Origin of the sequence: Vibrio sp. BS-M-Sm-2 (genome assembly GCF_041504345.1) — a bacterium.
Classification (GTDB): Bacteria; Pseudomonadota; Gammaproteobacteria; order Enterobacterales; family Vibrionaceae; genus Vibrio; species Vibrio satsumensis.
Genome location: NZ_CP167894.1, coordinates 2,537,543 through 2,595,213, shown reverse-complemented (window position 1 = coordinate 2,595,213; position 57,671 = coordinate 2,537,543). Strand labels below are relative to the sequence as shown.

At 44.0% G+C, this 57,671-nt stretch carries 54 protein-coding genes and 2 tRNA genes (2 of these 56 running past the window's edge); 14 read left to right on the top strand and 42 right to left on the bottom strand.

Annotated features, from left to right (window positions below; translation table 11 throughout):
- The 5 genes from AB8613_RS11980 to AB8613_RS11960 form a co-directional block, all read right to left on the bottom strand.
- Positions 1-208: the beginning of a type II and III secretion system protein family protein gene (locus tag AB8613_RS11980; RefSeq protein WP_146492034.1), read on the bottom strand. 1,247 nt of this gene lie to the left of the window's left edge; only the first 208 of its 1,455 coding nucleotides appear in the window; its start codon is at positions 206-208; its stop codon lies beyond the left edge, outside the window.
- 8 nt (positions 209-216) lie between these two features.
- A complete protein-coding gene (gene cpaB / locus AB8613_RS11975; protein WP_048605624.1) occupies positions 217-966 on the bottom strand; it encodes a Flp pilus assembly protein CpaB in 750 nt (249 codons plus the stop codon).
- Positions 959-2,308: an AAA family ATPase gene (locus tag AB8613_RS11970; protein ID WP_285954271.1), complete on the bottom strand. Its 1,350-nt coding sequence runs from the start codon at positions 2,306-2,308 to the stop codon at positions 959-961. Before AB8613_RS11970 ends, cpaB begins: the two co-directional genes overlap by 8 nt.
- 37 nt (positions 2,309-2,345) lie before the next feature.
- The gene (locus tag AB8613_RS11965; RefSeq protein ID WP_146492032.1) at positions 2,346-2,876 is read right to left on the bottom strand and encodes a prepilin peptidase; all 531 of its coding nucleotides are present in this window, start codon (positions 2,874-2,876) and stop codon (positions 2,346-2,348) included.
- A 157-nt stretch (positions 2,877-3,033) separates the two neighbouring features.
- On the bottom strand, positions 3,034-3,204 hold the full coding sequence (locus AB8613_RS11960) for a Flp family type IVb pilin (protein WP_102480233.1): 171 nt from the start codon (positions 3,202-3,204) through the stop codon (positions 3,034-3,036).
- A 194-nt stretch (positions 3,205-3,398) separates the two neighbouring features.
- Between AB8613_RS11960 and AB8613_RS11955 the strand changes: the two genes are divergently transcribed.
- Both AB8613_RS11955 and AB8613_RS11950 read left to right on the top strand, forming a co-directional pair.
- Positions 3,399-4,142, top strand: a complete 744-nt coding sequence (locus tag AB8613_RS11955; RefSeq protein WP_285954270.1) for an AraC family transcriptional regulator — start codon at positions 3,399-3,401, stop codon at positions 4,140-4,142.
- Positions 4,143-4,225: 83 nt separating this feature from the next.
- Positions 4,226-5,914, top strand: a complete 1,689-nt coding sequence (locus tag AB8613_RS11950) for an AMP-binding protein (protein ID WP_372383860.1) — start codon at positions 4,226-4,228, stop codon at positions 5,912-5,914.
- A gap of 92 nt (positions 5,915-6,006) precedes the next feature.
- On the opposite strand, the gene AB8613_RS11945 is transcribed toward AB8613_RS11950, so the two are convergent.
- Positions 6,007-6,213: a DUF1127 domain-containing protein gene (locus AB8613_RS11945; protein WP_048658140.1), complete on the bottom strand. Its 207-nt coding sequence runs from the start codon at positions 6,211-6,213 to the stop codon at positions 6,007-6,009.
- Between the two features lie 103 nt (positions 6,214-6,316).
- On the opposite strand from AB8613_RS11945, the gene AB8613_RS11940 reads away from it, so the two are divergent.
- Positions 6,317-7,267: a LysR substrate-binding domain-containing protein gene (locus AB8613_RS11940; RefSeq protein ID WP_372383859.1), complete on the top strand. Its 951-nt coding sequence runs from the start codon at positions 6,317-6,319 to the stop codon at positions 7,265-7,267.
- 46 nt (positions 7,268-7,313) lie between these two features.
- Positions 7,314-7,526, top strand: a complete 213-nt coding sequence (locus AB8613_RS11935; RefSeq protein ID WP_017106559.1) for a VF530 family DNA-binding protein — start codon at positions 7,314-7,316, stop codon at positions 7,524-7,526.
- Positions 7,527-7,579: 53 nt separating this feature from the next.
- Here the strand turns inward: AB8613_RS11935 and AB8613_RS11930 are convergent, their stop codons facing one another.
- The 3 genes from AB8613_RS11930 to radA form a co-directional block, all read right to left on the bottom strand.
- On the bottom strand, positions 7,580-7,777 hold the full coding sequence (locus AB8613_RS11930) for a hypothetical protein (RefSeq protein WP_372383858.1): 198 nt from the start codon (positions 7,775-7,777) through the stop codon (positions 7,580-7,582).
- 92 nt (positions 7,778-7,869) lie between these two features.
- Positions 7,870-9,957, bottom strand: a complete 2,088-nt coding sequence (gene fusA, locus AB8613_RS11925; RefSeq protein WP_019819832.1) for an elongation factor G — start codon at positions 9,955-9,957, stop codon at positions 7,870-7,872.
- A gap of 234 nt (positions 9,958-10,191) precedes the next feature.
- Positions 10,192-11,571, bottom strand: coding sequence for a DNA repair protein RadA (gene radA / locus AB8613_RS11920; protein ID WP_017063288.1), 1,380 nt, complete (start codon positions 11,569-11,571; stop codon positions 10,192-10,194).
- Positions 11,572-11,732: 161 nt separating this feature from the next.
- On the opposite strand from radA, the gene AB8613_RS11915 reads away from it, so the two are divergent.
- Positions 11,733-14,078: a PilZ domain-containing protein gene (locus tag AB8613_RS11915; RefSeq protein WP_146490669.1), complete on the top strand. Its 2,346-nt coding sequence runs from the start codon at positions 11,733-11,735 to the stop codon at positions 14,076-14,078.
- Positions 14,079-14,191: 113 nt separating this feature from the next.
- On the opposite strand, the gene serB is transcribed toward AB8613_RS11915, so the two are convergent.
- Entirely contained in the window at positions 14,192-15,172 is a 981-nt protein-coding gene (serB, locus tag AB8613_RS11910) for a phosphoserine phosphatase (RefSeq protein ID WP_017058828.1), read from the bottom strand.
- 109 nt (positions 15,173-15,281) lie between these two features.
- Between serB and AB8613_RS11905 the strand changes: the two genes are divergently transcribed.
- Positions 15,282-15,893: a YtjB family periplasmic protein gene (locus AB8613_RS11905; RefSeq protein WP_081090108.1), complete on the top strand. Its 612-nt coding sequence runs from the start codon at positions 15,282-15,284 to the stop codon at positions 15,891-15,893.
- Between the two features lie 189 nt (positions 15,894-16,082).
- On the opposite strand, the gene deoD is transcribed toward AB8613_RS11905, so the two are convergent.
- The 12 genes from deoD to AB8613_RS11845 form a co-directional block, all read right to left on the bottom strand.
- The gene (gene deoD / locus AB8613_RS11900) at positions 16,083-16,802 is read right to left on the bottom strand and encodes a purine-nucleoside phosphorylase (protein ID WP_004734474.1); all 720 of its coding nucleotides are present in this window, start codon (positions 16,800-16,802) and stop codon (positions 16,083-16,085) included.
- Positions 16,803-16,867: 65 nt separating this feature from the next.
- Positions 16,868-18,088 carry a phosphopentomutase gene (locus AB8613_RS11895; protein ID WP_372383857.1) on the bottom strand — a complete coding sequence of 407 codons (1,221 nt, stop codon included), beginning with the start codon at positions 18,086-18,088 and terminating at the stop codon, positions 16,868-16,870.
- 76 nt (positions 18,089-18,164) lie between these two features.
- A complete protein-coding gene (deoA, locus tag AB8613_RS11890) occupies positions 18,165-19,493 on the bottom strand; it encodes a thymidine phosphorylase (protein ID WP_372383856.1) in 1,329 nt (442 codons plus the stop codon).
- A gap of 254 nt (positions 19,494-19,747) precedes the next feature.
- Positions 19,748-20,524: a deoxyribose-phosphate aldolase gene (deoC, locus tag AB8613_RS11885; RefSeq protein ID WP_010436196.1), complete on the bottom strand. Its 777-nt coding sequence runs from the start codon at positions 20,522-20,524 to the stop codon at positions 19,748-19,750.
- Positions 20,525-21,047: 523 nt separating this feature from the next.
- Complete coding sequence (locus tag AB8613_RS11880) at positions 21,048-22,310, bottom strand: NupC/NupG family nucleoside CNT transporter (RefSeq protein ID WP_060982613.1); 1,263 nt, start codon at positions 22,308-22,310, stop codon at positions 21,048-21,050.
- A gap of 204 nt (positions 22,311-22,514) precedes the next feature.
- Entirely contained in the window at positions 22,515-23,345 is an 831-nt protein-coding gene (locus tag AB8613_RS11875) for a TatD family hydrolase (protein WP_372384821.1), read from the bottom strand.
- Positions 23,326-23,481 carry a DUF5363 family protein gene (locus tag AB8613_RS11870; RefSeq protein ID WP_285954336.1) on the bottom strand — a complete coding sequence of 52 codons (156 nt, stop codon included), beginning with the start codon at positions 23,479-23,481 and terminating at the stop codon, positions 23,326-23,328. Before AB8613_RS11870 ends, AB8613_RS11875 begins: the two co-directional genes overlap by 20 nt.
- Positions 23,482-23,586: 105 nt before the next feature.
- A complete protein-coding gene (gene prfC, locus AB8613_RS11865; RefSeq protein ID WP_061018717.1) occupies positions 23,587-25,167 on the bottom strand; it encodes a peptide chain release factor 3 in 1,581 nt (526 codons plus the stop codon).
- Positions 25,168-25,340: 173 nt separating this feature from the next.
- The gene (gene rimI / locus AB8613_RS11860) at positions 25,341-25,796 is read right to left on the bottom strand and encodes a ribosomal protein S18-alanine N-acetyltransferase (protein ID WP_285954265.1); all 456 of its coding nucleotides are present in this window, start codon (positions 25,794-25,796) and stop codon (positions 25,341-25,343) included.
- A complete protein-coding gene (locus AB8613_RS11855) occupies positions 25,789-26,187 on the bottom strand; it encodes a DNA polymerase III subunit psi (protein WP_146490665.1) in 399 nt (132 codons plus the stop codon). The genes rimI and AB8613_RS11855 overlap by 8 nt, the downstream gene beginning before the upstream one ends.
- Positions 26,188-26,347: 160 nt before the next feature.
- Complete coding sequence (locus AB8613_RS11850; protein ID WP_372383855.1) at positions 26,348-26,851, bottom strand: GNAT family N-acetyltransferase; 504 nt, start codon at positions 26,849-26,851, stop codon at positions 26,348-26,350.
- Positions 26,835-27,404, bottom strand: coding sequence for an SCP2 domain-containing protein (locus AB8613_RS11845; protein ID WP_146490663.1), 570 nt, complete (start codon positions 27,402-27,404; stop codon positions 26,835-26,837). The genes AB8613_RS11850 and AB8613_RS11845 overlap by 17 nt, the downstream gene beginning before the upstream one ends.
- A gap of 216 nt (positions 27,405-27,620) precedes the next feature.
- Between AB8613_RS11845 and AB8613_RS11840 the strand changes: the two genes are divergently transcribed.
- The 3 genes from AB8613_RS11840 (at position 27,621) to AB8613_RS11830 (ending at position 31,748) form a co-directional block, all read left to right on the top strand.
- Complete coding sequence (locus tag AB8613_RS11840) at positions 27,621-29,660, top strand: bifunctional diguanylate cyclase/phosphodiesterase (RefSeq protein ID WP_146490662.1); 2,040 nt, start codon at positions 27,621-27,623, stop codon at positions 29,658-29,660.
- Positions 29,661-29,837: 177 nt separating this feature from the next.
- Positions 29,838-30,851 carry a peptidase U32 family protein gene (locus AB8613_RS11835; RefSeq protein WP_285954262.1) on the top strand — a complete coding sequence of 338 codons (1,014 nt, stop codon included), beginning with the start codon at positions 29,838-29,840 and terminating at the stop codon, positions 30,849-30,851.
- Between the two features lie 18 nt (positions 30,852-30,869).
- Complete coding sequence (locus tag AB8613_RS11830; protein WP_017059237.1) at positions 30,870-31,748, top strand: U32 family peptidase; 879 nt, start codon at positions 30,870-30,872, stop codon at positions 31,746-31,748.
- An 85-nt stretch (positions 31,749-31,833) separates the two neighbouring features.
- Here the strand turns inward: AB8613_RS11830 and AB8613_RS11825 are convergent, their stop codons facing one another.
- Both AB8613_RS11825 and AB8613_RS11820 read right to left on the bottom strand, forming a co-directional pair.
- A complete protein-coding gene (locus AB8613_RS11825; RefSeq protein WP_146490661.1) occupies positions 31,834-33,171 on the bottom strand; it encodes an MATE family efflux transporter in 1,338 nt (445 codons plus the stop codon).
- A gap of 89 nt (positions 33,172-33,260) precedes the next feature.
- On the bottom strand, positions 33,261-33,668 hold the full coding sequence (locus tag AB8613_RS11820) for a MarR family winged helix-turn-helix transcriptional regulator (RefSeq protein WP_146490660.1): 408 nt from the start codon (positions 33,666-33,668) through the stop codon (positions 33,261-33,263).
- Positions 33,669-33,839: 171 nt separating this feature from the next.
- On the opposite strand from AB8613_RS11820, the gene AB8613_RS11815 reads away from it, so the two are divergent.
- Together AB8613_RS11815 and AB8613_RS11810 are read left to right on the top strand one after the other, a co-directional pair.
- Positions 33,840-34,349 (top strand): helix-turn-helix domain-containing protein, encoded by a 510-nt coding sequence (locus AB8613_RS11815; protein WP_146492455.1) that lies wholly within the window; start codon positions 33,840-33,842, stop codon positions 34,347-34,349.
- Positions 34,346-35,188 carry an IS3 family transposase gene (locus AB8613_RS11810; protein WP_327784266.1) on the top strand — a complete coding sequence of 281 codons (843 nt, stop codon included), beginning with the start codon at positions 34,346-34,348 and terminating at the stop codon, positions 35,186-35,188. The genes AB8613_RS11815 and AB8613_RS11810 overlap by 4 nt, the downstream gene beginning before the upstream one ends.
- Before the next feature lie 65 nt (positions 35,189-35,253).
- Here the strand turns inward: AB8613_RS11810 and nlpI are convergent, their stop codons facing one another.
- The 15 genes from nlpI to rlmE form a co-directional block, all read right to left on the bottom strand.
- A complete protein-coding gene (gene nlpI / locus AB8613_RS11805; protein WP_061018730.1) occupies positions 35,254-36,177 on the bottom strand; it encodes a lipoprotein NlpI in 924 nt (307 codons plus the stop codon).
- Between the two features lie 124 nt (positions 36,178-36,301).
- On the bottom strand, positions 36,302-38,422 hold the full coding sequence (pnp, locus tag AB8613_RS11800) for a polyribonucleotide nucleotidyltransferase (protein ID WP_372383854.1): 2,121 nt from the start codon (positions 38,420-38,422) through the stop codon (positions 36,302-36,304).
- 378 nt (positions 38,423-38,800) lie between these two features.
- Positions 38,801-39,070 (bottom strand): 30S ribosomal protein S15, encoded by a 270-nt coding sequence (gene rpsO / locus AB8613_RS11795; protein WP_010436144.1) that lies wholly within the window; start codon positions 39,068-39,070, stop codon positions 38,801-38,803.
- A 218-nt stretch (positions 39,071-39,288) separates the two neighbouring features.
- Positions 39,289-40,242, bottom strand: coding sequence for a tRNA pseudouridine(55) synthase TruB (gene truB, locus AB8613_RS11790; RefSeq protein WP_017059233.1), 954 nt, complete (start codon positions 40,240-40,242; stop codon positions 39,289-39,291).
- Positions 40,242-40,655, bottom strand: a complete 414-nt coding sequence (gene rbfA / locus AB8613_RS11785) for a 30S ribosome-binding factor RbfA (protein ID WP_017065964.1) — start codon at positions 40,653-40,655, stop codon at positions 40,242-40,244. Before rbfA ends, truB begins: the two co-directional genes overlap by 1 nt.
- A 134-nt stretch (positions 40,656-40,789) precedes the next feature.
- On the bottom strand, positions 40,790-43,480 hold the full coding sequence (gene infB, locus AB8613_RS11780) for a translation initiation factor IF-2 (RefSeq protein ID WP_060982625.1): 2,691 nt from the start codon (positions 43,478-43,480) through the stop codon (positions 40,790-40,792).
- Between the two features lie 22 nt (positions 43,481-43,502).
- Positions 43,503-44,990 (bottom strand): transcription termination factor NusA, encoded by a 1,488-nt coding sequence (nusA, locus tag AB8613_RS11775; protein WP_017059230.1) that lies wholly within the window; start codon positions 44,988-44,990, stop codon positions 43,503-43,505.
- A 35-nt stretch (positions 44,991-45,025) separates the two neighbouring features.
- Positions 45,026-45,481 carry a ribosome maturation factor RimP gene (gene rimP, locus AB8613_RS11770; protein ID WP_004738265.1) on the bottom strand — a complete coding sequence of 152 codons (456 nt, stop codon included), beginning with the start codon at positions 45,479-45,481 and terminating at the stop codon, positions 45,026-45,028.
- Positions 45,482-45,715: 234 nt separating this feature from the next.
- Positions 45,716-45,792, bottom strand: a tRNA-Met gene (locus AB8613_RS11765).
- Positions 45,793-45,845: 53 nt separating this feature from the next.
- Positions 45,846-45,930, bottom strand: a tRNA-Leu gene (locus tag AB8613_RS11760).
- 16 nt (positions 45,931-45,946) lie between these two features.
- A complete protein-coding gene (gene secG / locus AB8613_RS11755; protein WP_017059392.1) occupies positions 45,947-46,279 on the bottom strand; it encodes a preprotein translocase subunit SecG in 333 nt (110 codons plus the stop codon).
- Between the two features lie 294 nt (positions 46,280-46,573).
- Positions 46,574-47,914 (bottom strand): phosphoglucosamine mutase, encoded by a 1,341-nt coding sequence (gene glmM / locus AB8613_RS11750; protein ID WP_060982626.1) that lies wholly within the window; start codon positions 47,912-47,914, stop codon positions 46,574-46,576.
- Positions 47,915-47,935: 21 nt separating this feature from the next.
- Positions 47,936-48,766 carry a dihydropteroate synthase gene (gene folP, locus AB8613_RS11745; protein ID WP_146490657.1) on the bottom strand — a complete coding sequence of 277 codons (831 nt, stop codon included), beginning with the start codon at positions 48,764-48,766 and terminating at the stop codon, positions 47,936-47,938.
- Positions 48,767-48,854: 88 nt separating this feature from the next.
- Entirely contained in the window at positions 48,855-50,825 is a 1,971-nt protein-coding gene (gene ftsH, locus AB8613_RS11740) for an ATP-dependent zinc metalloprotease FtsH (RefSeq protein WP_146490656.1), read from the bottom strand.
- Between the two features lie 107 nt (positions 50,826-50,932).
- Positions 50,933-51,562, bottom strand: coding sequence for a 23S rRNA (uridine(2552)-2'-O)-methyltransferase RlmE (rlmE, locus tag AB8613_RS11735; RefSeq protein ID WP_017059396.1), 630 nt, complete (start codon positions 51,560-51,562; stop codon positions 50,933-50,935).
- Positions 51,563-51,676: 114 nt separating this feature from the next.
- On the opposite strand from rlmE, the gene yhbY reads away from it, so the two are divergent.
- A complete protein-coding gene (yhbY, locus tag AB8613_RS11730) occupies positions 51,677-51,973 on the top strand; it encodes a ribosome assembly RNA-binding protein YhbY (protein WP_004738252.1) in 297 nt (98 codons plus the stop codon).
- 126 nt (positions 51,974-52,099) lie between these two features.
- On the opposite strand, the gene greA is transcribed toward yhbY, so the two are convergent.
- The gene (greA, locus tag AB8613_RS11725) at positions 52,100-52,573 is read right to left on the bottom strand and encodes a transcription elongation factor GreA (protein WP_061018733.1); all 474 of its coding nucleotides are present in this window, start codon (positions 52,571-52,573) and stop codon (positions 52,100-52,102) included.
- Between the two features lie 515 nt (positions 52,574-53,088).
- Between greA and AB8613_RS11720 the strand changes: the two genes are divergently transcribed.
- Both AB8613_RS11720 and dacB read left to right on the top strand, forming a co-directional pair.
- Positions 53,089-54,117 carry a porin gene (locus tag AB8613_RS11720; RefSeq protein ID WP_285954260.1) on the top strand — a complete coding sequence of 343 codons (1,029 nt, stop codon included), beginning with the start codon at positions 53,089-53,091 and terminating at the stop codon, positions 54,115-54,117.
- Positions 54,118-54,228: 111 nt separating this feature from the next.
- Positions 54,229-55,662 carry a serine-type D-Ala-D-Ala carboxypeptidase gene (gene dacB, locus AB8613_RS11715; protein WP_372383853.1) on the top strand — a complete coding sequence of 478 codons (1,434 nt, stop codon included), beginning with the start codon at positions 54,229-54,231 and terminating at the stop codon, positions 55,660-55,662.
- Positions 55,663-55,766: 104 nt separating this feature from the next.
- Here dacB and AB8613_RS11710 read toward each other — a convergent pair whose 3' ends face one another.
- Both AB8613_RS11710 and tyrS read right to left on the bottom strand, forming a co-directional pair.
- Positions 55,767-56,612 carry a magnesium transporter gene (locus tag AB8613_RS11710; RefSeq protein ID WP_146490653.1) on the bottom strand — a complete coding sequence of 282 codons (846 nt, stop codon included), beginning with the start codon at positions 56,610-56,612 and terminating at the stop codon, positions 55,767-55,769.
- A gap of 401 nt (positions 56,613-57,013) precedes the next feature.
- Positions 57,014-57,671: the 3' portion of a tyrosine--tRNA ligase gene (gene tyrS, locus AB8613_RS11705; protein WP_017059402.1), read on the bottom strand. Its footprint extends 530 nt past the window's final position; 658 of the gene's 1,188 nt are visible here — the last part of the coding sequence; its start codon lies beyond the right edge, outside the window; the stop codon is at positions 57,014-57,016.

Here is a 57,671-nt window from a genome sequence, read left to right as displayed (position 1 = left end):
TACCAATTAAAAACACTTCATTTGATTTTAAAATTACAATATCTAAAACATCAGGATCACCAAGAGAAACCTTCGCCGCTTTTCCCGACAGCACGACATGCGTAGATTTATGATGTGGAACCGTGACTGTTTTTCCCGTTTGTAACGCCGCAACACTGGCCGTCGAAATACAAATCAGGCTCAAAACACACGCAATTAATATTCTCATATTTCACCTCAATCCTTGACGCGCACATTAGATGTTTCTGTACCTTTGATAATGGTGACACTTGGTCTAGGCACATATCGACGAACCACTTTTTTCTCAACTTCATGTGGGTTTCTCAAAGTCAGCTGAATATCGCCTTTGCTTTTAGCCGTGAGAAGTTTCTCTGCCTCTTTCGGCGTCATCTCAAGTGTTACCGCTCGTACAATAATCGGACTGTTTTCTTTCGTTTTAGCCGTTTGGTCGACAGCCAAAACCTTGATGTCTTTTAATACTGTTTGAGTCGCTGCAGAATTTTTTCCGTAAGAAACGGTATTGAGAATATCAACCTTGTTACCCGGTAATAAGAAACCCGCCACACCAATAACATCATCAACACGTATCGTTACCGCACGTTTATTTTCAGGGATAAGAGCTGCAAGCGTTGACCCTTCTCCTGGTACAGTAAATCGTAACTTGTGAAGCACCTCTCCCGCATAGACAGTATTCGCAACAACCTTGCCAATCAGCTCTGCTTTATCCGAATAGTTATTTTCATTAATCCAATCAACTTCCATCAATCTGGTGGTTAAAAACTGATCCTCGATAATAGTTCCGGCTTCAATTTCTTGTGATGCGACAACAACGGGGTGACGCTCGACCGTTTCAACTTCAACGGTTGGCTGAACTTGATCATCCATCCACTGCTTAGCAAAAAATACAGCCGCTAAGCCGAATACTACGGACAGTAAAAACAGTAGGAAAACTTGACTCTTATTCATTATTCTCTTCCTCGTGTCCATCAGAGGTAAAATAGACTTCCCATGCCATGGAAAGAATATCGAATGTGATAACAGGTGGTAGCTGCTCAAACGAAAGAATATCTTTGCTTATACCAACGAGATCTTTCGGTAAACATGGGAAAAGTGGCACCTTAAGCAGCGTGTGCATTTGAGACAAACGCTCAAAGAAGCCGTCTTGAAGCTCTACTTCTCTATCAGCAACGACGCTCATCCATAAAGCTTCATAATCTCGCTGGTTAAGTGGCTTGAATTCAATCTTGTAACCTAAACGACGTAAAAAGGCGGGATCGCTTATTTTCTTTGGGTTTAGATTGGTAGAAAAGGCAAGAGTTAATACAAATGGCATCGTTATCTGCTGACCATTAGGCAGCGACAAATAGTCGAATGAGTACTCCATCGGTACAATCCAACGATTAAGAAGCGCATCCACCGGCATAGGCTGACGACCAAGGTCATCAATGACAAAAATCCCATTATTTGCCATCATTTGTACTGGGGCTAACCAGACTCGACTATTTTCTGAATGATTAACTTCAAGCATATCCATAGTCAGTTCACCCCCAACTTGGATATTTGGCCTTTCACAATTAAGCCAACGCTTGTCGTATTGATCTTTGAGAGAAATACTTTGATCACTGCCGTTACTATCCAACGGTTTATGATGTTGTGCAGAAAACACCTTGATAATATTACCTAAGGCATAGACTGCATAAGGGATAAACACAGAGGTGTGCAGCGCATTGACAATTCGGCTCGCGACAAAGGTTTTACCAGTACCAGCGTGCCCATATAACAACAAAGCACGTCCAGAATTGATTGCAGGCCCTAGCACTGAAATCATTTTATCGACACCATATACATCATCCAGAGCAGCTTCGACATGTGGTCTAGTGACTAGCTCTACTCTCAGGTCTTGCTGTTTGACCACATCACTGTACTGGTCAAGCGAAACTGGCGCGGGCCCTAAATAAGCATCACGTTTAAAGGCAAGATCAGCTTCTTCCAGCCCTTTTTCAGAAAGGGAGTAACGGACATGACTATGGGAAACTGATGATAGAGAAAGATCTGAGGTAGGCTGAAATACCTCAATTAACGACTTTTTCCTTAAAACGGCCAAAGCACTTTCCACAATATGGGTGACAACACACATATAATTAGAGAGTTCTAACACATCCGACTTAGGGTAAGCAGACAAATGCTTGAGTACAAGGTTTTCAATAACGACTTCAGGAACACCCAACATATCAATAGATGTAGGAACGGCTGGGGCTGAAATTTGAGGCTTCAAAGTTGTTGGAGCAGTACGCCCTATAATATCCATATATTATTCCTCTCCACAAAGCTAACCAACAACAGGTTTAAGTAAAGTAGCTATACATCGCTAATCCCATAACAACAGAGGGTGCAAAAGGCATCGTCACCTTATTTGAATACCTAGCGTGCAAACTAGTACTTTCATTTGATACTGGTGCTACTCCACCAAGCACAATTAGCTTATTTTCAAAATAGCCTTTGATACTAAGACTGTTCGAGTTGGAAAAATTATATAGCAAGTAGAAAGTCCCGATCACTCCAGCAGAAAGTAAGATAAAGTACGATGCATCAAGTAATTGTCCCCACCCAAGATACATCCCTACAATACCTAATAGCTTCACATCTCCTGCAGACATAGCTCTTAAAAAATATAAGAGTAATCCAAAACAAAAAAACACCACGAATCCAACTAAGGACATTAAAAAAACATCAAAGGTGTAATTGCGGTTAAACATTGATAAAAAGTACACAAACAAAAACAGTATCAATATTTTGTTTGGTATACGATGTTTCTCAACATCGTATACCGAAACTGCAATTAGCAATGCCCAAAAAACTGAAGGCTCATTAATCATATATTTAATTCATACACTCGAAAAAATGCTCTGGATTTTGCTAAGTAAGGCTGTCGCCATCCCAGAAAAAACCAATCCTATAGCAATGACAAGTAACGCAGCAGCGATAATGTAGGCAACCGAAGTAAGCCCTCTTTGCAGCTTCACTCCTAACCGATCATAGACCATTAACAATACTGTTCAGTTTCGCTGCGAGTGTAGCCCCTAAACCAGAAAATACAGTTGTTAAACCTAATACCAATAAAGCTGCACCGATTACATACTCGATTACAGTCAACCCTTCTTCATCTTTCATGAATTCTTTACAATTATTCAAAAACTTATCCATGAGAACCTCTCCTTGATTTGCGTATCAGGCTTTGTTTACCTGTAAACTAAATCTAGAGGTGAGAGATATATTAGGTTAGGATTTTCTTGCCATTTACTTGCACTTTTTTGTGGTACTTCTAATCTAATTATTATGCTTCGTTATTTGTCTATTTTTTAACTCACAATTTAATATGAAATAGAGTTGGTATCTATATGAAAGTAGTCACACCTTTATTATCAGATAAAGACAGTGATTTTAATGCTGTTATTATCAATAAAATAAGCCACTACTTCCCCATTAAGAATTGTAAGCAAGATATATCTGTAATCAGTAACTTAGATGTAAGACTGGTATTTTTTATATTGAATAGACCTGACAAACTTCAACTACTTACAATGGCATTATCTATTTGTGAAAACTTGAACAAGAGAATTGTCATTATTTGTTCAGATTCGTTACCTAATATCATTCGAAATCATAAGAATATATTTTTCATTATCGAAACAAACAGTAATCATCTGACCAGTACATTCGAAGAGCTTAAGAGTAAAACACAGCATATCTTCGAATCCCACTTCGATCTCGACAGAAACATAAATAACAATAATCAACTACCTGCAAAGTTGTTTACTTCAGAAGTCGTTAACTTTGTCATGGACAATATCAACAAAGAAATTAGAGAAACAGAGATCGCTGAGAAGTGTCATTGTTCTACAACCTACTTTTCGAAAAAGTTTCATCTACACTTTGGGGTAAGCTTTAGAGACTTTGTTTGTGATAAACGCATTCTACTCGCCAAAAAATTGATTGAAGCGGATACCGAATCAAAAATTGCCGTAATTGCCTATCAATGTGGATACAAGGACGTGTCATATTTTTCGAGAATTTTTAAGAAAAGGACCGGAGTAACACCTGCAAGTTACAGACGTGCCTGCACAGATAACAGAAAACGCTAATTTTACTCCCTAAAAGAAAAAATCATGGTACATTTAACATGATTTTAACAAAAATAACTTAGCGAAAAACATGGAGTTAGACAATGATTCAGCCTAACGAGTTTAGCCAAGAAAACGCAACAGCTCTCCCAACACCAAATGAAATGATCCTAAAATGGGCAGAAGAACGCCCAAATGAGGTCTATTTAAAACAAATTATTAACCGCCAATTTGTCGAATTTACTTATCAAGAAGTGGCCGATAAAGCACTGAAACTGGCGTCAGCATTAGAAGGACTCGGAGCCCAATCAGGCGATCGAATAGCTCTCGTCTCGAAAAACTGTGCAGAGTGGTTTATCTGCGATCTTGCCATGATGTTAGGAGATTTTGTCAGCGTTCCAATCTTTCCAACAGCTGGTGCAGATACCATCCAATACTGTATTGAGCACAGTGAAAGTAAAATAGTGATTGCAGGTAAGCTAGATGATCCTGCTGCTACCCAAAAGGTATTGGATGACAATCCCGACTTAATCAGCATCTCTCTACCATACGATACGGCAGCCAAATGCCAACACACGTTTGAACAGCTGATCGATACGCATGAACCATCCACCAAACGTCCTCAACATCACGACGACAAGCTAATGTCATTAGTGTATACATCAGGCACCTCTGGATTACCAAAAGGGGCAATGCTTACATACGGCGCCTTTACATGGTCAGTTCAAAGGCTGATCGACCATATTGGTATCCAACCCGGCGATCGCCTGTTTTCTTACCTACCGCTTGCTCATATTACAGAACGCGTTTACATCTTTGGTTCTTCAGTAATGGGTGGCGTGGTCACGGCTTTCCCTGAGTCTTTAGACACGTTTATTGATGATGTGAAAATGCATCGTCCTACTCTGTTCATTTCAGTTCCTCGTTTATGGACACTGTTCCAACAGCGAATCCAAGACAAATTGCCACAGAAGAAACTGAACTTCTTACTTAAGATTCCGTTTATCAACAACATCATTAAGAAGAAGCTTGCCGATGGCCTAGGCTTGGATCAAGCTCGTGTTCTTGGATGTGGCTCTGCGCCTGTATCACCAGCTCTACTTGCATGGTATGAAAGTGTTGGTCTGCACATTACCGAGGCATGGGGAATGACAGAGTCTTTCGCCTACAGCACGATTAATCACCCTTTTAGAGCTGACAAAATTGGTACTGTAGGTAACGCAGGCCCGGGGATCGAACTCAAAATTGCAGAGGACGAGGAGATTTTGGTTCGAAGCAAGGGCATGTTCTCTGGTTATTACAAAAATGACATTGCAACCCAAGAGTCTTTTAACTCTGATGGCTGGCTGCATACTGGTGATATTGGTGATATCGACAGCGAAGGCTACCTAACTATTCGTGGACGTAAAAAAGATACCTTTAAAACCGCGAAAGGTAAGTTTGTTGCTCCTGTACCTATCGAGAACAAACTCTTTGAATACAGCCGCGTAGAAATGATGTGTTTGATAGGTTTAGGCTTACCTGGTCCTATTTTGCTTGTCGTTCCACACGACTTCCCTAATTTTGATCGAGCCCGTTATGAGAAAACCACCAAGCGTGTTATCGAAAAAATGAACGAACAACTCGCCTCACATGAGAAAATCAAAGGTGTATTGATGATTAAGGAACCGTGGAGTATTGAGAATGGCGTGTTAACTCCTACTCTTAAGATCAAACGACATATCCTTGAGCAGAAGTACCACGAAGTCGGTCATAACTGGCCGAAAGATAAATTGGTAGTTTGGGAAGAGTAATCAAAATCGAGAGGGAGCCATTACGGCTCCTTTTTTTGGCAGCAAAGTACGCTCAACCTTAGATTAGCCAGTCCCTCCCCTAACACTCCCACTCACTCCCAAAACGATTTCTTCAGTTCCTTATCAACTTGTTCCTGTGTAATCCCTACATCTCTCAACAAATACTCTGGTAGCTCAGACAGCTGCTTTCTGGTTCTACGATTTTGAAAGTACATGCCTAATTTAGAATAGAATTTCTTAATTGATAATGATGACAAAAATGAATGGTTGGTATTTGCGGTTGCTGTGATCGTATTCATAGCCTTTCTCCTGTTGATCTTTCGCTTTGTTATGGTCAATAATCGACCAATAGAGCAACATCGACAAACGATAGATACTGGCATTCAGTTAAGGAAAACTAATGTGAGAGAGCGCACCCCACCTTTCCAAGGGATATACTATTTTTATACTGCGGCTGAAACAGGCAGTTTTAAGCTTGCAGCAGAAAAGCTATTTGTCACGGCTGCAGCAGTCAGCCAACAAATTCGCCAACTTGAAGAATGGTTAGGCGCAGACCTGTTTATTCGTCAGCACCGAAAAATAGTACTCACTCATGAAGGTGAAGTGCTTTACCTGCAAGCTAGGAAAGGCTTTGCTCATATTCAAGATGGAGTAAGACGAATAAACCAAGACCCCAACCCCACTCAATTGTCGATTTCGACCGTGCCCTCTTTTGCACAACATTGGTTAGTACCTAGAATTGGCGACTTCCGCGACCGTCATCCAGATTTATCGATGTTAATAGAACCGACCAACAAACTGGTTACCTTTGAAGACTCGGCTGTCGATGTCTGTGTTCGATATGGTCATGGTAACTACCCAAACATTGAATCACGTTGGTTGATGGACGAAGTGGTTTACCCTGTCTGCCATCCTATCTATCAAGAAAAATATGGAATCTATGACATCAGCGATCTGCATAAAGCAGAGTTAATTGAAGACCGATGGCCAGATATGGATTGGAAACTCTGGTTGCAAGTAGCAGGAGTTAAAGCTGGCCGCACATCATTACAATTTGATGGCTCACATTTTGTTTTAGAAGGTGCGCTATCCGTTCAAGGTGTCGCACTCGTTAAGCACAGCTTGGTATACCGCTATCTACAAGAAAAGAAATTGGTGCGAATCGGAAACATAGCGTTAAAGCCTAGGTACAATTACTTTTTATGCGCACCTGCTGGTTATTTTCGTCGCGATAAGATAAAACGTTTTGAAGCATGGATGCAAAGTCAGGTTCGGCTGTTTGGGAGTAGAGGGCGGGAAGAACTTTCTATTATCGATACTGACTACAAGCTGAAATGGTCTGATAATTCATAAAGCGAAACTGGTATACTTAGCTCAAATAAATGGCGAGAACATCCTCATGACACAAGAAAACAACCCACTTCATGGTATCACTCTACAGAAGCTACTGACTGAATTGGTTGAACATTACGGTTGGGAAGAGTTGAGTTACATGGTCAACATCAACTGCTTTAAAAAAGACCCGAGTATTAAATCTAGCCTAAAGTTTTTGCGTAAAACCGACTGGGCTCGTACCAAAGTAGAGCAGATCTACATTGATTTAAAACGCTAGTCCCCTCTTCTTCCGCTCTATCTAAATCTGTCCCGTATCTATTAGGTGCGGGGTCACTTTATCTCACGCATCTCACGCATCTCACGCATCTCACGCATCTCACGCATCTCACGCATCTCACGCATCTCACGCATCTCACGCATCTCACGCATCTCACGCATCTCACGCATCTCACGCATCTCACGCATCTCACGCATCTCACGCATCTCACGCATCTCACGCATCTCACGCATCTCACGCATCTCACGCATCTCACGCATCTCACGCAGTATGTTACAAGCAATAAAAAGCCCCGCAAGCTTTCACTTGCGGGGCTTTTTTAGCTAATTGAGAAAAAGGCTAATTACTTACCAGCTTCTTTTTCTGCTTTAACTTTTGCAATCACTTCGTCAGCAACGTTAGTTGGACATGGTGCGTATTGTGCGAATTCCATAGAGAATTGGCCACGACCAGAAGTGATAGTACGTAGGTGACCGATGTAGCCGAACATCTCAGAAAGAGGTACGTCAGCTTTAATACGAACACCAGTAACGCCAGCTTGTTGATCTTTGATCATGCCACGACGACGGTTAAGGTCACCGATAACATCACCAACGTGATCGTCTGGAGTGAACACGTCAACGTTCATGATAGGCTCAAGAAGTTGCGCGCCAGCTTTAGGCATAGATTGACGGAATGCACCTTTCGCTGCGATTTCAAATGCGATAGCAGATGAATCGACTGCGTGGAAGCCACCATCGAACAGTTCAACTTCAACGTCTAGAGTTGGGAAGCCAGCTAGTACGCCGTTTTCCATCATAGATGCGAAGCCTTTCTCAACTGCAGGCCAGAATTCTTTAGGAACGTTACCGCCCACAACTACAGAGTTGAACTTGAAGCCAGAACCTGCTTCGCCTGGTTTGATACGGTAATCGATCTTACCGAATTGACCAGAACCACCAGATTGCTTCTTGTGCGTGTAGCTATCTTCAATTGCTTGAGTGATAGTTTCACGGTAAGCAACTTGAGGAGCACCTACAGTTAGGTCAACGCCGTATGTACGCTTAAGGATATCTACCTTGATGTCTAGGTGAAGCTCACCCATACCTTTCAGGATAGTTTCGCCAGTCTCTTCGTCAGTCTCAACTTGGAAAGATGGATCTTCTGCAACCATTTTACCGATCGCGATACCCATTTTCTCAGAACCGCCTTTATCTTTTGGAGATACAGCGATTGAGATTACTGGAGTTGGGAATACCATTGGCTCAAGCGTTACTTGGTGCTTAGGATCACATAGAGTGTGACCAGTTTGCACGTTCTTCATACCAACGATCGCAATGATGTCACCAGCTTGTGCGCTAGTTAGTTCGTTACGGTCATCAGCTTGCATCTCAACCATACGGCCAACACGTTCTGTCTTGCCAGTGAATGAGTTAAGAATCGTGTCACCTTTGTTCAGTTTACCAGAGTAAATACGAACGAAAGTTAGAGCACCGAAGCGGTCATCCATGATTTTGAATGCAAGCGCTTTGAAAGTTTCATCTGTAGAAACGATAGCGTGTTCGCCAGTTTCTTCGCCGTTCTCATCCATTAGAGGTTGAGGATCAACTTCAGTTGGTGCTGGTAGGTAATCTACTACAGCATCAAGGATAAGTTGCATACCTTTGTTCTTGAACGCAGAACCACAGAACGTAGGGAAGAATGCGATATCACGAGTACCTTTACGGATACAACGCTTGATGTCTTCGATAGAAGGCTCTTCACCTTCCATGTAAGCTTCCATTAGATCATCGTCTTGCTCTACAGCAGTTTCGATTAGCTCTTCACGGTATTGCTCAACGTCATCAACCATGTCCGCAGGAACATCTGTGATTTCGTAGTTTTCAGGAAGACCAGTGTCATCCCAAACGTATGCTTTACGGCTTAGTAGGTCTACAACACCAACGAATTCGTCTTCACGACCAATTGGTAGAACCATAACTAGAGGAGTAGCACCTAGAACGTTTTTAACTTGGTCAACAACGTTGTAGAAATCTGCACCCATACGGTCTAGTTTGTTAACGAAGATCAGACGAGATACTTCTGATTCGTTAGCGTAGCGCCAGTTGGTTTCTGATTGAGGTTCAACACCACCAGAACCACAGAATACACCGATACCGCCATCAAGAACTTTAAGAGAACGGTATACTTCAACTGTGAAGTCAACGTGTCCAGGAGTATCGATAACGTTTAGACGGTGATCGTTCCAAAAACAGCTTACAGCTGCTGATTGGATAGTAATACCGCGCTCAGCTTCCTGTTCCATGAAGTCAGTCGTTGATTCGCCATCATGTACTTCACCAGTCTTGTGGATTTGACCAGTTAGCTTAAGGATACGCTCAGTGGTAGTTGTTTTACCCGCATCAACGTGCGCGAAAATACCAATGTTTCTGTATTTCGATAAATCTGCCATTGTCTTACTCTGTTAATAGGATATAAAATGCGCGCAGAGTATATCACAATCTGTGAAGACTGATAGCTTTGCATGCATTTGGGACTAAAAAACTTTGCCTTTTTCTAACATATAGAAAAAGGCAATCTATAGAAACAATCTAAGTGACTGTTAAGTTTAGTGCTAACCTAAAGCGTACATAGCGCTCAAGTTAGACTGAATTTCTGCTGTATAGAGTAGCTGAAGTGAGCTCAATTACAACTCATCAAAAGCATTAATTGCTTCCGATAATTTTTTCACACCGTGGATCTGCATTCCAGGAATGCCTCCTTTAGGCATGTTTGCTGCCGGTACGATCGCTTTCTTAAAGCCGTGTTTAAATGCCTCATTAAGGCGCTCTTGCCCACTCGGTACCGGTCGAATCTCACCCGCTAGGCCCACTTCGCCAAAAACCACTACATCTTTTGGTAATGCACGGTCTCTGAAACTTGAAAGTAGAGCCATCACCAACGCAAGATCTGCACTGGTTTCGGTTACTTTAACACCACCGACGACATTCACAAACACATCTTGATCAGCCATTTGTAAGCCGCCGTGTTTATGCAGCACCGCTAATAACAACGAAAGCCTGTTTTGTTCTAGGCCGACAGCGACACGACGCGGGTTAGCCAGCTGGGAATAGTCCACAAGTGCTTGGATTTCAACAAGCAGTGGACGAGTACCTTCCCACACAACCATAACCGAACTGCCCGAGGTTTCTTCCTCACCACGAGACAAGAAAATCGCTGATGGGTTGCTGACTTCTTTTAGTCCTTGGCCTGTCATAGCAAACACACCGAGTTCATTGACCGCACCAAAACGGTTTTTGTGGCTGCGCAATGTTCTAAAGCGGCTATCGGTTCCGCCATCCAATAGAACTGAGCAGTCAATTATGTGCTCAAGCACTTTTGGCCCGGCTAAGGTGCCGTCTTTAGTTACGTGTCCCACTAAGAACACAGCAACATTATTTTGTTTTGCGTAGCGCGTTAGTGCAGTTGCCGATTCACGAACCTGAGCGACACTGCCCGGTGAAGATTGAACATCCGCGACATGCATAACTTGGATTGAATCGATAACCATGATCTTTGGCTGTTCTTTTTCCGCAACCTGACAGATTTTATCAACGTTGGTTTCAGAGAGCATTTTTAAGTGCTCCTTTGGTAATCCAAGTCGAGAAGCGCGCATCGCAACCTGCTGCAACGATTCTTCACCTGTGACATAGAGTGTCGGTAATTGAGAAGAAAGCTGACACATGGTTTGCAACAACAAGGTTGATTTACCAGCCCCTGGGTTACCACCAATCAGGATTGCAGCGCCTGGTACAACACCGCCACCGAGTACGCGGTCGAGTTCTTTGAAGCCACTGCTAAAGCGTGGCACTTCTTGTAAGTCGATTTCCGACAACGTTTGAACTGATGACTCGGTTGCACCACCAGCATAACCACTCAATCGTTCATTACGCGCTACCTGAGGTGAAGCGGCTAACCTAACTTCTGTAATCGTGTTCCAAGCACCACATGCGTTGCACTGCCCCTGCCAGCGTGGAAAGTCAGCACCACAGTCATTACACACATAAGCTCGCTTTGCCTTAGCCATAAAACCTCAATAATTTACTCAGTTACACAATGATGTTGTCAATTTGTGACTTATTTGACCGTACGGGTGAAAATAAACGTTGCAGTCATACCACTTATACTTAAAGATCGATTTAAACTAGTCGATAACATAAATGCACCGTCCATTCTAACAAGAAAAGTATGCAGCAATCTGAAATTCTATCTGTAGCAGAGCGTCTTATCCCGGCCTACCACGCCGAAGATTTCGAATTCCTTCTTTCTCAAATGACAGAAGGCGAATCTCCGTCTCTAAAACTGCTGGTTAAAATGGAACTGAATCGTATCATGGCTCCGTGTACAAAGAGCATTGATTTACGTGGGCGCATTGATAATGAATGTCGTCAGTTCACGTTAGACGGCCGTAAGCACTGGCTCGATGATATCGCCTTAAACGCGTATCAACGTGGCACTAAAAAGTTTAAAGGTTACACAGAAGGCGCATGGGAGTTAGTAATGACTCCGCGAACTCAGCCAATGAGCGTAGTTAAAACATCTTCTCAAGGTAACCACGACATTACTAGCGCCAACAGTCCGTATGAAGCGGAAGCGATTAACCTAGGTTACGACTTAAAGCGCCAAGAGAACAGACTCAAGATTAGCTCGCAGGTTGAGATCACCACATCGAAAGGGCAAAGCCTACATGGTGTAACGGTTGATATCTCTCCGTCAGGTGCAAAGTTCAAGGTGCCGAGCACCTTTAGATATAACCTCGGCGAGATCATCAGCGTTAAGTTCACAGAGCTTATCGAAAAGTCCCAAGAAAATGATGTTAACCAAGCGGTTGAATTTCGTGTTTTGGGTATCGACGAATCCTATGAGAACAACGCGGTCAAATTTCTAAGAACCATCAAGGTAAGCGACAACAATGTTGTGGCTCGCTTACTCGATGAGTCTTTAAATAGCACCAGTAAAAAAACCAGCCATGAGAACCAAGATAGGATCATTCGAACTCGTACGCGAGGAATCGAACACACCTATCTAAAGCATACTTGTAACCTTCCGCTGTTCTTCAGCGGCAGTGAATTAAAGCTTGCCCTACTGACAGATAACAACCATCCGTTATGGCAATACTGGCACGACGAGCGAAATCAACAAGCGCTAGGCACCCTGTTCAACGAGCAACGTATGAACCTGCTGGCTAAGCCAGGAGTGAAGGGAACCAGTAACGTTATCTATTCTTTTACCCATGAACACCAAAACAAGACCTTATTCTATTCAATGATGCTACCTGAAGCCTCTCGTGAACAAAGACAACTGTTCTGGCACATCGGTGGTAAACGTAAAAGTTGGAAAGCGTTCAAGTTCTCGGTTTTCGAACTTTCAGACACCGAGCGACAAGCATTAGCTAGGCACTCGGATACGCTGGCCCAAAGCTCAGCTCAACTGACGCATTGCGGAATCTTGCAAGAGATCGGCGATCACGAAAGTGCAGCTGACTATCTTCTGAGTGAAAAGCCACGTATTCCAAGCAGTGAATTAAACCGCTTCCGTCACCCACGTACTGTCGTCGGCAATATTCAAAGCATCTACTTTGACTCTCAGACCCGTCGTAAAGAGCCGAGATACCAATTTAAGTCACCGCTGCAGCTTACATCACAAGATGGCGCAGCGGCGAACGGACACACCTTAGATATCTCTAAGCGTGGACTGAGCATTAACCTTGAACACCCAATGGTCCTCAAGATTAATGATCCTGTATTGGTGAACTTTAATGAACTGCAGCTTTATGACAAGAACCTGCCACTGAGCACCGTGCCTTACCAGGTGATTCGAGTGAGCCCGAATGGCCGCAACGTGCAACTGGTTATTGCCGAGAACGCCAAGACGATGCGTACCATCGCTTTCCTTAATGGACTTATCGATCAGAATCAAAGCAAGCTGATTAAGAAGCAAGAGATACTGCCAACACATTCGCTGCTCGAATCTCTGCACAACATTTTGTTAAGCAAGATGGTCAGCAACCCAATATTCATTGATAAGCCAGGTTCAACGCTGCGCTGTAAGATCATTGGTGTGAATTTTCCATTAAATAAGCATCTAACGTTACTTGCTAAGCTTGGCCATAATCAAAAGTTCTCACTCGAGCCGATTTTCAAAGGGCACTCTAATTCACTGTTAGCTGAGCCACTGAAAAGAATTGAAGGTGCAGAGCCGAAACACCATGACGTATACATTGCCGCGGTAAAGTTTGGCGACAAGATCCAATCGGTACACACCAAGTTGGTCAAAGACTTCGCCTCAGCAAAGGAACGCATCTTATTCATTAAGAAAGCGCAGCATTTAGGTGACGTGTATGTATTACGAGTCACGACTGCACCTATCTTTAATCCGTTGACGAGTTTATTCCAGTCGGATTTAGAAGAGCTTTCACGCATAAGCATGCATCAAGCTAAGAAGCTAGAGAATGAAGTTACTGCATTTATCGGTTATGGCGAGATAGAAGATATTACTGATGAAGTGTTGATTCGATTGGAGCTGACTCGTTAGGTCAGCATCAATTTACTGGGTTTGAAAATAGAAAAAGCAGGCTCATCACCTGCTTTTTTTCTGAGTCACTATTGCCAATAAGATACATAGCCAATAGCACTTAGATAGGACCCCTAAGGTTTCGCTTGCCAACTTATCTTCTGCTGCTTAGCCAATACACCCGACAAGATGCACAGTACCCCGCCTAAACCTGCATAACGCACAGCGGTTTGAGCTTGTTGCTCTACTTTCGGTTTCGCGTGATAGGCAATACCTAAACCTGCAGAACCCATCATAACCAAGTCATTAGCACCATCACCAACGGCAACGGTATTGTGCAGTTCCAATTCGTATTCTTCAGCTAACTCTACCAAGATATCCGCTTTGGTCTGCGCCGAAACAACATCTCCTAAGACTTCACCCGTCAACTTACCATTGACAATCTCAAGCGTGTTTGACTGAGCATGGTCAAGATCAAGGGTATCTTTCAGGTAATCAGAGAAGTAAGTAAAACCGCCTGATGCAATCGCTGTTTTCCAGCCAAGCTTATTCAAAGTATTCACCAGCCCGACCAAATCTGGCATGAATGGCAATGACTGACGCACTTGCTCTAATATCGACTCATCCGCACCTTTGAGTGCTCCTACTCGTTGGCGTAGGCTCTGTTCAAAATCGAGCTCGCCTTGCATTGCTCGTTCTGTGATTTCAGAGACTAACTCTCCCACTCCAGCCAGCTTGGCAATCTCATCGATGCATTCAATTTGAATCGCTGTAGAATCCATATCCATTACGATCAAACCTGGCTTAGATAAGTCTGGGACCTCGCTAAGGCAAGCATAATCAAGCTTTAACGCTTGGAGGATTTCTTCGTGTGCTGGTGTTAGATTGCCTGACATCAAAGCCACTTCATAATGCCCAACCTTCCACGTATCGAGGATGGTGTTGTAAGTGCCAGTGAAGAAGTCGATGTCATCGAATGATTGTGGAGATAGATACTCACCGAACACAATCCAATTGGCTTTGGATTTAGCGAGTTGAGAAGCGAAACGAGTCTCAGGGAGTCGAGTTAATAATGTGGTATGCCTTTTTATCGGCAGATATTTCTGAGCGTCCATGTGTATGATTCCTAATTAACTATGCTAAACGTTAACCTATTGCAATTTGAAAACGCAAGTCTCAATATGTCTTAATCATAACATTTGTTTATTTCAGGCTTCATGAAACATGAATGAATCATTGTTCTCAATACGTAACGCTTTACGAATGCTAGCCCTCATTTTGCTGGCTACCATGTTCGTTGTAACGATTAAAAATACGGTCGTGATTAGTAAAGGTAACGAGAAGATCCAAGCGAAACAGTTGGAAACTCTTACCAAGCTGCTTATCTCTCAGGCATCACTTTCAGCCAGCAAGATGATCACGCAACAAGACCAAGAGCGATTGCTTGATCTTACTAATCAGCTATCTCAAGACCGACTGGTGTTTGATACCACCATCTATGATGCAGAGGGTATTCGACTGGCTTCGAGCGAAAAAGCTCTCTCCGTACGCGAGGTTCTTGGCTTAGATACGCCACTTTCAACAGCAAGTATCGGTAGACAACAATTAGTTGAACCTATTTATTCACCAGAGAAGACGATCATCGGCTTTATTCGAGTGACCTTCGAAACGGGTAAGATGACTGCAATTTCTGATCACCATTATCGCAAAAGTGATCGCTACATGATCGGTATGGTGCTGATGGGTTTTGTAAGTGGTGTGCTGTTTGTCATGCTCATTCGTAGAAGGAAGACTAAAACTGGTGAGAATTTGCTGCTCAAAAATGCTAGCTCATAGACATCTCGATTCAGCAGAAAAGGACTCCGTATAGCAAGCTGCTAGCAATGTGAGAAATTCGACGGAGTTCTCGGTTGAGTTAACAACAGCCAATGACGTTAGTGCTAAATACAATAAAAAGCCCCGAAGCTCAGGCAGCAACAGGGCTTTTTGTTATCTGTTAACTTACCAAGCTAAGACAAATAAATATTATTCTTGGTCACCAAGCAACACTGAGTCTAATGCGATAACCATCATGTCGTTGAAAGTCGTTTGACGTTCATCTGATGTGGTTTGCTCACCGGTCTTGATGTGATCAGAAACAGTACAAATCGTTAGAGCTTTGGCGCCATATTCAGCACATACACCATAGATGCCTGCAGCTTCCATCTCTACGCCAACAATGCCGTATTTGTCCATTACTTCGAACATCTCTGGATCTGGCGTGTAGAACAGCTCAGCCGAGAACAGGTTGCCCACTTTTACGTCGACACCGCGAGCTTTGGCTGCATCTTCCGCCGCGCGCACCATTTTGTAATCCGCAATAGCCGCAAAGTCATGACCTTTAAAGCGAATACGGTTCACTTTAGAGTCAGTGCATGCGCCCATGCCGATCACTACATCACGCACTTTGATATCTTCGCTCACTGCACCACAACTACCGACACGAATGATCTTTTTCACACCAAAGTCTTTGATCAGTTCAGTCGCGTAAATAGAACAAGATGGGATGCCCATACCGTGCCCCATTACCGACACCTTACGACCTTTGTAAGTACCGGTGTAACCAAACATGTTGCGAACGTCGCACACTTGAACCACTTCTTCTAGGAAGGTTTCAGCGATGTATTTAGCACGTAGCGGGTCGCCTGGCATTAAAACTACGTCAGCGAAATCACCCATTTCAGCATTAATATGTGGAGTAGCCATTGAAAATATCCTTAATCTCAAAACAAAAAAAGAAGAGAGAGGTTTCCCTCTCTCTTCGTTAACTATTATAGAAAGCTTGTACCGTGTCCCATTGGCGATGTGCCAAAGTATGACGCTAAGCTTTGACCGATATCAGCGAAAGTATCGCGACGGCCTAAAGAACCTGCTGGAACCTTTTGACCGTAAACAATCACAGGGATGTGTTCACGAGTATGGTCAGTACCTGGCCATGTCGGATCACAGCCGTGGTCAGCCGTTAAGATAAGTACATCGTCTTCTTTCATCATCTCGATGATTTCATTGATACGACCATCGAAGTACTCAAGTGCCGCTGCGTAACCCGCAACATCACGGCGGTGGCCGTAAGCTGAGTCGAAATCAACGAAGTTAGTGAACACGATAGTGTTGTCGCCCGCTTCATTGATCGCTTCTTTGGTTGCTTCAAATAGCGCAGGGATACCTGTTGCTTTGGTTTTCTGAGTGATACCACAACCCGCGTAGATATCAGAGATCTTACCAATTGAGTGAACGTTACCGCCCTTCTCATCAACCAACTTCTGAAGAATGGTGGCTGCAGGTGGCTCAACAGAAAGGTCACGACGGTTACCAGTACGCTCAAATTGACCTTTACCTGGACCAATGAACGGACGAGCGATAACACGACCAATGTTGTAGTCTTCGAGCTCTTCACGAGCAATCTGACAAAGGTCTAATAGGTTTTGTAGGCCGAATGTCTCTTCATGACAAGCAATCTGGAAAACAGAGTCTGCAGAAGTGTAGAAGATAGGCAAGCCAGTCTTCATGTGCTCTTCACCTAGGTTATCTAGGATTTCCGTGCCAGATGAGTGGCAGTTACCTAAGAAACCAGACAGGTCTGCACGCTCAAGGATGCGGTCAGTCAGTTCTTTTGGAAAGCTGTTCTCTTTGTCAGTGAAGTAGCCCCAGTCAAACAGTACCGGAACACCTGCGATTTCCCAGTGACCTGATGGCGTGTCTTTACCAGAAGACAACTCAGCAGCGTGACCGTAAGCGCCAATGATCTCAGCGTCTACATCCATACCAGGAGCAAAACGACCTGTAGACTCTTTGTGAGCCATCGCTAGACCTAGCTTAGACAGGTTTGGCAGCGTCAGTGAACCTTTACGATCTGCATTGTCTGCAAGACCTTGGTCACAATGATCTGCAATGTGGCCCATAGTGTCAGAACCTACATCACCGAATTTGTCCGCATCCGCTGTTTCACCGATACCGAATGAATCTAAAACTAAAATAAATGCTCTTTTCATTTTCTTCACCAACTTATTGCTCTTTGCACCAGAACTCTGTTTATCGGTATACGCTAGGCATACCGATATCTGTTATTTACACGTCTTCAGAACGAATCTGACGGTAAACGTCTGGCGTTGCTGTATATTCTCCGCCCACAGTGATTGCATTTTGTAATGCTGTTGCAGCTTCTTGCCACTGTTGTTCGTTGCGAGCATGAATCATTGCTAATGGCTTATCTTCACTTGCTACTTCACCTAGGCGAATGAAGTGATCAAAACCGACTGCGTAATCAATGCTGTCAGTTGCTACGCGACGACCGCCGCCCATACCAACCACAGCCATACCAATTGCACGAGTATCCATTGCTGATACCACACCGCTTTCTAGCGCGTACACTGGTTTAATAATGTCTGCTTTTTCTAGGTAGTTATCGTAGTTCGTTACGAAATCTGCTGGACCACCAAGGCCCGCTACCATTTTACCGAAACACTCTGCTGCTTTACCGTTATCCAGCACTGCCATCAGTTTTTCACGCGCTTCATCTGAATCTTTAGCTAGGTTACCCAGCACCAACATTTCAGCACACGATGCTAGAGTGATCTCTAACAAGCGTGGGTTACGATATTCACCCGTTAGGAACTGAACCGCTTCACGAACTTCAACTGCGTTACCCGCTGAAGAAGCCAATACTTGGTTCATGTCCGTTAGGATTGCCGTTGTTTTAGTACCCGCACCGTTTGCTACTGCAACGATAGATTTCGCTAGCTCTTCTGACGCTTCGTAAGTTGGCATGAATGCGCCTGAACCTACTTTTACATCCATCACTAGAGAATCAAGGCCAGCTGCCAGTTTCTTAGATAGGATTGAAGCCGTGATTAGCGAGATGTTATCGACTGTTGCTGTGATATCACGAGTCGCGTAAACACGCTTGTCAGCAGGGGCTAAATCGCCTGTTTGACCGATGATCGCTACGCCAGCATCTTTAGTTACTTCACCGAACACTTCGTTAGTTGGTGTAATGTTGTAACCTGGGATAGATTCTAGCTTGTCTAGCGTACCGCCAGTATGGCCTAAACCACGACCAGAGATCATTGGAACGAAACCGCCACATGCTGCCACCATAGGACCAAGCATCAGAGAAGTTACGTCACCAACGCCACCAGTTGAGTGTTTATCAACGATTGGGCCATCAAAGTTCATGTGGCTCCAATCAATCACCATGCCTGAGTCACGCATTGCACACGTTAGTGCGATACGTTCTGGCATCGTCATTTCATTAAAAAAGATAGCCATTGCAAATGCTGCAATTTGGCCTTCAGAAACCGTGTTTTTAGCGACACCTTGGATGAAAAAGTTAATTTCTTCTGTGGTCAGTACTTCGTTATCACGTTTTCTGCGAATAATTTCTTGAGGTAGATACATTAGTGCCTCCCAAACTCTAGTGAGTATGGTTTGTAGGGAAAGAGGTAATGTGGAGTGGCTTGACGCCACTCCATCAAACAGACTTGTTATTATCAATACTCTAAATATTTGGCGTTGCAGCTAGGCGACTATTCTCTTGAAAGAAAATCGAAGTTCATTCCTATGAACATAGAAGCTCTATGTGATTAGGACGGCCGGCGAACCGGTGAACTTACGCAGTCAACAACGCTGCGGCGTCAAATATGACGAGTAAATTAGTATGCTGCTGGATCAGCAGTTTGGTCTGTTACTTCTAATGTATTAAGAAGGTTCGTTAGTAGGCTTGAAGCACCAAAACGGTAGTGCATGTTGTCTGCCCACTCAGCGCCTAGTAGCTCATCAGCCATTGCTAGGTATAGTGCTGCATCTTCAGCAGTACGTACGCCACCAGCTGGTTTGAAACCAACTGTTTTAGCAACGCCCATGTCACGAATAACTTCAAGCATCATGCGCGCGTACTCTGGAGTCGCGTTTACTGGCACTTTACCTGTTGAAGTTTTGATGAAATCTGCGCCCGCTTCGATACAGATTTGAGAAGCTTTCTTAATAAGTGCTTCTTCTTTTAGTTCACCCGTTTCGATGATCACTTTAAGTGTGATGTCACCACAAGCTGCTTTACACTGTTTCACTAGCTCAAAGCCAACTTCTTCGTTGCCAGCAATAAGAGCACGGTATGGGAATACTACGTCGACTTCGTCTGCGCCGTACGCTACCGCTGCTTTCGTTTCAGCAACAGCAATTTCGATGTCGTCATTACCATGAGGGAAGTTAGTTACAGTCGCAATGCGTACTTCTGGAGTACCTTGCTCACGCAACGCTTTCTTAGCGGCTGGGATAAAGCGAGGGTAAATACAGATTGCAGCAGTGTTGCCAACTGCAGTCTTCGCATCATGACAAAGCGCGACTACTTTTTCAGTAGTATCGTCGTCATTTAGCGTAGTTAGGTCCATAAGTTTAAGTGCACGTAGAGCTGCTGCTTTTAAATCGCTCATTTCTATCTCCGATCAATATATTCAAATAGTTAACTACTTCGCCACCCATCCAGTATAGATGGATATTTTAGTAATGCTCAGTAGTCACAAATGAACGGACTTGGTTCCTTGAAGACTTGATAACTTTCGCTACCAATTGCAATCCTTGTCACCGCACAGTACCAGTTTGGTCTATGGCACAACAAATCAGTCATGTTGTGTCTAACATCTATAGCGTATCGCTAAGTTTGGCTTAATCCCAGAACAATAACCTTTGAACGAATCCAAGCGGTCACTTTCTTGCCAACAAGAGACATCCTATCCCTTAAGCTTATACATTATAGGTATCCATCAATAAATTGTAGTGCTCCTTAGAACGCAAACGGTTTGTATCTCAAAAAAACATTCTAGACCCATTATTGAATCCCAGCATCAGCTCATGCTCATACTCAAAATCACTAGGCCTAAAAACAAAAAAGCCCCGCAGCAATTTCTTGCTACGGGGCGATATTATTATGGCGTCTATATATCTAAATCTACTTGATTAGAAAGATAGGAAGAAGCCAGCAATTGTTGCTGCCATCAAGTTAGATAGAGTACCAGCAATAACCGCTTTAACACCCATACGAGCGATGTCGTGACGACGAGCTGGTGCAATACCACCTAGACCACCTAGAAGAATCGCAATTGAAGAAAGGTTTGCGAAACCACATAGTGCGAATGCGATGATAGCTTGAGTCTTCTCAGACATCACTTGACCAGTTGCTGCAACAACTTGAGCATTTTCACCAACGTAAGGTACGAAGTTTAGGTATGCAACGAATTCGTTAACAACTGTCTTCTGACCAATGAAAGAACCAGCGATAGTTGCTTCTTCCCATGGAACACCAATGATGAATGCTAGCGGTGCGAAGATCCAACCTAGAAGAAGTTCTAGAGTTAGGTTTTCCATACCGAACCAACCACCGATGCCACCTAGGATACCGTTGATTAGAGCAATTAGACCGATGAATGCTAGTAGCATTGCACCAACGTTAAGAGCTAGTTGTAGACCAACTGATGCGCCACCTGCTGCTGCGTCGATAACGTTAGCTGGTTTGTCATCGCCACCGTCCATTTCGTCAGCGATGTTGTCGTCTGGCGTATCTGTTTCAGGCTTGATGATTTTAGCGAATAGTAGACCACCAGGTGCTGCCATGAATGACGCTGCAACTAGGTACTCTAGAGGTACACCCATAGATGCGTAACCTGCTAGTACACCACCAGCTACAGAAGCCAAACCACCACACATTACTGCGAATAGTTCAGAGTTAGTCATTTTAGGAACAAAAGGACGAACAACTAGAGGCGCTTCTGTTTGACCAACGAAAATGTTTGCTGCTGCAGACATAGACTCGGCGCGAGAAGTACCTAGAGCTTTCTGAAGACCACCACCAAGAACTTTGATTACAATTTGCATTACACCAATGTAGTAAAGTACAGAGATAAGTGCAGAGAAGAAAATCAGAGTTGGTAGTACTTGGAAAGCAAAGATGAAACCGATACCGTCAACTGAGAAGTTAACTAGGCTGCCGAATAGGAAACCAGTACCGTCTTTACCGTAGTCGATCACGTTTGCTACACCAGCAGAGAAACCTGCAAGTAGATCACGACCCCAAGGGATGTAAAGTACGAATGCACCAAGTGCGAATTGGATAGCGAAAGCGCCACCCACTGTTCTTAGATTAATAGCTTTGCGGTTGTCAGATAGTAGTACTGCGATTGCGATCAGTGCAACCATTCCGACTAGGCTCATAAACAGGCTCATAGTTTATGACTTCCTTATTAGTTATTTATTGGCGTGTTACAAAATGGGGCTATAAAGCGGAGGCAATTATACTCATGCGACCACTAATAAAGTAATGCCGTCCTCACACTTTCGTACAAGATTCATGTACCATTCACACGCAAATGTGAGCCAAATCACAAGCCCGATGCAATTTACGCAAACGATAAACAAAAACCTTCGATTTTATTCACATATACCGAATGCACGATGGCTATTTTGCCAAACTTGCGCTGCAATCGATTGCTTTGGCTCTTTTCTAAGCAAAAAAAGTTCATTTAAGATCGTAACTAAATATTTGGAATGATTAACATTTCCTTGGTTTCCATACATGGGCATGTCAGGAGCATCCGTTTCCAATACCAAGTATTCAAGCGGCAATTTCGCGATGGTTGTGCGTGTTTTTTGTGCTCTTGGGTAAGTTATCGTCCCACCGACACCAATATAGAAACCGAGCTTGATCCACGCTAAAGCCTGCTGTTCACTCCCTGAAAAACCGTGAATCACACCTCCTAAGGTGAACTTGTGCTGCTTTATTAGCTCGATAAGTCGGTTGTAAGACTTCCTTTCATGGACAATCAAAGGCAGCTCAAACGCCTTCGCTAACTCCATTTGTTGGATGAAAAAGCGCTCTTGTTTCTCTCGTTCAACGTCCATAAAAAAGTCGAGTCCGCACTCACCTATCGCGACACATTGACGTATTTTAGAAGAGAGTAATTGGCGCAGCTCTTCAAATTGCACCTCATCCGCTTGCTCTAAAAAGTAAGGATGAAAGCCTAGCGCGTAATAAACGTTGGGGTAGGATTGCGCAATTTTCTCAAGCTTATGCCAGTTATTTTGACCTATAGAAGGGATGAGCAGCTTCTCAACTTGCGCTTGTTTCGCTTCTTTAAGGTAGCGATCAATACTTTGATCAAGTGTAGCTCCCTGATCAATTACAATATTTTGCTTAAACGCCTCAAAATCCGCATGGCAGTGAGTATCAAACAGCGGAAAGTCACTTATTTGCTGTGTCATCTTTTCCATTCTCTGCTTTCTGGCCTTGCAGGTCACGACGATAAGGTACACAGCTACGCTTATTTTCAGGCGTTAAGCCAAGCTCTTCACACCACTTATCGTATTTCCTAACCCAAGCTTTTATCCAACCCAACATACTCATGCTCAAATCTCAGTCTCCATCCTCAGATAACACGTATTAAAAAACGCCTACTGCAGAACAATAGACGTTTTTGTTTAACTCGAATAGAGCTCTGAGAAATTAGTGCTCGCGCGTCGCTCGGAATTGAACTTCAGGGAAACGCTCAGAAGCTAGGTTCAAGTTAACCATAGTTGGTGCGATGTAAGACAGGTTGTCACCGCCATCTAACGCTAGGTTAGATTGGTTCTTACGTTTGAACTCTTCCAGTTTCTTAGCGTCATCACACTCAACCCAACGAGCTGTTGCAACGTTAACACCTTCGTAGATAGCTTCCACGTTGTATTCCGCTTTCAAGCGCGCTACAACCACGTCGAACTGAAGTACACCAACCGCACCAACGATCAAGTCGTTATTCTGCATAGGACGGAATACTTGTACTGCGCCCTCTTCTGAAAGCTGAACCAAGCCTTTAAGAAGTTGCTTCTGCTTCAGTGGATCTCGTAGGCGAATACGACGGAATAGTTCAGGTGCGAAGTTAGGAATACCAGCGAACTTTAGGCTCTCACCTTGAGTAAAGGTATCACCAATCTGAATAGTACCGTGGTTATGCAGGCCGATAATATCACCCGCGTATGCTTTCTCAGCTCGTGCACGGTCACCCGCCATGAAGGTTACCGCATCAGAGATACTTACGCTCTTACCAGTACGAACATGATTCATCTTCATACCTTGGTTGTAAGTACCCGAAACGATACGCATGAATGCGATACGGTCACGGTGTTTAGGGTCCATATTTGCTTGGATCTTAAATACGAAACCCGAGAACTTCTCTTCAGTCGCTTCAACATCACGCTCATTCGCTTGGCGTGTTTGAGGAGCTGGAGCCCATTTAGTTAGACCATCAAGCATATGGTCAACACCAAAGTTACCTAATGCAGTACCAAAGTACACCGGCGTTAGCTCACCCGCTAGGAACAAGTCGTGATCAAATTCAGGACAAGCACCAATAACAAGCTCTAGCTCTTCACGTACGCTTTCCGCTAGATCAGCACCTACCGCTTCATCTAGCTCTGGGTTATCTAGACCTTTGATGATACGAACTTCTTGGATCTCGTGGCCGTGGCCAGATTCATACAAGATCGTTTCATCACGGTGAATGTGGTAAACACCTTTAAACTCTTTACCACAACCAATAGGCCATGAGATAGGAGCACAAGCCATACCTAGCTCGCTCTCTACTTCATCAAGCACTTCCATTGGATCACGGACGTCACGGTCAAGTTTGTTCATAAACGTTACGATTGGCGTATCACGTAGACGTGTTACTTCCATTAGTTTACGAGTACGATCCTCGACACCTTTCGCAGCATCGATAACCATCAAACAAGAGTCAACCGCAGTTAGTGTACGGTACGTATCTTCCGAGAAATCTTCATGTCCTGGAGTATCTAGTAGGTTTACTAGGCAATCATTGTATGGGAATTGCATTACCGACGTAGTTACCGAGATACCACGTTCTTTTTCCATCTCCATCCAGTCAGATTTAGCGTGCTGGTTAGAGCCACGGCCTTTTACGGTACCCGCTTTCTGAATCGCGTTTCCGAATAAAAGAACTTTTTCAGTAATCGTGGTTTTACCCGCATCCGGGTGAGAGATAATTGCAAACGTTCTACGTTTGCTCACTTCTTGTTGGAAAGACATAGTCGCCCTTTGCTGATCTAAAGCGTAAAAAGGGCAAGTAGATAATACTTGCCCTTGAATTCTGTGTGCGGATTATACAGAAAGCGTGTCACTTTCTAAAGGGTCAGTTTACACCCTATTTATCGCTGATTCTGTGGTTAGCTATTTAGGGTTAGCTAAAAGACATAATATGATTAGCTAAACGACATGAAAAGATAGCTCATAATGATCGCATCTTCGTTGCCTTGCTTGGTTGGGTAATAATTACGACGACGGTCGACTTCATTAAAGCCAGCCTTCTCGTAAAGATTAAAAGCATGCACATTACTTTCACGAACTTCCAGCCAAGCACTCTCGGCGTCAGCTTGTTCGCACATATCAAGGAAATATTCAGTTAACGCTTTCCCATACCCTTTGCCTTGTTGGCTTGGGTCTACCGCAATATTAAGTAACGTGACTTCACCAACGATGTTCTGGGCGAAGAAGTATCCGACTACTTGCCCATCGACTTCAAGAACATGATGACAAGCACCTCGACTATCGAGATCGCGAATCATGGTTTCAGACCAAGGGTGAGAATGCGCGGTCTGCTCTATCTGCCAAATAGCGTCTAGGTGTTGTTGTGAAGTCGGTAAAAATTGATTAGTCATAAGCACAAATTTGTTGCCATAAGTCGCGGCGATGTTGGTTATTACCATTGATGTCAGACAGTAATGGAGATTGAAGCGTTTTTGCATTCAGCTCTTGGGCAGACTCACACCCAGCAAACCATACCCATTCAACATCACCGAGTTCGATATAAGTTAGGTGTTGAGGCTGAACGTGTAGTGCCTGAGATAAATCAAGCTTGATACTCTTGAGTACACGCTCAAACATCACGGCGAGATCTTCCTGAGGTTTTTCAGGCGAAACCAAAAGTAACTTGCAATCACTCGCTAGCGGAGTCAGTTTAGATTCATAACCCGCCAAACGTTCTGGGTGACTAAGCTCCCATTGGCTTATGCCCATCTCTTGCAGGTATTGTGCGTGTGTTTGTGACATATCTAGCAGTTATAACCTTAGGTTGGTGGTGGGAGGCTTAATCAGAGCAAACTTTAAAACAGTCCATTAGAGTTGGGCTGATACTAACAAAAAATAAAGGAGCATCAAGCTCCTTTATTTAGACCAAATCAGTTTGCATCATATTGCGTTGGAAATAGCTTTATAACTCGTTGAACTCTGGGCTGTAAGCTACCTCGCCAGGACGCCCCGTAAGAGCACCTTCTACCAACTCAATCGCTTGAAAGGCGCCTTCTGGCACATCCCAAGTACAACTCAGGCCAAATTCACTTGCAGCTTTGAAACCAAAGCGACCGTAATAAGCTGGATCACCCAACACAACGCAGGCTGGATAACCGAAATCAACCAAAGTAGAAAACGCATCTTCAACCAGTGATGTGGCAATACCTTGATTGCGGAACTCTTCCTTCACGGCGAGAGGTGCAAGCCCTTGCCAGTTATGATCATCACCATCAAGAGTGATAGGACTAAACATCAGGTGACCGACCACTTCGCCTTCATCAGAACAAGCGACCAGCGATAGCGTTAAATGGCTATTCTCACGCAAATTCATAACCAAGTTAGCTTCTGCATCTGTTTCAAAAACAGATTTCAATAAACGATCGATGACAAGTATATCTGCCGGTGCTTCAGTTCGAATAAGCATTCATTACCTCACTTTGTGTATCTGGGGATTGTACTCCCTTCTGCACAAAATCAGCTAATTGATTTAACAAAGTTTTCATAGGGCTCGGCAATACGTCCAAATCTACGCTATCCATCAAGTTTTTAACTTCTAAACCTAACTCGGTATCGCCCTCAATAGACAGTCTACGTTGGAAGAAAAGCGTATCTGGGTCTTCTTTACGCCCCGCAATCAACACAAGATCGTTAAGATTACCGCTAAAGCTTACATCTTCAGCCACCTCTTTATCAGCTACAACTAGTTGCTCATTTTTGTAGCTAATACACCAACTTAACCCCATATCTTTTATTGAGACTTTAAGCCACTTGTCTTCTAAAAATTCAAAGTCACCGTCCTCTAAAGCTTCCTTAAAGACATTCTTAAGCGCCTCCAACAAGGCTCTTTTTTGTACTGTTTTAGGCAATAACTGGACTGGAGATCGCAAAATTGATGCGGCATTTTGAACTAGTTGAGTGCGAATCTTGTTTATCACGTGACTTATCCGTAACTTTGTCAATAATATGGAATACATCATAGATGATGTTGAGATCTCAGTTACTGTTATGTATCAAATTAACTTCTGTTTGATGCTCGACCTTTAATATCCTGAAAATCACAGTTATAGTAACTCAGGTAATGAGAATTACAGCGGTTCGCTGCACTCACAGGTAAATATCGATAGCTACACAAAAAGTAATAAATATTTATCGATAGTGAATATTCAAGCTCTTGGAGAATTGGTAGTACTTTGATGCCTCCCCAGCAACTACAACATTGGTTTACCCAGCTAACTGCAAACAGTCCGTTCTTTTTCGCAGTACTTGATGCTCAACATAACTATTTTATGGTGAATGAGCGTTACTGCGATATTGCTGGCTTGAGTCAAACAGAGCTTGTAGGCATGAATGACCGTCAAACATTAGGCGAGCAATTCTACCAGCACCTTAAACCTTACTATGAGCGTGCATTTAATGGCGAGTCGATTGAGGCCGAAGTCACCCTCAACGAAACCGATCTCGATACCAGCCTTCACTTCAGCCTGTCTCCGCTTACCAATGGCAACAAAACTGACTACATTGTCTTTCATGCCTTCGACACATCAGAAAACCAAGTACTCGTCCGTTCTTTAGAAGAATCTGAAGCAAAATTTCACAAACTATCTCACCTACTCCCAGACGGGTTACTGCTAGTTGAAAGTGACTACATCTTGTCATCCAACCCAGCTGCAGCGCGCTTGCTTGGCTTTAACTCCACCATAGAGTTAATTGGCGAAGAGTTGGGACGCCTATTTATCGATGAACAAACCAAAACAGTCTTCAATAATAAACTCAGCTCTATTATTTCTGAGTCTGGTTTGGTTTGCTTAACGGGTGCCCGATGCGGCTTTGAACGTAAGGTTCAGCTCAACATCGACTCTACCACCGTTCTTGGAAGTAACACTCAGTTGGTGCTTATTCAAGACGCACAAGAAACCGCAAAACAATATACATCGGCAAACAGTGAAGATGCCTACATCGATGCACTGACCAAGCTCTACAACCGAGTTGGGTTTACTAAGCGTCTTGAGCAATTCATTCACAACGATACGCCGGTTGTGATGCTTTACTTAGACATTGATAACTTTAAAAATATCAATGATTCACTTGGTCATCACATCGGTGACAAAGTGATTAAAGAAGTCGCCTCACGCCTTAAACGCTTACTGCCTCGTAAAGCCGTAATTGGGCATTTAGGCGGTGATGAATTTGGTATTATCCTGCCAGAACCCGAACATCAGCGAACACCTGAAATGCTCGCTGAAAAGATCATTTCCCTGATCAATCAACCTTTCGATCTTCACCATTTTAGTAAACGCTTAGCCTGCTCGATTGGTAGTGTGAGCTTTCCTCAAGACGGTACTGATGCTCGTATCTTGCTGCAAAATGCAGACACAGCAATGTATGAAGCCAAAGATCGTGGTCGCAATCGTCTAATCAAGTTCAACGAACAGATGAACAAAGAAGCGCGTATGCGACTGTGGCTGGAGATTGAACTACAAAAAGCGCTGCAACAGAATGGACTTGAGGTTTGGTATCAACCTAAGGTCAACGCACGAGATTTCACCATCAACGGCGCTGAAGCTCTAGTTCGTTGGAAACATCCTGTAGAGGGTTATATTAGTCCAGCGGCGTTCATCCCTGTAGCGGAGCGAGCCGGCCTTATCGAACAACTTGGTCGCGTGGTTATGCGTGAAGTATTTGCTACGGTTAAGCGCTGGAAGATGCAGGGAATTCTCCCTGGTCGTGTAGCAATCAACCTTTCTCCTGAACAGTTTGGAAATCCGAAGCTGATTGATTACATGGAAAAGCTGCTGCGTTCGACAGAGCTTGACCCAAGTGCGATTACATTTGAGCTAACGGAAAGCGCGGTGATGAGTGACAGTGAACACACACTGCAAATGCTCAACGCGATTAAAAAGCTCGGCTTCGCTCTATCGATTGATGATTTCGGTACCGGTTACTCATCACTATCTTACCTAGCTCGCTTCCCAATTGATGAACTTAAGATAGACCGTGCTTTCATCTCTGATATCGATACCCTACCAAAGCAAATTACTGTAATTGAAAACATCATCAACCTTGGTAAGTCTCTCGATTTAACCGTGGTTGCTGAAGGTGTAGAAACCAGTGAGCAAGCGACTCTACTGTCTAACCTCAATTGTAGTTCAATTCAAGGCTTTCACTTCTATCGCCCTCAACCAAAACAAGATGTCGAAGAGCTATTTGCCCAAAATCGTCGCCATAAGAACTAACAAGCCGATTCAAATATCTCACGTTCAAGCCAAGCCAACATGTAAAACGGTCACTCGTCAGTACCTCAAACGGAGTAAAAGCAGATTTATCCATCTAAACCTGCCTTACATCAATTCCGTCATTCACAATTCTTCATAAAATGCCCGCTTCAACTTAATTCTACTGGTAGTGAGCAAATGGAACTCTTATGCCCAGCGGGTAACTTACCTGCTTTGAAAACCGCCATTGATTGCGGTGCGGATGCTGTCTATATCGGATTCAAAGACGATACCAATGCCCGACACTTTGCAGGCCTAAACTTTGCGGGTAAAAAGCTCGATCGTGCTGTGCAGTATGTACATGACCACAACAAGAAAATTCATGTTGCTCTAAATACGTTTGCTCACCCAAATGGCTTCGACCGTTGGACCAATGCCGTAGACAACGCCGCTGCACTGGGTGTTGATGCGCTGATCATCGCAGACATCGCTGTGCTTGAGTACGCTGCAAACAAATATCCAAATCTAGAACTGCACCTATCGGTACAAGCATCTGCGACCAATGCGGCGGCTATCGACTTCTACCACAAAAACTTCAACGTTAAACGTGTCGTATTGCCGCGCGTATTATCAATTCATCAGGTTAAACAGCTTTCTCGTAACATCACTTCTGACGTTGACCTTGAAGTATTCGCTTTTGGTAGCTTGTGTATCATGGCAGAAGGCCGATGCTACCTCTCTTCATACATGACGGGCGAATCACCAAACACAGTGGGCGCTTGTTCTCCTGCGAAATACGTTCGCTGGCAAGAAACAGAAACGGGCCTAGAGTCTCGCTTGAATGAGATCCTTATCGATAAGTATGAAGCAGGTGAGAACGCTGGCTACCCAACGCTGTGTAAAGGCCGCTTTGAAGCCGAGATCGATGGTGAACGTAAGCGCTATCACGCACTTGAAGAGCCCACCAGCCTCAACACGCTATCCATGTTGCCTGAGCTTTTCGCTGCAAACGTTGCCTCAGTGAAGATTGAAGGCCGCCAACGCAGCCCTGCTTATGTCGAGCAAGTGACTCGTACTTGGCGCGCTGCTATCGATCGCTACTTAGCGAACCCAGAACAATACCAAGTTGAACAAGCTTGGAATGCGACACTGGCGAATGTATCTGAAGGTACACAAACCACGCTTGGCGCTTATCACCGTAAATGGCAATAGAGCCAAATGGAGAACTCAATGAAATACGCATTAGGCCCTCTACTTTATTTTTGGCCAAAACAAGACGTTGAAAGCTTCTATGAGCAAGCGAAATCAAGCTCTGCTGACATCATCTACCTAGGTGAAGCTGTATGTTCAAAGCGTCGAGAGATGAAAGCGAAACACTGGATGGACATTGCTAAAGAGCTGTCTGCTTCCGGTAAGCAAGTTGTACTCTCGACCATGGCATTGCTAGAAGCGCCAAGCGAAGTCAACATCATGAAGAAGTACATCGATAATGGTGACTTTGCGATCGAAGCCAATGATGTATCTGCAATTCAACTAGCTAGCGAAAGCAAAGTACCTTTCGTGGTCGGCCCTGCAGTAAACACATATAACGCACGCACACTGAACCTGTTCTTGAAACAAGGTATGACGCGTTGGTGTATGCCGGTTGAGCTTTCTCGCGAATGGCTAAGCAACGTAATGACACAGTGCGAAGAGCTGAACATCCGCAACAAATTCGAAGTAGAAGTATTTAGCCACGGCTATCTACCGCTTGCTTACTCGGCTCGCTGCTTTACAGCTCGCGCAGAAAACAAAGCTAAAGACGATTGCGAAACATGCTGTATCAAGTACCCAACAGGGCTACAAGTAGAAAGCCAAGAAGGCCAATCAGTATTCAACCTTAATGGTATCCAGACACAATCAGGCTACTGCTACAACCTAGTCAATGATTTGCCAAACATGCACGACCTGGTTGATGTGGTTCGTTTAAGCCCACTCGGTATCGATACCTTCTCTGAAATCAATAATTTCAGAGCAAACGAGCAAGGTCAAAAACCGATGAAGATTGAAAGCCGCCAATGTAATGGTTACTGGCATCAGCTTGCAGGTTTAGACGTTAAGAACATTTAGTTCTTCGCATTGGACTAACCAGCAACAGATACAAAAAAGGTCTAGCATTCGCTAGACCTTTCTAATTCGACTTAAGAAACACAACCTATGCCGTCGCTGTTTCCATCGGCGAGGCATCGAGCTTCTTTAGGTCTTTGTAGAGCATTACCATCACCACCACACTTAGCGCGATGTTAGACAGTGGGTACGCAATCCAGATCCCCGGCACACCATACAACTTAGGCATAATGTACAAGAAAGGTAGTTGGATAAGCATATTACCTATCGTCACAAACATCGCTTTGCTGCCCTTGTTCACTGCTTGATAGTAAGCTCCTGCTACTACCAAGAAGCCATCCAGCGCCAGTGCAAACATGTGAAGTCGAATACCCAACACGGTGTACTCAACTAGCTGAGGTTCGTCTGAGTTAAATACTGATACAAACTCCCGTGGGAACGCGTTCAGAAGCAACACGAACGCCACACCAATCAATACCGAACTCATCATCGCAATCTTAAGTAGCTTACGGATATTCGCTTGGTTACGCGCGCCATGGTTGTAACTCACCAAAGGTTGCATACCGTTGGCGATACCTTCAGCTGTGAGATAATAAACCGTCACGATGTAACCCAAAATCGCGTAAGCGCCAATCATCAACTGATCGCCATATTGGGAGAACAACGCATTGTGCAGCGCCACCATCATCGAACCATAAGCGTACATAAAGAAGCTTGATGTACCAATGGCGAAGATTTGTGGAATCACATCGAGCTTCAGTCTCAACTCATTCCAACGTAAACGTAGGTTTGCTCGACGTGAGAAGAAGTAAGCCAAGCCGAGACCCGTTACCACAAACTGGGCAATCGCTGTTGCTAATGCCGCGCCCATCAACTCCCAACCATAGAGGGCGATAAACAGGTAATCGAGTACGATGTTAATTACCGCACCAACGATCATCAATATGGTGGCGAGATTAGGGCTGTCATCATTGCGCAGTAAAAACGGCATCGCGATCGAACCTAGCGTGAAGACACCGGCACCAATCAGAATGTGTAAGTATTGCAGACCAAGCTCATACACTCGCCCTTCAGCACCCTGCCAAAGCAAGAAGTTATCAGCAAACAAAAACAGCAATGCCGAAACAATAGGCGTAATCGCTAACAGCAAGGTTAAACCCGTTGCTAAGATCTGCTTAGCGCCTTGAGTATCTTTTTCACCTTGGCGAATAGAGACCAGCGCACCTGTACCCACCCCCACCAACATACCAATACCGAGAATCGAACCAATCACAGGCCACGCAACATTGATACCTGCAAGCCCATCAGCTCCCACATAGCGGCCAATGAAGATGCCATCCACCACTTGATACAGGCCATTAACCAACATGGCTGCCACGGTAGGGATTGTGTATCGCCAAAACTGGCGACTAATTGAGTTACTCATTTTTTACTCTACTTTCATTTGTGAGTCGCATATCAATAAGATATGACTCGAAAAATTAGTTAACAAAACTAACTAAATATCTAAATTATTTACTTCAAAGCCTTATTTAATAATAGATTTAGTTGTTGAGACTCTTGCTCAGACAAACGACTTTCCAGTATCTGTGCCATAACCTGATAGATCTTACTTTCTTCTTCCAAACCCACTTCTGCTTTATTGGTCAGTACTACTAGCTTAGATCTCGCATCTTCGAGCGAAGCTTTACGTTCAACAAGGCCCTTTCTCTCAAGCCTCTGAACCATAGTGGTCGCTGAAGGCTTGGTGACTTGCATCTCAATCGCAAGATCAGTTAATCGGATCGGTTCAGGAGATGCTTGAATAACCTTCAAATAGTCATACTCATTGAAGCTCAATTGACAAATAGGCTCTTCATTTACCTGAGTTCGCCATATCTTAGAGGCGAAGCGCTCAATCTTTTCTAAATTCTGGTTCAGCATATTCATCCAATCAAAGAACAACATTTAGTTAGCAAGGCTAACTATTTTAGTATTGTTTAAATTAAAAGCAATCAAAAATGAGCCCCCCTGTTTATAAAAAAAGAGCATAAAAAAGCCGCTGACAGTGAACTGACCCCCAATAGTTGGACACCAATTATTGGGGGTCTTTTTATGTCCAAATATAGCCGAGAGCTAAAATGTATCATTGCTAAGCAATACTTAGATGGCACGTCATCTCTCTACTTAGCAAAACAATATTCAATTTCTTCAAGACAGATACGGTATTGGGCTCAAGTCTTTGCCATCCATGGTACTGATTCATTTTTACCAACTAACCATGCGGCTACTGCTCAGACAAAACGAAAAGCATTGAATTTAATGTGGACGAATGAATGGTCTCTCACGCACACTAGCGCAGTATTAAACCTCTCATCCCCTGGGATACTCTCAGTCTGGCTCAAACGATTTAATGAGCTCGGTATCAAAGGGCTCAAAATGCGCCAGAAAGGAAGACCCTCAATGAAACAGCAACCTCAACGTACCACTAAGCCTGATAATGAAATGACGCTTGAGGAGCTAAAAGAGGAGTTGGTTTACTTACGAACCGAGAATGCCGTTCTAAAAAAGTTGGAAGAGTTGGAGCAGGAAAAAAACCGTCGAACAAAGAAAAAGCGGTCATAGCTCTAACTCTTAAAGGCAAGTACCCGTTGAAGCACTTACTGCACACTCTACAGCTGGCAAAAAGTGTCTTTTATTATCAGGCTCAAACGAGCAAGCGCCCAAATAGCTACGAACGTGAGCTGCGGTTGATAAAGTCAATTTATCATGAGCATAAGGGCCGATACGGCTACCGCCGTATTCACTTGGAATTAAAAAATCAGGGGTTCGTGCTTAACCACAAAACGGTTCAAAGGCTTATGGCTCAGCTCAACCTTAAATCGACGGTCAGGATTAAAAAGTATCGTTCATACCGAGGAGAGTCTGGAACAGCTGCTCCCAACGTGCTTGAAAGAGATTTTAGTGCGACTCAACCCGACGAAAAGTGGGTAACTGATGTCACGGAGTTCAAAGTCAAAGAGCAGAAAGTATACTTGTCTCCCGTTGTCGACTTGTTTACTCAGGAAGTGGTTGCTTATAGAGTGGCCAAAAGTGCCTGCTTGCCGCTAGTCACGGATATGCTGACGGAAGCCATATCAAAGCTTAAACCCAACTCAAAGCCAATTATACATAGCGATCAAGGTTGGCAATATCGCCATCGACAGTATCAAAAAAAGGTAGCGGAGAGTGGGTTAACACAAAGCATGTCGAGAAAAGGTAACTGCTTGGATAATGCGGTTGCTGAAAACTTTTTTGCTTTACTCAAAACAGAGATGTATCACAACCAAAGCTTTGAAGATGCAGATGCTCTGATAGAGCAAATTAAAGAATACATCGAGTACTACAATACCAAACGTATAAAAGTGAAACTAAAAGGCCTGACTCCGATAGAATATCGAACTCAGGCCTTGAAAGCCGCTTAACAGAAATGTCCAACTTTACGGGGTCACTTCACAGGCAGCGGCTTTACGGAATCAAGATGTATAGCTTACTTAGCGTTAGCTTCTTCTTCGGCCTCAGCCAACTTAACTTGCGCTAAGTGCTCGGCTTTAAGCGTAGTGAAGATACGACTTAGCTCTAAGAAAGAGTAGCGGTGCTCTACATATTCATACACGTTGAAAGACACTGACAACTTGTATAAAGAGATCGCATTCGCGTAGTCACCATTCATATGGTAACGCTTAGCAAGGTAAAAGTATGTCTCTGTTAGGCGCTGCGCAAGTAACGTGTTATCACGAGTACCGGTTAAAATCGCCTTGAAAGCCTGCTCTTCAGTAATGTCATCAAGCATAATCGCGACTAATACCCAGCCCCACTGCTCATCACGGCTCTCGTAACGTTTTTGTAAATCAAGCTTAGCTTGCTCTGGCGTGAGCTCATGCTGAATGATGTACAACCACAGAGCACGAAACGGATCGCTAGGATCATCGGCGTAGTGCTTCATCATTTCTTCGTTAGCTAAGTCGTAACGCTCGCCATAATAAAGCGCGATAGAGCGGTTTCTTTCTGCGTAAGAGTTTGCAGGATCAAGCTCTAACGTAGAATCAAAAGATTCATAAGCCGCATCAAACTCCCCTACCTGCGTAAAGTAAACACCCAAAAGGTTGAAGATATCAGGTTGAGCAGGGTTCAATGAAAGAGATTGGTTGAAGTCGAGACGCGCTAGATCACGCAGGCCAACACTGTCGTAGTAATTACCACGTTCAAACAGCATCTTAGCTCGAACTTCATCGTTCAAATCTGGGCGCTGTAATAGCTGACTAAGACGTGCAATTTGAACTTCTTGCTGAACGCTTGGTTGCAGTGGCACAGCCATCGGTGGATAAACCCAACGTGAGGTGTTATCTGATGTTGTCGCACAACCTGTTAGTACAAGCAGTAAACACATACTCGCGGTTTGAAACCATTTCACAAATAATTACTCCTGTTATGACCGCAATAAAAAAGGGGAGCTATATGCTCCCCTTTATAACATGCTTTGTTGACGATGGGTTAGAAATCACTAAAAAGCGATATCACCATCGACACACTGAGAATTACTCAGCTGCAGGTGCTTCGCCTTCAGTTGGCGTTTCAACTGCTTCTTTCATGCTTAGACGTACACGGCCTTGACGGTCAATTTCAAGAACCTTAACAGGAACTTCTTGACCTTCAGTTAGGTAGTCAGACACTTTCTCAACGCGCTTGTCAGCGATTTGAGAGATGTGTACTAGACCATCTTTACCTGGAAGAATAGTTACGAATGCACCGAAGTCAGCTAGACGAGCAACTTTACCTTGGTAAATGCGGCCAACTTCAACTTCAGCTGTGATCTCTTCGATACGACGGATTGCTTCTTTAGCAGCAGCGCCTTCAGTAGCAGCAATCTTGATTGTGCCATCGTCTTCGATTTCGATTGTAGTACCAGTTTCTTCACAAAGAGCACGGATAACTGCGCCGCCTTTACCGATAACATCTTTGATCTTATCAGAGCTGATTTTCATTGTGTGGATACGTGGAGCGAATTCAGAGATATCTTCACGAGCACCAGAGATAGCTTCATCCATTACAGAAAGGATGTGCTTACGTGCACCTTGCGCTTGGTTAAGTGCAATTTGCATGATCTCTTTAGTGATACCTTCGATCTTGATGTCCATTTGAAGTGCAGTGATACCAGCGTTAGTACCTGCTACTTTAAAGTCCATGTCACCTAGGTGATCTTCGTCGCCAAGGATGTCAGAAAGAACAACGAAATCGTCGCCTTCTTTAACAAGACCCATTGCGATACCCGCAACAGAAGCTTTGATTGGAACACCAGCATCCATAAGCGCTAGAGACGTACCACATACAGAAGCCATTGAAGAAGAACCGTTAGATTCAGTGATTTCCGATACAACACGAACTGTGTATGGGAATTCTTCAACAGAAGGCATTACTGCTTGGATACCACGTTTAGCAAGCTTACCGTGACCAATTTCACGACGCTTAGGTGAACCAACGAAACCAGTTTCACCTACACAGTATGGAGGGAAGTTGTAGTGTAGAAGGAAGTTGTCTTTCTTCTCACCCATTAGGCTGTCGATGATTTGAGCATCACGTTGTGTACCTAGCGTTGCAGTAACAAGTGCTTGAGTTTCACCACGAGTGAATAGAGAAGAACCGTGTGTACGTGGAAGAACACCAGTACGTACGTCTAGCGCACGAACCATGTCTTTTTCACGACCGTCGATACGTGGGTTGCCAGCGATGATGCGGCTACGTACTACGTTTTTCTCGAGAGAACCAAGCATGCCGCGGATTTCGCGCTCATCTAGGTTTTCGTCTTGTGCAATTAGAGCTTCAACAACGTCGTTCTTGATTGCGCCAACTTGCTCGTAACGAGCCATTTTCTCAGTGATCTGGTACGCGTCAGATAGACGTGTTTCAGCAAGTTCAGCAACTTGAGCTTTAAGCTCAGTGTTAACTGCTGGCGCTTCCCAGTTCCAAGCTGGAGTTGCTACTTCAGCAGCAAACTCGTTGATTGCTTTGATTACAACTTGTTGTTGGTCGTGACCGTAAACAACAGCTGAAAGCATTTCTTCTTCAGATAGGTTATCTGCTTCAGATTCAACCATTAGTACTGCGCCTTCTGTACCAGACACAACTAGGTCTAGTTTAGAGTTTTCAAGCTCAGTATTTGATGGGTTAAGAACAAGTTCGCCGTCGATGTGACCAACACGTGCAGCACCGATAGGACCATTGAATGGAGCACCAGAGATAGCAAGCGCAGCAGACGTTGCGATCATAGTGATCATGTCTGGGTTTACGTCAGGGTTGATAGAAACAACCGTAGCGATAACTTGAACTTCGTTTTTAAACGCACTTGGGAAAAGTGGACGAATTGGACGGTCAATCAGACGAGCTGTTAGTGTTTCGCCTTCAGATGGACGACCTTCACGCTTGAAGAAGCCACCAGGGATTTTACCCGCAGCGTATGTACGCTCTTGGTAGTTAACTGTTAGAGGGAAGAAGTCTTGACCTGCAACTGCTTCTTTCTTAGCAACAACAGAAACGAATACTGATGTATCGTCCATAGTCGCCATTACAGCAGCAGTAGCTTGACGTGCAATTACGCCCGTTTCTAGAGTAACGGTGTGGTTACCGTACTGGAACGATTTTACAACTGGTTTTTCAAACATTGTATATCCTTAGCTCTAAAGTCAGACTTTAGATTAAGTGAATAATGACTCAAGATATTACCAATCGCGACTAGTGAAAAGGGACTTAGAATAGTGACTCTTTGTATGAGTTCATACGCCGAATTAAGACCAAATCCGCCTTTGAATAGTCGCGACCTATTGGCCGACATCTGTGACTGTAATCTCTTGAGAGGTTGATTGCCAAACGTTGAAAACGCTATAGGCGGGCGTAGTATAAACTATTTTTATTAGGAGAGATATTTCCTATCAGAAAAAGCCAGATGATATTCTGAGCATCCGGCCTAGCATTTTCTTACAGGCACAAAAAAAGGAGCATAAATGCTCCTTTTCTTCAAACTGTCTTTGCAGACATCGCTATTAGCGACGTAGGCCTAGACGCTTGATTAGGTCTTGGTAACGAGCAAGGTTTTTGCCTTTCAAGTAATCAAGAAGCTTACGACGGCTAGAAACCATACGTAGTAGACCACGACGGCTGTGGTGATCGTGTTTGTGCGCTTTGAAGTGACCTTGTAGGTGGTTGATAGAAGCAGTAAGTAGTGCTACTTGTACTTCTGGTGAACCTGTGTCGCCTTCAGATTGTGCGTATTCTGCAACGATTGCTGCTTTAGTTTCTGCATTCAGAGACATAATTCTCTCCTGATAAGAGTAAGTTTATATTTGTAGCAGCCAATCTCTGATTCAGCCGCTACGCGAGCCGAGGATTATAGGGAAGTTTGTCAGTTGGTGCAATAACAATCGAACCCATTAAAAACGAAAAAAGCGAACCACCTAAATTAGGCGTTCGCTTTCTGTCTTATTTGCTCGCTTTTCAAGGCTAAACACTAATACCTAATTCGGTTTCAGCGCTACGCTTGTGGCTCTTCATCTCTGAAAACAACCAAACGCTTCGGTGCAACTCGGCCATCTTCAGCAATCTGAGCAACGCCGACAAACAGCTTCTCTTCGCCACTTGTCATACGAACCGTACCTTCAGTTGGCGCACCAGCAACTTGAACTGGCATACCGTGCTGAACTAGGTCAGTCAGTTCCGCGTTCAGGTTTACTTCTGGTAAATCTTCAACGGCAGTGTCCATTGGCATCAACAGTGGATCAAGCAGCTCTTTCGGTGCAATTTCTTGCGCCTGTGCTTGCTCTAAGATCTCGTTTAACTGCTCCAAAGTCACCATACGCTCATATGGGTACTTCGCTACACCTGTACGACGAAGCATGGTCACGTGAGCACCACAACCTAGCATTTCACCAAGATCGTCGGTAATTGTGCGGATGTAAGTACCTTTCGAACAATGCACTTCCATTTCAACTTCATCACCTTCAAAGCGAAGCAGTTCAATAGAGTACACTGTAATCTTACGAGACTCACGAGGAACCTCGATACCTGCACGTGCGTATTCGTACAAAGGCTTACCTTGATACTTCAATGCCGAAAACATTGATGGTATCTGATCGGTTTCACCCTTGAAGCTCGCAATGCAACGCTCAAGCTGTTCTTGGGTCACGTTAACATCACGCGTCTCAACCACTTCACCATCAGAGTCAGAGGTATTGGTACGCTCACCAAGCTTAGCAATAACAACGTAGCGCTTATCAGAATCTAAAAGAAACTGAGAGAACTTCGTTGCTTCACCAAGACAAATTGGCAGCATGCCAGTCGCAAGAGGATCCAGAGCACCGGTGTGCCCTGCCTTCTCTGCAAAGTAAATACGCTTTACTTTTTGCAGTGCATCATTAGACGAAATGCCAGTCGGCTTATCTAATAGAATTACCCCGTTGATAGGGCGACCTTTACGACGGCGAGCCATTACTCTTCGCCCTTAGACTGAGTTTCGTCAGTGCGGCCAGCTTCTTCTTGCTTACGCTTGTCGTCATTCAGAACTTCACTTACTAGGTTAGACATACGCATGCCTTCTACTAGTGTGTTGTCATAAGTAAAACGAACTTCAGGCGTTAGGCGGTGGCGAATACGCTTACCAAGAGCCATACGAACTGGCACTTCATGCTCTTTAAGAGCTTTAAGGCATGATTCAGGTGTTTGCTCACCAACACATAGAAAAGTCACGAACACTTTTGCGTATGCAAGGTCACGAGACACTTCTACGTCTGAGATAGTTACCATACCAATACGTGAGTCACGAACTTCACGTTGTAGGATAAGAGCAAGCTCTTTTTGAAGCTGCTGAGACACACGTTGTGTGCGGCTAAATTCTTTTGACATTTTCTTTTCTCACTTAGAAAGATGGGGGGCTTGGTAATTACCAGCCCCCCATGGTGTATTCAACAACCGATTACTTATTACCTTTACTAGTAATGTTAGTAACCTTAGTCAATATGTCGAGTCGTACAGACTGATTAGTCTAGAGTACGTTTAACCTCAACGATTTCGAATACTTCGATCTGGTCACCAACGCGAACGTCGTTGTAGTTCTTAACGCCGACACCACACTCGTAACCGTTCTTAACTTCTTGAACGTCATCTTTAAAGCGACGAAGTGACTCTAGTTCACCTTCGTAGATAACAACGTTTTCACGAAGTACACGGATTGGGTTGCTACGCTTAATCGTACCTTCAGTAACGATACAACCAGCGATTGCACCAAGTTTAGGCGACTTAAATACGTCACGAACTTGTGCAAGACCAATGATCTCTTGACGGAATTCAGGAGCAAGCATACCGCCCATCGCCTGTTTAACTTCGTCAATCAATTGGTAAATGATTGAGTAGTAACGTAGATCTAGGTTTTCGTTCTGAACCGTGTTACGCGCAGTTGCGTCAGCACGAACGTTGAAACCAAGGATGATAGCGTTAGAAGCTGCTGCAAGAGTTGCATCAGTTTCAGTAATACCACCAACACCAGAACCTACGATGTTCACTTTAACTTCGTCAGTTGACAGCTTCAGTAGAGAGTCAGCAATTGCTTCTACAGAACCTTGAACGTCAGCTTTAAGTACAACGTTAAGTTCAGCAACTTCACCAGCCGTCATGTTCGCGAACATGTTCTCTAGTTTCGCTTTTTGTTGGCGAGCTAGTTTAACATCACGGAATTTACCTTGACGGTAGTTCGCAACTTCACGTGCTTTACGCTCATCACGTACAACAGTCGCTTCGTCACCTGACGCAGGTACGCCAGAAAGACCTAGAATTTCTACAGGGATAGATGGACCTGCAGTTTCGATGTCTCTGCCGTTCTCATCGCGCATTGCACGAACACGGCCGTACTCTTGACCACAAAGAACGATATCGCCTTTGTTTAGAGTACCAGACTGTACTAGTACTGTTGCAACTGGACCGCGACCTTTATCAAGACGAGATTCAACAACAACACCAGACGCCATGCCTTCTTTAACCGCTGTAAGCTCAAGAACTTCAGACTGAAGAAGGATTGCTTCTAGAAGACCATCGATGTTTGTACCCTGTTTTGCAGAGATGTGAACGAAGATGTTCTCGCCGCCCCATTCTTCAGGGATAACGTCGTATTGAGCTAGCTCATTTTTAACGTTGTCTGGGTTTGCACCCTCTTTATCGATCTTGTTCACAGCAACAATCAAAGGAACGCCTGCCGCTTTCGCGTGCTGGATTGCTTCGATTGTTTGTGGCATTACGCCATCGTCTGCTGCAACTACAAGTACAACGATATCTGTCGCTTGAGCACCACGAGCACGCATAGCTGTAAACGCCGCGTGTCCAGGAGTATCAAGGAAAGTGATCATGCCGTTGTCAGTATCTACGTGGTAAGCACCAATGTGCTGCGTGATACCGCCAGCTTCGCCAGAAGCAACGTGTGCTTTACGAATGTAATCAAGTGTTGAAGTTTTACCGTGGTCAACGTGACCCATGATAGTAACAACAGGAGCACGACCTTCAGCGATAGCATCGCTATCACGGTCAGCTAGTACTGCTTCTTCAAGTTCGTTTTCTTTACGTAGGATTACCTTGTGACCCATTTCTTCAGCAACAAGTTGTGCTGTTTCTTGGTCGATCACTTGGTTGATAGTCGCCATAGCGCCCATCTTCATCATTACTTTGATAACTTCAGTTGCTTTAACTGACATTTTGCTAGCCAGTTCAGAAACAACGATAGTTTCGCCGATAGCAACGTCAGATTTAGCAACAGTCGCTGACTTATCGAAGCCTTGCTGCATTGAAGTTGGTTTAGCAAGCTTACCTTTACCGCCACGACCACGTTGGTTACGACCACCACGGTTGTTTGCAGGTTGGTTAGCAGGAGCTGCTTTCTTCTTGCGACGACGAGGTGCTTTCTCATCTTTCTTATCTGCCGCATCTTCAGCTTCACGAGCGTAAGTAGAAGTAGTCACATGGTAATCCGCAGATTTCTCTTGCTCTTTCTTCTTCTTCTCTTCTTCAGACCAACGTTCTTGGTTCTCTTCTGCTAACTTACGAGCTTCTTCAACAAGCTTAGCTGCTTCAGCTTCTGCTTTACGAGTTGCTTCTTGCTCTTGACGAGCTTTAAGTTCATCCGCTTCTTTTTTCGCTTGTGCGTTAGCGTCTGCATTTTTTGAATTCATGTCTTTTTTAGCCTTTTCAGCTTGTGCGCGTTGAGCCTTCTCTTCAGCTTCACGTTTTGCATCCGCTTCACGTGTTACTTTTTCTTCGGCTTCGCGCTGTGCTTTCTCTGCAGCATCACGTTTCGCTTGCTCTTCAGCATCGCGTTGTGCTTTCTCTTCCGCTTCACGATTAGCTACTTCCTCAGCTTCACGTTTCGCTTCATCTTCAATAGTGCTGCGCTTCACGTAAGTACGCTTTTTACGTACCTCTACTTGAACATCCTTACTCTTACCGCCTCCAGCGGCAACACTTAGCGTGCTGCGGGTCTTGCGTTGAAGAGTTAAACGAGTCGGTTCTGTTTCACCAGAAGTATCGCCGTGCTCCTTTTTAAGGTGCGTTAGCAATGTTTGCTTCTCTGAATCAGTCACTTGATCCGACCCTGATTTCTTCATGCCTGCATCAGCAAGTTGTTCAATTAAGCGGTCAACTGGCGTACCAATCTCTTCACTCAGTGCTTTAACTGTTAATTGTGTCATACCGCTTTCTCTCCTTGCTGAATTATTCTTCGTCGCCGAACCAACAGATGTTACGCGCAGCCATAATTAGCTCGCCTGCACGCTCTGCAGTTAGGTCTTCGATGCCTTCTAGTTCATCAACGCCTTGGTCAGCTAGGTCTTCCAATGTCGCAACGCCTTTTGCTGCTAGCTTGTAAGCCATTTCACGCTCAAGACCTTCAAGTGCAAGTAAGTCTTCAGCAGGCTCAACACCGTCGAAAGTTTCTTCTTTCGCTAGCGCTAGAGTAGTCAGTGCGTCTTTTGCGCGGTTACGTAGTTCTTCAACGATACCTTCGTCTAGACCGTCGACTTCAAGAAGCTCGTTTACAGGAACATATGCTACTTCTTCAAGTGTAGAGAAGCCTTCTTCAACAAGCATTTGAGCAAAGTCTTCTTCAATGTCTAGGTGCTTCATGAAGTTTTCAATAGAAGCTACTGCTTCTTCTTGGTGCTTCTTCTCTAGGTCAGCAACAGTCATTACGTTCAGTTCCCAACCAGTCAGTTGAGAAGCTAGACGTACGTTTTGACCGCTACGGCCAATTGCTTGTGCTAGGTTATCCGCTTCAACAGCGATATCCATAGAGTGTGCGTCTTCATCAACGATGATTGAAGCAACATCAGCAGGAGCCATTGCGTTGATTACGAATTGAGCCGGGTTATCGTCCCAAAGAACGATATCAATACGCTCACCGCCAAGATCGTTAGAAACAGCTTGTACACGTGCGCCACGCATACCAACACACGCACCAACTGGGTCAATACGTTTGTCGTTTGTTTTCACTGCGATTTTAGCACGAGAACCAGCGTCACGTGCAGCACCTTTAAGTTCAATTAGCTCTTCACCAATCTCAGGCACTTCAACACGGAATAGTTCAGCTAGCATTTCTGGCTTCGAACGAGTAACGAAAAGCTGGAAACCACGAGCTTCTGGTTTAACTGCGTAAAGAAGACCACGAACACGGTCACCTGGACGGAAGTTTTCACGAGGAAGTTGGTCATCACGAAGGATTACCGCTTCAGCGTTGTTACCTAGGTCAAGAATAATAGTGTCACGGTTAACTTTCTTAACTGCGCCAGTTACTAGCTCGCCTTCGTTGTCGATGAACTGTTCAACGATTTGAGCGCGTTCGGCTTCACGTACTTTCTGTACGATTACTTGCTTAGCCGTTTGAGTCGTAATACGGTCAAACGTTACTGATTCGATGTCATCTTCAATGAAACCGCCAAGTTCGATCTCTGGATCATCGTACTTTGCAGCTTCAATAGAGATTTCTTTTGTTGGGAATTCAACTTCCTCAACAGCTTCCCAACGACGGAAAGTTTCGAAATCACCCGTTTTACGATCGATTTCAACACGAACTTCAATTTCTAGTTCGCTTTTCTTTTTTGTTGCCGTTGCAAGCGCGATTTCAAGCGCTTCAAAAATACGCTCACGAGGAACTGCTTTCTCATTAGAAACAGCTTCTACTACCGCCAAAATTTCTTTGTTCATTAATCTAGCCTCTTAAGCTCTTCTCTCTAGGAGAACTAAAATTTAGGGATCAGGTTAGCTTTCGCAATATTGCTCAGGACGAATTCTTCTTCTTGTCCTTCAACCAATACTTTCACTGTCTCGCCTTCGATAGATTGGATATCACCTTTCCATTTACGACGGTTGCCGACAGCCATTTTCAAAACGATGCTTACCTCGTGACCAATAAATTGTTGGTAATGCTCTGCTTTGAACAGTGGTCTCTCTAAACCTGGTGAAGACACTTCAAGGTTATAAGCCACTGAAATTGGATCTTCAACGTCCATTACGGCACTTACTTGGTGACTAACTTCAGCGCAATCATCTACATTGATACCATTCGGTGAATCGATGTAAATACGTAGCGTTGAGTGCTCACCAGCACGAATAAATTCTAATCCAACTAACTCATAACCTGATGCTGCTACTGGAGCGTCAAGCATTTCAGTAAGTTGTCTTTCTAAACCAGTCATTTAACCACTCCAGAAACAAAAAAAGGGCTCAAAGCCCAATTTAAATTCCAAGCAAACATTATCTAAACGCATTTATAAATGCTTAGATAACAAAAAACCCCGTATAAGCCGGGGTTTTTGTTGCTGGACCCTTATATGTTAAGTGCCATCACATTCGATATCACACTTAACTCACAGTGAGGTTCACACTGTGCAAACTTGCTACCAATACAAGCTATATAATAGCATTGAAATTGGTTGCGGGAGCCGGATTTGAACCGACGACCTTCGGGTTATGAGCCCGACGAGCTACCAAACTGCTCCATCCCGCGTCCGACTTGTGAGCATTATACGCCCAACAAGATGTTTTACAAGTTTGTAAACATGGTGCCGAGAGAGGGACTCGAACCCTCACACCCTAAGGCACTAGCACCTCATGCTAGCGTGTCTACCAATTTCACCATCTCGGCATCAAATCTTTACAGATTATTGTGGAATTTCGTCGCCTTGCGCCGGAACTTCACTCACTGCATCATCAGCTTGTTGAATTACCTGACCTTGAGTCGGGTCAATCCATTGTGACTCAGTTTTATGTGTAGACATATTACCAAGCACTAAGCTAAGGATAAAAAATGTAGTTGCAAAAATTGCAGTCATTCGGGTAAGGAAATTTCCTGAGCCACCAGCACCAAACACAGTGTTTGAAGCGCCAGCACCGAAAGAGGCTCCCATATCTGCGCCTTTACCTTGTTGAATCAACACTAGGCCAATTACACCAAGCGCTGCCAACAGGTAAATCACAAGTAGAACTGTAAACATTTTTCCACCTATGTTCCTAATTGTTGAGCCAGCGCCGTTCAAAAAACTATTTTTTAGAACAAGGCTAGCGACCTCCTAACTGAAGGCCGAGCAATACTAGCGAATGCTACGTTGACTGACAAGGAGAATTTGCTAAAAAATAAGCCTTTACCAAGCGAATGGTCAAAAAAAGGTCAAAAGCGACACAAAACTCATTTACGTCTCTATTGACCGTTATATCTTTTGACCGCTATATAAGCCAATCACTTCTAATCACAGGCGCTATTCGTTGCGCCTGTTAAGTAAAAGGTTAAATTAGCAGTTTGCTTTTACTGCATCTGCAATCTTAAGCGCAGATGCTTGAACAAGCTCAGCATCTTCGCCTTCAACCATCACGCGTAGTAGTGGCTCTGTACCAGACTTACGTAATAGCACACGACCTTTCTCGCCAAGCTCTGCTTCTACTTCAACAACCGCTGCTTTTACCGCTTCTGCTTCTAATGGGTTTGAGTCTCCGCTGAAACGAACGTTTTCTAGAACTTGAGGGTACAACGTCATGCCTTGAGACAGCTCATTCAGAGTCATTTCGCTATCAACAACTGAAGCCAATACTTGCAGAGCAGCAACGATAGCATCACCCGTCGTCACTTTATCTAGTAGGATAACGTGACCCGAGTTTTCGGCACCGATCTTCCAGCCTTTAGCAAGAAGCTGTTCCATTACATAACGGTCACCAACAGCCGCACGTACAAACGGAATACCTAACTGCTTAAGGCCATTTTCCATACCAAGGTTGGTCATTAGTGTACCAACAACGCCACCTTTCAACTCACCACGGCGCAGGGCATCACGAGCAATGATGTAAGCAATTTGGTCACCATCAACTTTGTTGCCTAGCTCGTCAACCATAATGATACGGTCACCATCACCATCAAAGCCAAGGCCTAAGGCCGCTTTTTCTTCAAGTACTTTTGCTTGCAGAGCACGTACATCGGTAGCACCCACTTCATGGTTGATGTTAGTACCGTTTGGCTCAACACCAATCGCAATAACTTCAGCACCTAGCTCTTTAAATACAGCAGGTGCAATATGGTAAGTCGCACCATGAGCACAATCGACAACAATCTTCATGCCAGCAAGTGTCATCTGATTTGGGAATGTGCTCTTACAAAATTCAATATAACGACCAGCGGCATCGTTTAAACGTACCGCTTTACCAAGCTCAAATGAGTCAACACATTCGATCTCTTTATCCAATTCGGCTTCAATCGCCAACTCGATATCATCTGGTAGTTTTGTTCCCTCAGAAGAGAAGAATTTGATACCGTTATCGTAGTAAGGGTTGTGCGATGCAGAGATAACGATACCAGCTTCCGCGCGGAAGGTTTGAGTTAGGTAAGCAACGGCAGGTGTTGGCATTGGGCCAGTAAACGTAGCCTGCAGACCAGCAGCAGCAAGACCTGCTTCTAGCGCAGACTCCAGCATGTAGCCAGAGATACGAGTATCTTTACCAATGATGACTTTCTTTGTGCCCTGTTTCGCAAGAACACGACCCGCAGCCCAGCCAAGCTTCAGAACAAAATCAGGTGTAATAGGGTACTGGCCAACTTTGCCACGCACACCATCTGTGCCGAAATAACGTCTCTTATCAGACATAGTGATTTTCCTTAATTATGATTAGTGATTGTTATTCATCACTTCGATTATCTTCATCGCTTCCAATGTATCTTCAACATCGTGAACGCGAATAATTTGTGCGCCTTTCATTGCCGCGATAGTAGCGCAAGTGACGCTAGCGACCATGCAATCTGCCGGGGCTTTGTCTAATAGCTTAAAGATCATCGACTTTCTCGACATCCCCGCTAAGACTGGCAACCCAAGCGTGTGAAATTTTTCTAGGTGCGCTAATAGGTGGTAATTGTGTTCAATGGTTTTACCAAAACCAAAACCAGGATCTAGAATCAGCTGCTCTTTTGATATACCAACAGCTTCACACGCTTCCACCCTTTCTTTTAAAAAAGCTTCAACATCCGTTAGAACATCATCGTAATTTGGGTTAGCTTGCATGGTTCTTGGCTGACCTTTCATGTGCATCAGGCAAACTGGTACCTTAGCATTGGCGGCTGCTTCTAGAGCTCCGGGCTCTTGTAATGCGCGCACATCATTGATCAAGTCAGCCCCCGCTTCAACGGCTTGGCGCATCACTTCTGCTTTACTGGTATCAATAGAGATCCACACATCAAACTTGGCGCGAATTGCTTTAATGGCAGGGATAACGCGAGCGAGCTCCTCTTCTAAAGATACGTCAGGTGCTCCCGGACGAGTTGATTCACCACCAATGTCAATAATGCTAACACCAACTTGAATCATTCGCTCAGCTTGCAGTAAAGCATTATCTAATGAATTGAATTTCCCGCCATCAGAGAAAGAGTCAGGCGTGACATTGAGGATACCCATCACATGTGGGCGGTCTAAAACGAGCGTTTTATTATGTGCTTTTAATATCATGGAAGGCGGGTCTTAAAGGTAAAAACATCTTGGGCTATAAACAGAAAAACCCTGAGCGTACTCAGGGTTTTAATTTAAAGCTTAGCGATTAAGAATCTTTGTTTTGAGCATCGTCTGATTCAGACTTAACTTCTTCAACTTGCGACTCTTCAGCTTTTGGTTCGGCTTTAGTTTGCTCTTCTGATTTCGCTTCAGGTTTAGCTTCTTCCTTTGCAGGTTCTGCTTTCGCCTGATCACCCCAACCAGCTGGCTCACGAATGTCGTCTTTACGTTCCATCAAGTCATCAATCTGACCTGCATCAATCGTTTCAAACTTCATTAGCGCATCTTTCATCGAGTGCATGATATCCATGTTCTCTTCAAGAATTTGCTTCGCACGAGCATAGTTGCGGTCGATTAGAATACGAATTTCTTCATCGATCAGCTTAGTAGTATCGTCAGAAACATGTTTCGCTTGGCTCATGCCACGACCAAGGAAAACTTCGCCTTCTTCTTCAGCATATAGAAGAGGACCCAGTTTTTCAGAGAAGCCCCACTGCGTTACCATCTTACGAGCAATATCAGTTGCACGTTCGATATCGTTAGACGCACCAGTCGAAACTTTGTCTTTACCGTAGATAAGTTCTTCAGCAAGACGACCACCATACAAACTAGAGATCATTGATTCTAGATGTTGGCGAGACATGCTTACGCGGTCCTGCTCAGGTAGGTACATAGTGACACCAAGTGCACGACCACGTGGAATGATTGACACCTTGTACACTGGATCGTGTTCAGGTACCAGACGACCAACAATTGCGTGACCCGCTTCATGGTAAGCCGTTGACTCTTTCACTTCTTCAGACATCACCATTGAACGGCGCTCTGCACCCATCATGATTTTATCTTTAGCTAGTTCGAACTCAACCATAGATACATTGCGCTTGTTACCGCGAGCTGCAAATAGCGCCGCTTCGTTCACAAGGTTCGCAAGATCTGCACCAGAGAAACCAGGAGTACCACGAGCAATCAGAGATGGTTCAACATCACCCGATAGTGGCACTTTACGCATGTGCACTTTAAGAATCTGTTCACGACCACGTACATCAGGTAGACCAACCACCACTTGACGGTCAAAACGACCAGGACGAAGTAATGCTGGGTCTAGTACGTCTGGACGGTTAGTCGCAGCGATAACAATAATTCCTTCATTACCTTCGAAACCATCCATCTCAACCAGCATTTGGTTTAGTGTTTGTTCACGTTCATCGTGACCACCACCAACACCAGCACCACGTTGACGACCTACAGCATCGATTTCATCGATAAAGATGATACAAGGTGCCGCTTTCTTCGCTTGTTCGAACATGTCACGCACACGAGATGCACCAACACCAACAAACATTTCAACGAAGTCAGAACCAGAAATCGTAAAGAACGGTACTTTCGCTTCACCGGCAATCGCTTTTGCAAGCAATGTTTTACCCGTACCAGGAGGGCCAACCAACAGGATACCTGTCGGGATCTTACCACCTAGCTTTTGGAAGCGGCTTGGATCACGAAGGTAATCCACAAGCTCTTTCACGTCTTCTTTTGCTTCGTCACAACCTGCAACATCAGCAAACATCGTTTTGATTTGTTCTTCGCTCATCATTCGAGCTTTACTCTTACCGAAAGACATCGCGCCTTTACCGCCGCCGCCGCCTTGCATTTGACGCATGAAGAAAATCCACACACCAATTAGTAAGATCATAGGGAACCATGAGATGAAGATAGTGCCAAGCAGGCTCTGTTCTTCAGGTGGTGTACCCTGAACTTTTACGTTTTGATTAATTAAGTCATCAAGTAGCTTTTGATCATAAACAGGCATGTAAGTTACATACTTAGAACCACCACCACGACGTGTGAAAGTGATTTCGCTGTTATTGAACTGTGCGTCTTGAATCTGGCCTTGGCCAACTTCCTGTACAAACGTGGTGTAATCTACTGCTCTGCCGTTACTTTCTCCAGGGCCAAAGCTCTGGAATACCGACATCAACACTACCGCGATAACAAGCCACAGAATTAAATTTTTTGCCATGTCACTCAAGGTGTAAGCCTCTCGATAACTAATTGTAATTAAAGGTAGGGTACTACAGTTTGTAACCTGTAGCCATGTTGTTAACTCTCACTATTGGAAGAGAATCGTTAACCTTTGTAACCAGTGGCTACGATAAACACTTCACGAGATCGAGCTCGAGAAGAGTCGGGTTTTCTGACTTTTACTGTTTTAAACATCTCGCGGACGTCCTTAACGTATTGGTCAAACCCTTCGCCTTGGAATACTTTTACAACAAAACTACCATTGGTAGCTAGAACTTGTCGACACATATCCAAAGCTAATTCAACTAAATACATAGCTCTTGGCTGATCCACAGAATTGTTGCCTGCTATATTAGGTGCCATATCTGACATCACGACATCAACCATGTTTGGTTGTATACGCTCCAACAAGGCATCTAGCACTGCTTCTTCGCGGAAATCGCCTTGTAAAAAGCTAACACCAGCAATCGGGTCCATTGGTAACAAATCACACGCAATGATTTGTCCGTTGTCTCCAACAATCTTAGCAGCATATTGAGACCAACCGCCAGGCGCTGCACCCAAATCCACAATGGTCATCCCAGGAGACAGCAATTTATCTTTCGTTTGAATCTCTTCCATTTTGAAATAAGCACGTGAACGATAGCCTTTCTTTCTAGCTTCATTTGCGTACTTGTCGTCGAAGTGTTCCTTCAACCAACGGCCTGAACTGGCCGAGTGTTTCTGTTTGCTCATTGGATACCTAAATTGGAGGAAAGTACTAATTGCTGAATAAATTATAGTCTTCAGCTTTAGATGGCGTTAAAATAGGTTTTTTCAACCCTAATAGTAAAGAAAATTGGCCGCGTAATGAACCTAAGTACCAAACAAAAGCAGCATCTAAAGGGCCTAGCTCACAGTTTAAAACCTGTTGTGCTAATGGGCGCAAATGGACTTACTGAAGCTGTTCTAGCGGAAATCGAATTAGCTCTAGACCACCACGAACTGATCAAGATTAAAGTTGCATCAGAAGACCGTGAGACTAAGCAACTGATTATCGATGCAATTGTACGTGAAACTAAAGCTGAAAAAGTACAGACTATCGGTAAAGTTCTAGTACTATTCCGTCAGTCAGAAGCACGTAAAATCGAGATTCCACGTAAATAAGCGAGCTTAATATAAGCTAACTTCCACTAAGAGAAAGCCATAGCGCTTATCTTTTAGTGTAGCGTGAGAAACGAAAAAGGTCGCATTAAGCGACCTTTTTACTTATCAGAAACAAAGAAAATTCAATTAGATATATTCTACTTTGTCGATTTCGAAATCTTTATCGCCACCAGGTGTAGAGATAATAACCTCATCGCCTTCCATCTTACCGATAAGACCACGTGCAATTGGTGACTTCACAGAAATACGACCAGTTTTGATGTCAGCTTCATCTTCAGAAACGATCTGGTAGCGGAATTCTTCATCCGTATCGACATCGATCAAAGTTACTGTCGTACCAAAGATAATCTTACCCGTATTATCCATCTGAGTTACATCGATGATCTGAGCTAGCGATAGCTTATATTCTATATCTCGAATTTGAGCTTCACAGATACCCTGCTCTTCACGAGCGGCGTGGTACTCTGCATTCTCTTTCAAATCACCGAGTTCACGTGCTTCACCAATAGCTGCTGAAATAATAGGACGTAGCTTAAGTAGGCGATCTAATTCGTCACGTAGCTGCTGAGCGCCACGTACTGTCATTGGAACCTTTTCCATTTTTTACCTCTATGCCAAAGCTTTCTTTGGCCAACATAAATCCACCCAACATACTTATTGGGTGATAGAAACAAAACAATTTGGCTTAGTGTAAACAAACTTGATGGCTAAATCACCTTTATTCCACTTTGTCTTATAAAAGCTTTATCTAGCTCTAAATTACAGACATCACAAAAATGAATAATAACCTCCCCATCAATAAGTCAGCAATTGAATACCTAAAAAAAACAAAAACAAACCAAATAAATGTAGATCACACTTTTAAAATACAACTACAAAAACAACAAGTTAAGAATAAATCAACACAATAAAACAGTGTTCAGTTTTTCAATTTATATCATTTTACTAACTAGCTAAGGAACTTTAGGGGTAAAAAGTAACTCATGGATTGCACTGGCATTTTTTAGCGTTCTGACCTAATCATGGTTATGAAGCCTGATTAATACAGGCAAGACACTAAAAGGATTCAAATCCTTAATAAATACCTTTATGGACAGTAATTAGGAATTAATAACATGAACAAGACTATGATCGCGCTTGCTGTATCTGCTGCAGCTCTTGCTACTGGCGCTAACGCGGCAGAACTATACAACCAAGACGGTAACTCTGTTGAAATGGGCGGCCGTGCTGAAGCTCGTCTATCTCTAAAAGATGGCAAAGCTGAAGACAAAACACGTGTGCGTCTTAACTTCCTAGGTAAAGTTGAAATCCAAGACGGCCTATACGGTGTTGGTTTCTACGAAGGCGAATTCACAACTGCTGAAAACGGCGGCTCTACTGATAACAACGACGGCAGCATTACAAACCGTTACACGTACGCTGGTCTAGGCGGTACATTCGGTGAAGTAACTTACGGTAAAAACGACGGTGCTCTAGGCGTAATCACTGACTTTACAGATATCATGGCTTACCACGGTAACTCTGCTGCAGACAAAATCGCAGTAGCTGACCGTTCAGACAACATGCTTTCTTACAAAGGTCAATTCCAAGATCTAGGCCTAAAAGCAAGCTACCGTTTTGCAGACCGTGATGGTGTTGATGCTAACGGTGAGTTCACAGACAACGGTAAAGACGGCTACTCTCTATCTGCTATCTACGCAATCGGCGAAACTGGCGTTAAGCTAGGTGCTGGTTACGCAGACCAAGACCAATCTAACGAGTACATGCTTTCTGGTTCTTATGCTATCTCTGACCTGTACTTCGCAGGTGTATTCACAGATGGTGAAAAACAAACTACAGGTGTTAACTCTAACGACGCTGTAGACTACACTGGTTACGAATTAGCAGCAGCTTACACACTAGGCCAAACTGTATTCTCAACTACGTACAACAACGCTGAAACTGATAGCAAAACATCTGCTGATAACATCGCAATCGATGCTACTTACTACTTCAAGCCTAACTTCCGTGGTTACGTATCGTACAACTTCAACCTAATCTCTGAAGGTGACACGATCGGTACTACTAACAAGCTAACTAACGGCACAGCAAGCTCTGCTGACGCTGAAGACGAGCTAGCTCTAGGTCTACGTTACGACTTCTAATTCTGATTATCTAATTGATCAATTAGTTAATTGAGAATCAAAACGCCCGCTATCTAGCGGGCGTTTTTTATATCTGTATACTGAAAATATCAACCATCCAAGAAATCTTCTATGCGCCTTCTACCCACCCTACTTGTATGTGGTTTTTCCATTAGCATTTTCTCGACTAACACTTTCGCATATGCCCCTTTAGATAAATTGCCAGACGGTAGTAGCACAAGTTTAATATTGGAATCACTGAATGGTAATTCAAACGAAATGAAAACTAACAGTGACAGCCTTTACCCACCAGCCAGTACCTTAAAATTAGTCACGGCTTTGGCAGCTAAATTAGAGTTAGGTGATGATTTTCACTACACGACAAGTATTTCCCGTTCGAATAAGGATGTTGTGATCTCATTTAGCGGCGACCCAACACTACAACGAGAACACCTAAAAAGTCTTTTAGCTCAATACGCTAAGTCGCAATCTAAAACCATCGAAGGTAACTTGTATCTCGATAGTTCAGCTTTTACTGGCTATCAGCGAGCCGTTGGTTGGCCTTGGGACATTCTAGGCGTTTGTTACAGCGCGCCTTCGAGTGCAATGACTTTGGACAGCAATTGCGCGCAAGCTTCTATTTATACAAAAGATAACGGCAGCACTCGGGTCTATATTCCGGCTCACTACCCGATAGACGTGACAACCTCTGCAGCCACGGTAACTCGCTCTGGGCAGAAGGCAACACAATGCGACTTGGAGCTCATAACGACACCAGATAACGCTTATAAGCTCTCTGGCTGCTTAGTTGAGCGTAAAAAGCCACTGCCACTCAAGTTTGCGATTCAAAATCCAGAGCTTTACACCTCTCAAGTCGTGAGTTCTCTGCTTAAAGAACTGAAGATTCAGGTTAAAGGCGATGTGATCCTTGGTAAAAAAGAGACAGCAGACAAAACAACATTAGTCGCTAGCCACCATTCAGAAAAGCTTCCTGAACTGCTCGATACCATGTTGAAGAGATCAGACAATCTAATAGCAGATAACCTAACTAAAACACTGGGTGCAACGTTTTATGTCCAGCCTGGTAGTTTCAATAACGGCACCGAAGCGATAAAGCAGATATTACTGACTAAGGCCAACATTGACCTAAGTAAAGCACAGTTAGTCGATGGCTCAGGGTTATCGAGGAATAATCGCATGACCTCGCAAACCATGGCTCAGGTTCTACGTTATATCTGGGATAACGACCAACAGCTCAACCTAATTGAGGCAATGCCAACATCAGGCACTGATGGTACGCTCAAATACCGTCAAAGCATGAGAAAAGCACCGATCCAAGGCAACATTGTTGCAAAGAGCGGATCTTTATATGGCAGTTACAACATGGCGGGATACGGATTAGATAAAACAGGGAATCCAAACTCTCTGTTTGTGCAGTTTGTCCGTGATTACTTCCCTGAAGAACAAGATCCAGACAAGCCAGTAGAAGCGCCAATCACCCAGTTTGAACGTGCTTTCTACAAAGATGTGGTCGAATTCAGTCAAACACAAAGTGAATATCAATAGTGGTTAACTTGTGTAAACGGTTAATTACCCGATAAAAAATGGCGCTGAAGATCTTCAGCGCCATTTTCATTTCTAAGATGTATTTTAGCTATTTTTAGAAGCTTTTAAGCGATTCCTAGGAATGAGTTCACGACAGTGAAGTAGATCCACATACCTGAGATATCTACAATAGAAGCGAGTACTGGACTCACTAACACCGCAGGATCAAGCTTAAATAGCCTAGCAACTATCGGTAACCCGCCTCCGAGTACGGTAGATATGGTCACTTGAATAAACAGCGCTACCGCAATCGCTAACGCAATCATGTTGATATCATAACCACCTGTCGATTGGTTTTCGCTAAATAGCAGAATACGACCAATCATCACCATAGCAATCGCAAGTGCTAAGCAGATGGCGACTCTAAACTCCTTCCATAGAACGTTAGCCCATTGGCGTTTTTTCAACTCCCCCGTGGCTAAGGCTCTGATGACCAAAGTCGCGGCTTGTGTTCCGGTGTTACCACCAGCAGCCGCAATCACAGGCATATAGATTGCCAAAAGTACCAACTGACTAAGAATATCTTCATATTGAGCAATGATAAGCCCTGAGACGATTCCCAATAGTGCTAATGCAATAATCCAACCGATTCGCTGCCTAACGTGGCTCATGACTCCAGTAGAAAGGTAGCCCTGCTGAGGTTCTACCTCTGAGTAGATCAGTCCTAGTTGGTGAGCTAGATGTCGAGAGCGCTTCTCAAAGCCCTGCTCTTCTAGCTCACTAAGTAAAGTCTGAATCGTACTAAGAGAACATTGCCCGAGTACTAACACCGCATCTTCAAGCGGCATACGATTCAAAAGGTTAATTTGTTGTTCACGTCCGTACTGTTGAAATGCATTCGATACAGCTTGGATGTCTTGCTCTGAATACAGAGCTTCAATAGATAAAAAAGCGTTGTTCATTACCGTCATGGCGAATCTCCCGATTGGCAAAGGTAACGACCATCAAAACAAATAGCATAGATTTATAGATTTATAGATTTATAGATTTATAGATTTATAGATTTATGCGCACCAAGAGCTGAAAGCTACTGGTGTGTCTACTTGTTAGAATCTAGTGTGTGGAAAAGAATGAGGGGGAAAAACAAAGATACCCTACCTGAACGGCAGGACAATAGATCAATACCGAGACAGGTTATTCTTCTCCATTCAAACTAGGAGGATGGTCGGTATTGTTCATAAAAATCTCCAGAATTACTGTCAATTTGACAGCGCGCATAGTGTAGCAATAGGCGTTTCAAAGTTTCGTCAATTTTAAGTCAATAAAAAAGGCATCCGTGGATGCCTTTGATTTCAATTATTGATGTGCATTATTACTTAATAGTAATACGAGCAAACTTACGCTTACCTACTTGGTAAACCGCAGTACCTGCTTCAGGTACGAATTTGCTGTCTTCAATCTTCTCGCCTTCAAGCTTAGCCGCGCCTTGCTTGATCATACGCATCGCATCAGAAGTCGAGTTTACTAGACCCGCTTCTTTTAGAACGTTCGCAATTGGTAGACCTGCTTCGAATTCAAATTCAGGCATTTCATCAGGAACTTGGTTCTTAGCAAAACGGTTAACAAATTCTTGCTCAGCGGCTTCAGCATCTGCTTCACTGTGGAAACGCGCGATGATCTCTTTAGCAAGAAGCACTTTAACGTCACGCGGGTTCTTACCTGCATCAACGCCAGCTTTCAGTTCCGCAACTTCTTCAAGAGGACGGAAAGACAGTAGTTCGTAGTAACTCCACATTAGATCGTCAGAGATAGACATGATCTTACCAAACATCTCGCTTGGTGCTTCGCTGATACCGATGTAGTTGTGCGCAGACTTAGACATCTTCTTCACGCCGTCTAGACCAACAAGTAGTGGCATCATTAGTACCGCTTGTGGTTTTTGACCGGCAGCTTTTTGCAGTTCACGACCCATTAGCAGGTTAAACTTCTGGTCAGTACCGCCAAGCTCAACGTCGCTCTCTAGTGCAACA

Coding starts and splice junctions, on each gene's coding strand:
- cpaB (WP_048605624.1), bottom strand. CDS start 966: ATGAATAAGAGTCAAGTTTTCCTACTGTTTTTACTGTCCGTAGTATTC.
- AB8613_RS11970 (WP_285954271.1), bottom strand. CDS start 2,308: ATGGATATTATAGGGCGTACTGCTCCAACAACTTTGAAGCCTCAAATT.
- AB8613_RS11965 (WP_146492032.1), bottom strand. CDS start 2,876: ATGATTAATGAGCCTTCAGTTTTTTGGGCATTGCTAATTGCAGTTTCG.
- AB8613_RS11960 (WP_102480233.1), bottom strand. CDS start 3,204: ATGGATAAGTTTTTGAATAATTGTAAAGAATTCATGAAAGATGAAGAA.
- AB8613_RS11955 (WP_285954270.1), top strand. CDS start 3,399: ATGAAAGTAGTCACACCTTTATTATCAGATAAAGACAGTGATTTTAAT.
- AB8613_RS11950 (WP_372383860.1), top strand. CDS start 4,226: ATGATTCAGCCTAACGAGTTTAGCCAAGAAAACGCAACAGCTCTCCCA.
- AB8613_RS11945 (WP_048658140.1), bottom strand. CDS start 6,213: ATGAATACGATCACAGCAACCGCAAATACCAACCATTCATTTTTGTCA.
- AB8613_RS11935 (WP_017106559.1), top strand. CDS start 7,314: ATGACACAAGAAAACAACCCACTTCATGGTATCACTCTACAGAAGCTA.
- AB8613_RS11930 (WP_372383858.1), bottom strand. CDS start 7,777: ATGCGTGAGATGCGTGAGATGCGTGAGATGCGTGAGATGCGTGAGATG.
- fusA (WP_019819832.1), bottom strand. CDS start 9,957: ATGGCAGATTTATCGAAATACAGAAACATTGGTATTTTCGCGCACGTT.
- radA (WP_017063288.1), bottom strand. CDS start 11,571: ATGGCTAAGGCAAAGCGAGCTTATGTGTGTAATGACTGTGGTGCTGAC.
- AB8613_RS11915 (WP_146490669.1), top strand. CDS start 11,733: ATGCAGCAATCTGAAATTCTATCTGTAGCAGAGCGTCTTATCCCGGCC.
- serB (WP_017058828.1), bottom strand. CDS start 15,172: ATGGACGCTCAGAAATATCTGCCGATAAAAAGGCATACCACATTATTA.
- AB8613_RS11905 (WP_081090108.1), top strand. CDS start 15,282: ATGAATGAATCATTGTTCTCAATACGTAACGCTTTACGAATGCTAGCC.
- deoD (WP_004734474.1), bottom strand. CDS start 16,802: ATGGCTACTCCACATATTAATGCTGAAATGGGTGATTTCGCTGACGTA.
- AB8613_RS11895 (WP_372383857.1), bottom strand. CDS start 18,088: ATGAAAAGAGCATTTATTTTAGTTTTAGATTCATTCGGTATCGGTGAA.
- deoA (WP_372383856.1), bottom strand. CDS start 19,493: ATGTATCTACCTCAAGAAATTATTCGCAGAAAACGTGATAACGAAGTA.
- deoC (WP_010436196.1), bottom strand. CDS start 20,524: ATGAGCGATTTAAAAGCAGCAGCTCTACGTGCACTTAAACTTATGGAC.
- AB8613_RS11880 (WP_060982613.1), bottom strand. CDS start 22,310: ATGAGCCTGTTTATGAGCCTAGTCGGAATGGTTGCACTGATCGCAATC.
- AB8613_RS11875 (WP_372384821.1), bottom strand. CDS start 23,345: ATGACACAGCAAATAAGTGACTTTCCGCTGTTTGATACTCACTGCCAT.
- AB8613_RS11870 (WP_285954336.1), bottom strand. CDS start 23,481: ATGTTGGGTTGGATAAAAGCTTGGGTTAGGAAATACGATAAGTGGTGT.
- prfC (WP_061018717.1), bottom strand. CDS start 25,167: ATGTCTTTCCAACAAGAAGTGAGCAAACGTAGAACGTTTGCAATTATC.
- rimI (WP_285954265.1), bottom strand. CDS start 25,796: ATGACTAATCAATTTTTACCGACTTCACAACAACACCTAGACGCTATT.
- AB8613_RS11855 (WP_146490665.1), bottom strand. CDS start 26,187: ATGTCACAAACACACGCACAATACCTGCAAGAGATGGGCATAAGCCAA.
- AB8613_RS11850 (WP_372383855.1), bottom strand. CDS start 26,851: ATGCTTATTCGAACTGAAGCACCGGCAGATATACTTGTCATCGATCGT.
- AB8613_RS11845 (WP_146490663.1), bottom strand. CDS start 27,404: ATGATGTATTCCATATTATTGACAAAGTTACGGATAAGTCACGTGATA.
- AB8613_RS11840 (WP_146490662.1), top strand. CDS start 27,621: ATGCCTCCCCAGCAACTACAACATTGGTTTACCCAGCTAACTGCAAAC.
- AB8613_RS11835 (WP_285954262.1), top strand. CDS start 29,838: ATGGAACTCTTATGCCCAGCGGGTAACTTACCTGCTTTGAAAACCGCC.
- AB8613_RS11830 (WP_017059237.1), top strand. CDS start 30,870: ATGAAATACGCATTAGGCCCTCTACTTTATTTTTGGCCAAAACAAGAC.
- AB8613_RS11825 (WP_146490661.1), bottom strand. CDS start 33,171: ATGAGTAACTCAATTAGTCGCCAGTTTTGGCGATACACAATCCCTACC.
- AB8613_RS11820 (WP_146490660.1), bottom strand. CDS start 33,668: ATGCTGAACCAGAATTTAGAAAAGATTGAGCGCTTCGCCTCTAAGATA.
- AB8613_RS11815 (WP_146492455.1), top strand. CDS start 33,840: ATGTCCAAATATAGCCGAGAGCTAAAATGTATCATTGCTAAGCAATAC.
- pnp (WP_372383854.1), bottom strand. CDS start 38,422: ATGTTTGAAAAACCAGTTGTAAAATCGTTCCAGTACGGTAACCACACC.
- rpsO (WP_010436144.1), bottom strand. CDS start 39,070: ATGTCTCTGAATGCAGAAACTAAAGCAGCAATCGTTGCAGAATACGCA.
- truB (WP_017059233.1), bottom strand. CDS start 40,242: ATGGCTCGCCGTCGTAAAGGTCGCCCTATCAACGGGGTAATTCTATTA.
- rbfA (WP_017065964.1), bottom strand. CDS start 40,655: ATGTCAAAAGAATTTAGCCGCACACAACGTGTGTCTCAGCAGCTTCAA.
- infB (WP_060982625.1), bottom strand. CDS start 43,480: ATGACACAATTAACAGTTAAAGCACTGAGTGAAGAGATTGGTACGCCA.
- nusA (WP_017059230.1), bottom strand. CDS start 44,990: ATGAACAAAGAAATTTTGGCGGTAGTAGAAGCTGTTTCTAATGAGAAA.
- rimP (WP_004738265.1), bottom strand. CDS start 45,481: ATGACTGGTTTAGAAAGACAACTTACTGAAATGCTTGACGCTCCAGTA.
- secG (WP_017059392.1), bottom strand. CDS start 46,279: ATGTTTACAGTTCTACTTGTGATTTACCTGTTGGCAGCGCTTGGTGTA.
- glmM (WP_060982626.1), bottom strand. CDS start 47,914: ATGTCTGATAAGAGACGTTATTTCGGCACAGATGGTGTGCGTGGCAAA.
- folP (WP_146490657.1), bottom strand. CDS start 48,766: ATGATATTAAAAGCACATAATAAAACGCTCGTTTTAGACCGCCCACAT.
- ftsH (WP_146490656.1), bottom strand. CDS start 50,825: ATGGCAAAAAATTTAATTCTGTGGCTTGTTATCGCGGTAGTGTTGATG.
- rlmE (WP_017059396.1), bottom strand. CDS start 51,562: ATGAGCAAACAGAAACACTCGGCCAGTTCAGGCCGTTGGTTGAAGGAA.
- yhbY (WP_004738252.1), top strand. CDS start 51,677: ATGAACCTAAGTACCAAACAAAAGCAGCATCTAAAGGGCCTAGCTCAC.
- greA (WP_061018733.1), bottom strand. CDS start 52,573: ATGGAAAAGGTTCCAATGACAGTACGTGGCGCTCAGCAGCTACGTGAC.
- AB8613_RS11720 (WP_285954260.1), top strand. CDS start 53,089: ATGAACAAGACTATGATCGCGCTTGCTGTATCTGCTGCAGCTCTTGCT.
- dacB (WP_372383853.1), top strand. CDS start 54,229: ATGCGCCTTCTACCCACCCTACTTGTATGTGGTTTTTCCATTAGCATT.
- AB8613_RS11710 (WP_146490653.1), bottom strand. CDS start 56,612: ATGACGGTAATGAACAACGCTTTTTTATCTATTGAAGCTCTGTATTCA.